We start from the raw sequence: 57,671 nt of genomic DNA, 5'->3' as shown, positions 1-57,671 counted from the left end.
ATCGACGACGACGAGGAGCGCGCCGCGGTCGAGGACGGTGTCCAGGAGCGGACGACTCGCGACGGTCCGTCGTAACGCTGTAGTAACCTGGCACCTCCGCCGCGTGGGCCGACGTCGTCCCTGCGACTCCACCACGACAGCCCGTTGCTCCCGGTCCGCCCGGGGGTGGTCCGAGGTTGTCCCGCCGACGGGAGGACACAGAGGTGCCCTACCAACACGCGCTTCCGACGCACTGGGCGGCCCAGGGTCTCTACGACCCGGCCGCCGAGCACGACGCCTGCGGCGTCGCGTTCGTCGCGACCCTGACCGGGGAGGCCAGCCACGACATCGTGGCCAAGGCCCTCACCGCGCTGCGCAACCTCGACCACCGCGGAGCCGCGGGAGCCGAGGTCAACTCCGGCGACGGCGCCGGCATCCTGCTCCAGGTGCCCGACGCGTTCCTGCGCGCCGTCATCACCGAGCTCGGCTTCGAGCTCCCCGCCCCCGCGGCGTACGCCGTCGGCACGGCGTTCCTGCCCGGTGACGACGACGACGTCGCCACGACCCGGGCCCGGGTCGAGGAGATCGCCGCCGAGGAGGGCCTGACCGTCCTCGGGTGGCGCGACGTCCCGGTCGACCCCGAGGGCCTGGGCAGCATGGCCCTGTCGGTCATGCCGTCGTTCAGCCAGCTCTTCGTGGCGGCCTCCGGCCAGCGCCTGACCGGCATGGGCCTCGAGCGGCTCGCCTACTGCCTGCGCAAGCGGGCCGAGCGCGAGACCGACGCCTACTTCCCGACGCTGTCCTCGCGCACGCTGGGCTACAAGGGCATGCTCACCACCGACCAGCTCGACAAGTTCTTCCCCGACCTCCGCGACGAGCGGGTGGCCTCGGCGCTGGCGGTCGTGCACTCGCGGTTCTCGACCAACACGTTCCCGAGCTGGCCGCTGGCCCACCCGTTCCGCTACATCGCCCACAACGGCGAGATCAACACGGTGATGGGCAACCGCAACTGGATGCGGGCCCGCGAGGCGCTGCTCGCCTCCGACCTCATCCCCGGTGACCTCGACCGGCTCTTCCCGATCTGCACGCCCGGGGCGTCGGACTCGGCGTCGTTCGACGAGGTGCTCGAGCTCTTGCACATGGGCGGCCGGTCACTGCCGCACTCGGTGCTGATGATGATCCCCGAGGCGTGGGAGAACCACGGCGAGATGGACCAGCAGCGCCGCGACTTCTACTCCTTCCACTCCTCGATGATGGAGCCGTGGGACGGCCCGGCCTGCGTGGTCTTCACCGACGGGTCCCAGATCGGCGCGGTCCTCGACCGCAACGGCCTGCGCCCCTCGCGCTACTGGGTCACCGACGACGGCCTCGTCGTGCTGGCCTCCGAGGTCGGCGTGCTCGACCTCGACCCGGCCAGCATCGTCCGCAAGGGCCGCCTGCAGCCCGGCAAGATGTTCCTCGTCGACACCGACGAGCACCGGATCGTCGAGGACGACGAGGTCAAGGCCGAGCTCGCCGCCGAGAACCCCTACGGGGAGTGGCTGCACGCCGGCCTCATCCACCTCGACGACATCCCGGCGCGCGAGCACGTGGTGCACACCCACGCCTCGGTGACCCGCCGGCAGCAGATCTTCGGCTACACCGAGGAGGAGCTGCGCGTCCTGCTCACGCCGATGGCCAACACCGGCGGCGAGGCGCTCGGCTCGATGGGCACCGACACCCCGATCGCGGCGCTGAGCGACAAGCCGCGGCTGCTGTTCGACTACTTCACCCAGCTCTTCGCGCAGGTGACCAACCCGCCGCTCGACGCCATCCGCGAGGAGCTCGTCACCTCGCTCAACGGCACGATCGGGCCCGAGTCCAACCTGCTCGAGCCGCAGCCGGCGTCCTGCCGCCAGGTCGTCCTGCCCTTCCCGGTCATCTCCAACGACGACCTGGCCAAGATCCGCCACATCAACCGTGACGGCGACATGCCCGGCTTCATCACCCACGTCGCCCGCGGCCTGTACGACGTCGCCGGCGGCGGCGAGGCCATGGCGACCCGCATCGACGCGATCTGCGCCGAGGTCAGCGAGGCCATCGCCGGTGGCGCGCGCATCATCGTGCTCTCCGACCGGCACGCCGACGCCGACCTGGCACCCATCCCGTCGCTGCTGCTCACCGGCGCCGTCCACCACCACCTGGTGCGCGAGAAGACCCGCACCCAGGTCGGCCTGCTCGTCGAGGCCGGCGACGTCCGCGAGGTCCACCACGTGGCCCTCCTCGTCGGGTACGGCGCCGCGGCGGTCAACCCCTACCTGGCGATGGAGTCCGTCGAGGACCTCGCCCGCGAGGCCTACTACGTCACCACCGAGCCCGAGCAGGCCGTGGCCAACCTGGTCAAGGCGCTCGGCAAGGGCGTGCTCAAGGTGATGTCCAAGATGGGCGTCTCGACGGTCGCCTCCTACACCGGCGCGCAGATCTTCGAGGCGGTCGGGCTGTCCCAGGAGGTCGTCGACCGCTACTTCACCGCCACGACGACCAAGCTGGGCGGCATCGGCCTCGACGTGATCGCCGAGGAGGTCGCGCGGCGCCACGCCACGGCGTACCCCCGCGGCGGCGTGCTGCCGACCCACCGCGAGCTCGAGATCGGCGGCGAGTACCAGTGGCGCCGCGACGGCGAGCCCCACCTGTTCAACCCCGAGACGGTCTTCCGGCTGCAGCACTCGACGCGCACCCAGCGCTACGACGTCTTCAAGCAGTACACCCAGGCCGTCGACGAGCAGGCCCAGCAGCTGATGACGCTGCGCGGCATGTTCCGCTTCAAGGGCTCCCACGTCACCGGCCGCGAGCCGGTGCCGATCGAGGAGGTCGAGCCGGTCAGCGAGATCGTCAAGCGGTTCTCGACCGGCGCGATGTCCTACGGGTCGATCTCGCAGGAGGCCCACGAGACCCTCGCGATCGCCATGAACCGGCTGGGCGGCAAGTCCAACACCGGCGAGGGCGGCGAGGACTCCGAGCGCCTGCACGACCCCGAGCGCCGCAGCTCGATCAAGCAGGTGGCCTCGGGCCGCTTCGGCGTCACGTCGGAGTACCTCACCCACGCCGACGACATCCAGATCAAGATGGCCCAGGGCGCCAAGCCCGGCGAGGGCGGGCAGCTGCCCGGCAACAAGGTCTACCCGTGGGTGGCCAAGACCCGGCACTCCACGCCCGGCGTCGGCCTGATCAGCCCGCCGCCGCACCACGACATCTACTCGATCGAGGACCTGGCCCAGCTCATCCACGACCTGAAGAACGCCAACCCGCAGGCGCGGGTGCACGTCAAGCTGGTCAGCGAGATGGGCGTCGGCACGGTCGCGACCGGGGTGTCCAAGGCGCACGCCGACGTCGTCCTGATCTCCGGCCACGACGGCGGCACCGGTGCCTCGCCGCTGACCTCGCTCAAGCACGCCGGCGGTCCCTGGGAGCTCGGCCTGGCCGAGACCCAGCAGACCCTGCTGGTCAACGGCCTGCGCGACCGAATCGTCGTCCAGGCCGACGGCCAGCTCAAGACCGGCCGCGACGTCGTCATCGCCGCCCTGCTGGGGGCAGAGGAGTACGGCTTCGCCACCGCCCCGCTCGTGGTCTCGGGCTGCATCCTGATGCGGGTCTGCCACCTCGACACCTGCCCGGTGGGCGTCGCCACCCAGAACCCGGTGCTGCGCGAGCGCTACAGCGGCAAGGCCGAGTTCGTGGTGACCTTCTTCGAGTACATCGCCCAGGAGGTGCGCGAGATCCTGGCCGAGCTGGGCTACCGCACCCTCGACGAGGCGATCGGCCAGGTCTCGGCGCTCGACATGGCCGAGGCCGTCAACCACTGGAAGGCCGCGGGCCTCGACCTCACGCCGATCCTGCACGAGGTCGACAGCAGCCACTTCCCCGACCAGGACCGTCGCCGCACCAAGTCCCAGGACCACGGCCTGGAGCGCTCGCTCGACGTCACCGAGCTCGTCCCGCTGGCCCAGCCGGCGCTCGAGTCCGGCGAGCCGGTGCGGGCCCAGGTCAAGGTCCGCAACGTCCACCGCACCGTCGGCACGATCCTCGGCCACGAGGTCACCAAGCGGTACGGCGGCGAGGGGCTGCCCGAGGGCACCATCGACCTCACCCTCACCGGGTCGGCCGGTCAGTCCTTCGGCGCCTTCCTGCCCCGGGGCATCACCCTGCGCCTGGAGGGCGACGCCAACGACTACGTCGGCAAGGGCCTTTCCGGCGGCCGGATCGTCGTGCGGCCCGACCGGGCGGCGACGTTCAACAGCAACGAGCAGATCATCGCGGGCAACACCATCGCCTACGGCGCGACGTCCGGGCAGGTCTTCCTGCGCGGCGGCGTGGGGGAGCGGTTCGCCGTGCGCAACTCCGGCGCCTGGCTGGTCACCGAGGGCGTGGGCGACCACGGCTGCGAGTACATGACCGGTGGCCGGGTGGCCGTGCTCGGCAAGACGGGCCGCAACTTCGCGGCCGGCATGTCCGGCGGTGTGGCCTGGGTGCTCGACCTCAAGGACTTCCGGGTCAACCGCGAGCTCGTCGAGCTCGGGCCGGTCGCCGGCGAGGCTGCCCGCGAGCTCGAGCAGATGGTGCGCCAGCACCACGAGGAGACCGGCTCGACCGTGGCCGAGGAGCTGCTGGCCGACTGGGAGACCTCGCTGACCCGCTTCACCGAGGTCATGCCGCGCGACTACCGCATCGTGCTCGAGGCCAAGGCCAAGGCAGAGGCCGACGGCCTCGACGAGCGCGAGACCGCCCACAAGATGATGGAGGCTCTGCATGGCTGACCCGAAGGGCTTCCTCAAGGCCCCCCGGAAGGTGGCCGAGCGCCGCCCGGTCGAGGAGCGCGTGCAGGACTGGAACGAGGTCTACCCCGGTTCCGCCGGCCGCGCGCTGCTGCCGATCATCACCGAGCAGGCCGGGCGCTGCATGGACTGCGGCATCCCGTTCTGCCACCAGGGCTGCCCGCTCGGCAACATCATCCCCGAGTGGAACGACCTGGTCTGGCGCGACGACTGGGAGGGCGCGATCGAGCGCCTGCACGCGACCAACAACTTCCCGGAGTTCACCGGTCGCCTGTGCCCCGCACCCTGCGAGACCGCCTGCGTGCTGGGCATCAACCAGGACCCGGTGACCATCAAGAACGTCGAGGTCTCGATCATCGACAAGGCGTGGGAGTCCGGGCTCGTCCGCCCGCAGGCCCCCGAGTGGCTCTCGGGCCGCACCGTCGCGGTGATCGGCTCCGGTCCGGCCGGCCTGGCCGCCGCGCAGCAGCTCACCCGCGCCGGCCACACGGTCGCCGTCTACGAGCGCGCCGACAAGATCGGCGGCCTGCTGCGCTACGGCATCCCCGAGTTCAAGATGGAGAAGCAGCACCTCGACCGGCGCCTGCAGCAGATGAAGCGCGAGGGCACCGTCTTCCGGGCCGGCGTCGACGTCGGCTCCGAGGAGTCCGGCCTGACCGGCGAGCAGCTGCGCGACCGGTACGACGCCGTGGTGCTGGCCACCGGCTCGACCATCGCCCGCGACCTGCCGGTCCCCGGGCGCGAGCTCGCGGGCATCCACCAGGCGATGGACTTCCTCCCACAGGCCAACCGCGCGGCGGTCGGCGAGGAGCCGGTGCCGGGCGGGGGCGAGCAGACGGTCGCCACCGGCAAGCACGTCGTCATCATCGGCGGCGGTGACACCGGCGCCGACTGCCTGGGCACCTCGACCCGCCAGGGCGCGGCCTCGATCACCCAGCTCGAGATCATGCCCGAGCCCCCGAGCTCGCGCCCGGCCGGGCAGCCGTGGCCGACGTACCCGATGACGTTCCGGGTCTCCTCGGCGCACGAGGAGGCCGGCGAGCGCGTCTACGCCGTCTCGACCAAGGAGTTCCGCGGCGACGACGCGGGCCACGTGCGGGCCCTGCTGCTCGTCGACGTGGTCTTCGAGGGCGGCACGCTGACCGAGATCGAGAGCACCGAGCGGGAGATCCCGGCCGACCTCGTGCTGTTCGCGATGGGCTTCGTCGGCCCGGAGCGCGAGGGCCTGGTCGAGCAGCTCGGCGTCGACCTCGACGATCGCGGCAACGTGGTGCGCGACAAGGGCTACCAGACCTCGGTGCCCGGCGTCTTCGCCGCCGGTGACGCCGGCCGGGGCCAGTCGCTGATCGTGTGGGCGATCGCCGAGGGCCGCGCCGCGGCGGCCGCGGTCGACGAGTACCTCACTGGCTCCACCGCCCTGCCCAGCCCCATCCCGCCGACGGCGCGTCCGCTCGTCGTCTGAGGCATCGCGACACCGGGCACGGGTCGCCGGCTCACGGTCGGCGACCCGTGTCTACCGCGGGTGGTCCCGCGGTGGCCAGCGCCGCCCGATGAGCCGGTCCGACGTGGAGGTCGACGACGGCGTGCGCTGACAGGTCGACCTCCACCATCGGCGTGCGCAGCCCCGTGCCCAGCATCTTGAGCACGGCCTCCTTGCGCACCCACGTCTCGACCAGCGCGACCTCACGGGCGGCGCCGGTGGTGCCCGCGAGGACCCGCCGCTCGGCGTCGGTGAGCACCTGGCCCTCGACCTCCAGCGCGCCGGGTCCGAGGGGCTCGACGTCGACGCCGACGGCCCGGTCGGCCAGCGCCACGAGCACCAGGTCGCCGGCGTGCGCCACCGAGAGGCGCAGGTCGGGTCGGCCGACGACACGCGGCACGCCGTGGGGCGCGCCGCACCGGGCGCAGGCCCGGTCGAGCGGCGCCTCGGCGGCCGCGACGCCGAGGTGCTCGGCCAGCACCTGCCGGGTGAGCGCGACACCGGTGAGGAAGCGCGCCCGGTCGACCGGCTCGCGGTAGGCGGCCCAACGGCCCCGCTCGACCGGGTCGAGCAGGTCGTGCCAGGCGGCGACGTCCCGGGGCGGGGACTCCCGCACGACGACGTCCACCGCGGCAGGCTACCGGTCTCGACCGCTGGTGTTGGATCGTTCAAAGAGCCACTAGGGTGGTCGGGTGCGTAGAGCCAAGATCGTCTGCACCCTGGGTCCGGCCACCAGCTCCGAGCGTCGCATCCGCGAGCTCGTGTACGCCGGGATGGACGTCGCCCGCCTCAACATGAGCCACGGGTCCCACGACGTCCACCGCGAGACCTACCGCCTGGTGCGCGAGGCGGCCGACGCCTCCGGACGCGGCGTCGGCATCCTGGCCGACCTGCAGGGCCCCAAGATCCGGCTCGCCACCTTCGCCGCCGGCCCCGTGCAGCTCCACCGGGGCAGCAGCTGGACCATCACCACCCGCGACGTCGACGGCGACGAGACGATCTGCGGCACGACGTACAAGGGGCTGGCGGGCGACGTCGCGGCCGGCGACCCGATCCTGCTCGACGACGGCAAGGTCCGGCTGCGGGTCAAGGAGGTCGTCGACGGCACCGACGTGGTGTGCGAGGTGCTGGTCGGCGGCGTGGTGAGCAACCACAAGGGCATCAACCTGCCCGGCGTCGCCGTCTCGGTGCCCGCGATGTCCGAGAAGGACATCGCCGACCTGCGCTTCGCGCTCAGCCTGAGCGTCGACTTCATCGCCCTGAGCTTCGTGCGCGACGCCAAGGACGTCGAGGACGTGCGCCGGGTCATGGAGGAGGAGGGGCAGATGCTGCCCGTCATCGCCAAGATCGAGAAGCCGCAGGCCATCGACAACATCGACGAGATCATCAGCGCCTTCGACGGCATCATGGTCGCGCGCGGCGACCTCGGCGTGGAGTGCCCGCTCGAGGACGTGCCGTTCCTGCAGAAGATGGTCATCGAGAAGGCCCGCCTCAACGCCAAGCCCGTCATCGTGGCCACCCAGATGCTCGAGTCGATGATCACCAACCCGGCCCCGACGCGCGCCGAGACCAGCGACGTCGCCAACGCGGTGCTCGACGGCGCCGACGCGGTGATGCTCTCGGGCGAGACCAGCGTGGGCGACCACCCGATCGTCACGGTCGAGACGATGGCCCGCATCATCTCCGCCACCGAGGACCACGCGCTGATCCCGGCCGACTGGGGCCAGTTCGAGCCCGTCAACTGGGACCCGCACACCCGTGGCGGCGCGATCGCCAAGGCCGCCGAGGAGGTGGCCGGCCGGGTGGGCGCCCAGTACGTCGTCGCCTTCACCCAGTCCGGCGACTCGGCTCGCCGGCTCTCCCGCCTGCGCAGCCGCATCCCCACCCTCGCCTTCACGCCCGAGAACCGCGTCCGGTCGCAGCTCGCGCTGACGTGGGGCGTGGAGACCTTCCGCACCGCCCCCGTCGACCACACCGACGAGATGGTGCGCCAGGTCGACGAGCAGCTGCTGCAGATCGGCCGCGTCACCGAGGGCGACCTCGTGGTCATCGTGGCCGGCAGCCCGCCCGGCATCCCCGGCTCGACCAACGCGCTGCGCATCCACCAGATGGGCGACGCGATCAACGAGGTCGCGCCCGCCTACCGGCGCCCCTGACGGTCGCTCACTCCTTGGGGCCGATCAGCCCGTCGAGACGGGCCACGTCGGCCCGACGGGAGACGCTGATGTGGTTCCAGCGGCTCTGCCGCCACGCGACCCCGGCCAGGTCGAGCGCCCAGCAGCACAGCTCGCGGATGTCGGCACTGACGTTGCTGAACTGCCACCGCGGGTAGTCGTAGCGCTTGCGCTCGCCGGCGACGACCCTGCTCGTCCAGTTGCATGTCCGGCTGCCGTCGGAGTGGAAGAGACCGCGCAGGAACGGCCCAGGGTGAGCCTCGAGCACGGTGCGTTGCCAGTCCTCAAGGACGATCGGCCGGTCGTGCTTGCGCCCCGGTCCGTGCTGGGGGACGAGGCAGGCCCAGTGCTTCCACGACACGGTCGTGACCACCGCCCCCGGGACCAGTCGCGTGTGGGGTCGGCCACCGGGCTTGACCGTCGACATCAGCGTCAGGAGGCGCTGGTTGTCGCGGACGTAGCGAGCGTCGTTGTAGATGTGCAGGTTGAGCACGTCTCGGCGGCCTCGCGAGACGTGGCCGTCACCGAGGTACCAGCCGAAGAGCTCGGCGTACGCCGGCCCGTCGAGCACCCCGTCCTCGCACCGCGGGCACGGCGCGGCGGTGTGTGCCTGACCGCGGGGTCGGCCCCGGCGCTGGTACTCGCGGCGCCAGCGGCGGATCGTCTTCACCGCGACCCCGTGCTTGGCCGCGTTGACGGCGTCGCTCATGCCCGCGTCGGAGTCGCGCAGCGCCGACTCGACGGTGGACCAGGGGCGGACGTGCGGCACGCCTCGATCCTGGCTGCGACCACCGACAAGAATGGTCGATCAGGTGCCGGGTGCGGGATTCGAACCCGCACGTCCTCTCGGACAGTGGTGTTTGAGACCACCGCGTATGCCGTTTCGCCAACCCGGCCAGGGCGGCGCCACCCTAGCGTGGCGCCAGCGCCAGCACGAGTTGCCCAAAGTCAACCAACTCACTATTGTTCGGCTCTCGTCACCGTCCGACAGGAGCACCCGCATGTGGAGCCTGCGCACCTGGGCCGCCGCCAGCAACGAGCGCGCGATCGCCAACGCCCGGACGGCGACCACGGCCTGCAGCCGGCGCCGGGTCGAGCGCGAGGAGGTGGCGCTGTTCCTCGCCGCCCACGGCGAGCCGACGGCACCGTCAGGCCACCCTGGCTGGGCCGCGGACCGCAGCCACTAGATTGCGGGGGTGAACGCCCCCGACGCCCCGCAGGCCGCGACCCGGACCGTCGTGATCGCCGAGGACGAGGCCCTCATCCGGATGGACCTCGCCGAGATGCTCACCGAGGAGGGGTACGCCGTCGTCGGCCAGGCCGGCGACGGGGCCCGCGCCATCGAGCTGGCCACCGAGCTGCGGCCCGACCTTGTCATCCTCGACGTCAAGATGCCGGTCCTCGACGGCATCGCGGCCGCGGAGGCCATCGCCGGCCAGCGGATCGCGCCGGTCGTCATCCTCACCGCGTTCAGCCAGCGAGACCTGGTCGAGCGCGCCCGCGACGCGGGCGCCATGGCCTACCTGGTCAAGCCGTTCACGCAGTCCGACCTGGTGCCGGCCATCGAGATGGCCGTGTCCCGGTACGCCGAGCTGGCCCAGCTCGAGGCCGAGGTCGGCGACCTCACCGAGCGGCTCGAGACGCGCAAGGCGGTCGACCGCGCCAAGGGGATCCTCCAGCAGCAGCTGGGCCTCGCAGAGCCCGAGGCGTTCCGCTGGATCCAGAAGACGGCCATGGACCTGCGGCTCTCGATGCGCGAGGTCGCCGAGGGCGTCGTGGCGCACGGCCCGGGCCTCGCCACCAGCTGAGACACAACTGTTACCCCGCCGTCTCCCAGACGCCGGACCGCAGGCCGCGCACTCGTTATAGTCCGACGACGGCTGAGCGCGGAGGGCGCTCGACGACAGGAGGCGTGTGTGCGTCAGCGAGTGTTCACGCTCGTCTCGGTGGTCTTCTTCTTGCTGCTGCTGCAGCCCGCGAACGCGTTCGCGGAGACGACCTCGCCGAGTGCGAGTCCCACAGCGCCTTCGGGCACGCCGAGCGACGAGGGTGCCGAGGAACCCCTGCCCGACGGTGACTACATCCGCGTCACCCTGACCGACCGGGACAAGGGCGGCGCGCCGGTGCCCGACGTGCGCCTGACCGTCGCCGCCGTCGAGGAGGGCAGCGAGCCCGAGGACGTCGGCGAGGACGTCACCGACGACCAGGGCATCGCCATCATCGAGACCCCCGGACCCGGCACCTACGTCGTCACCCTCGACGAGGACACGCTGCCCGACGGGGTCGAGCTCAACGACGCCACGTCGACCGAGCTCGAGATCACCGCACGCCTCGGTGGCGCCACCAACGCGGCGTTCCCCATCGGCACCCAGGCCGTCAACGAGGTGCCGTTCTCCGAGAAGTTCTCGGTCGCGATGATGTCGGGCATCAAGTTCGGCCTGCTGGTCGCGCTGGCCGCCCTCGGCCTCTCGCTGATCTTCGGCACCACGGGCCTGACCAACTTCGCCCACGGCGAGCTCATCACCCTGGGCGCGCTGCTGGCCTACGTCTTCAACCGCGGCATCGGCCTGCCGGTCATCGTGGCGGGCATCGCGGCGGTGGTCGCGTCGGCCTTCTTCGGCTGGGCGCAGGACAAGGCGCTCTGGGCGCCGCTGCGGCGCCGGGGCACCGGCCTGATCGCCATGATGATCGTCTCGATCGGCTTCGGGCTGTTCCTGCGCAACGTCTTCCAGTACACGATCGGCAGCTCGCGCAAGTCGCTGTCGGAGTACGTCAACCAGGGGCGGCGCGACTACGGCCCGATCAGCCTGGCCGACAAGGAGCTCGCGATCATCGTGATCTCCCTGGTCACGATCACCATCACCTGCATCGTGCTGATGCGCACCCGCCTCGGCAAGGCCATGCGAGCCGTCTCCGACAACCCGGCGCTGTCGGCGTCCTCGGGCATGAAGGTCGACCGCGTCATCAGCAACGTCTGGATCCTCGGCACGGCCCTGACCGGCCTGTCCGGCGTCCTGCTCGCCATCAACAGCCAGATCAACTTCCTCATGGGCTTCAAGCTGCTGCTGCTCGTCTTCGCCGGCGTCACGCTCGGCGGCCTCGGCACCATCTGGGGCGCCCTGTTCGGCTCGATGGTCATCGGCATCATGGTCGAGGTCGGACCGCTGTTCGGCGTGCCGAGCTCGATCAAGGAGGTCGGCGCGCTCGTCGTGCTGATCCTCGTCCTGCTGGTCCGGCCCCAGGGCATCCTCGGCCGCCGCGAGCGGATCGGGTGACGCCGGTGCCGATCGCCACCACCACCCACCTCCCGGACCACGGCACCCGCGAACGGAGCCTTGCGTGAACACCACCGAGAAGTCCCCGGCCACCGAGGAGCCGAAGGCCGCCCCGACCCAGGCCCGCCGCACCCCACCGGAGGTCGTCACCTCCATCGTGCTCGGCATCCTCGGCATCACGCTGGCGCTCGGCTTCACCAGCCCCTTCGCGATCATCAAGGGCCGCCAGGCCGTGGCCAAGATCGACGAGGACCCCGCCCGGTACGACGGCCGCCCGCTCGCCATGGTCGGGCAGGTGCTCGGCATCGTCGGCACCGTGTGGCTCGTGGCCTGGCTGGTCCTCAGCTTCACCGTCGGCTTCGCCGGCATCGACATGTTCGACGTGCTGCGCACCGCGCTCAACCAGGCGCTCGGCCCCAACGCGATCGTGTACGCGCTGGCCGCCATCGGCCTCAACGTCCACTTCGGCTACACCGGCCTGCTCAACTTCGGTCAGGCCGGCTTCATGGCCGTCGGCGCCTACGGCCTCGCCGTCACCGTGGTCACCTGGGACCAGCCGTTCGTCCTCGGCATCCTGGTCGCCCTGCTGGCCCCGGTCCTGCTGGCCCTCGTGCTCGGCGTACCGACGCTGAGGCTGAGAGCCGACTACCTCGCGATCGCCACCATCGCGACGGCCGAGATCCTGCGCCTGGTCTTCGGTGCCGTCGAGACCAAGTCGGTCTTCGGCGGCTCCAACGGCCTCAACAACTACGCCGGCACCTACCAGGACGCCAACATCTTCCGGACCTGGGACGTCTTCAACCCCGGCGGCGCGCTCGGCTTCGACCGGCTCGACCTGTGGATCATGTCGTTCAGCAAGCGCGACCTGTGGTCGATGGTCATCGGCTGGCTCCTGGTGGCGCTGTGCTGCCTCGTCGTGTGGGCGCTCATGCGCAGCCCGTGGGGTCGCCTGCTGCGCGCCATCCGCGAGGACGAGGACGCCGTGCGCTCGCTCGGCAAGAACGTCTTCGCCTACAAGATGCAGGCCCTCGTGCTCGGTGGCCTCTTCGGTGGCCTGGCCGGCCTCTACCTGGCGCTCAAGCAGGCCTCGGTCGTGCCGAGCGACTACTCCACCAACATGACGTTCCTGGCCTTCGTGGCGCTGCTGATCGGCGGTGCGGCCCGGGTGGCCGGCCCGGTCATCGGCGCGATGATCCTGTGGTTCCTCATCTCCGGCATGCGCGAGTTCTTCGAGCAGGCCACCGCGGGAGCCGACCCCGTCATGCCGACCTGGCTGATGGACAACACCCAGGCCAGCCTCATCCGCTTCGTCGCGGTCGGGCTCGGACTGATGCTGCTGATGATCTTCCGACCCCAGGGGATCTTCGGCGACCGGAGGGAGATCGCGATCGATGGCCGCTGACCTGGGCAAGACCGCACGGCCCGACCTGACGGGCATCGAGCACGTGCCGGGCTCCAAGAAGCCCGACGCGATCGTGGTCGGTGACCACATCACCCGGCAGTTCGGCGGCCTCAAGGCCGTCGACGTGGGCCACATCGAGATCCAGCGCGGCGTCATCACCGCGCTCATCGGGCCCAACGGCGCCGGCAAGACGACGCTGTTCAACCTGCTGACCGGCTTCGACACCCCCGACACCGGGGAGTGGAGCTTCAACGGCCACCCGCTGGCCCGCGTCGTGCCGCACAAGGTCGCCCGCCTCGGCATGGTGCGCACCTTCCAGCTGACCAAGGTCCTGGCCAAGCTCTCGGTCATCGAGAACATGCGCCTGGGGGCCAAGGGCCAGAGCGGCGAGAGCTTCCTCAAGGCGGCGCTGCCGTTCCTGTGGCGCAGCGAGGAGGCCCGCAACACCGAGCGCGCCGACGAGCTGCTGGCCCGCTTCAAGCTCGACGCCAAGCGCGAGGACTTCGCGGGCTCGCTGTCCGGCGGCCAGCGCAAGCTCCTCGAGATGGCCCGCGCGCTCATGGTCGACCCCGAGCTGATCATGCTCGACGAGCCGATGGCGGGGGTCAACCCGGCGCTGAAGCAGTCGCTGCTCGGCCACGTGAAGTCGCTGCGCGACGAGGGCCGCACCGTGCTCTTCGTCGAGCACGACATGGACATGGTGCGCGACATCTCCGACTGGGTCATCGTCATGGCCCAGGGGCAGATCGTCGCCGAGGGCACGCCCGACGCGGTGATGGCCGACCCGGCCGTCATCGACGCCTACCTCGGCGCCCACCACGACACCGACCTCAGCGAGATGGACGAGAAGGCCCTCGAGGCCGAGGCCGAGGCCGAGCTCGAGGCCGAGCTGCACGACACCGAGACGAAGGGAAGCTGATGCCGACCCCGATGACCCCCGAGCGGGAGGTCCACCTCGCCCAGGCCGACCGCGCGGTCCTGCGCGCCGACGACCTCCAGGGCGGCTACCTCCCCGGCGTCGACATCCTCAACGGGGCCGACCTGTACTGCAACGAGGGCGAGCTCGTCGGCATCATCGGCCCCAACGGTGCCGGCAAGTCGACCCTGCTCAAGGCGCTGTTCGGGCTGGTCAACGTCCGGTCCGGGAGCGTCACCCTCAACGGCCGCGACATCACCAACAAGCGGGCCGACCAGCTCGTGACGGCCGGCATCGGCTTCGTGCCGCAGACCAACAACGTCTTCCCGAGCCTGACCATCGAGGAGAACCTCGAGATGGGCTGCTTCCAGGCGCCCAAGAAGTTCTCCGAGCGGTTCGACTTCGTCACCGACATCTTCCCGAGGCTGGGGGAGCGCCGCAAGCAGCGCGCGGGTTCCCTCTCGGGCGGCGAGCGGCAGATGGTGGCGATGGGCCGCGCGCTGATGATGGCGCCGTCGGTGCTGCTGCTCGACGAGCCGTCGGCCGGCCTGTCCCCGGTGCTGCAGGACGAGGTGTTCGTGCAGACGCGCAACATCAACCGTGCGGGCGTCTCGGTCATCATGGTCGAGCAGAACGCCCGCCGCTGCCTGCAGATCTGCGACCGCGGCTACGTCCTCGACCACGGCCGCAACGCCTACACCGGCACCGGCAAGTCCCTGGGCAGCGACCCCAAGGTCATCCAGCTCTACCTCGGCACGCTGGGCGCCCAGGCCTCCTGACGCCCACCCCCGTCGTACGCCGCGGCCCGGACCCCCCAGGGGTCCGGGCCGTCGTGCGTCCAGGCGCCACCGTGCGTCCCGACGTCGGTCCGGCGTCGGTCCGGCGTCGGTCCGGCGTCGGTCCGGTGTCGGTCCGGTGTCGGAGCGTCCCGGAGACGCAGGACGGGCCCGAGACCGTGTGGTCTCGGGCCCGTCCGCGATCAGGCCGGTGGGGGCTCGATCAGATCTGGCCGTCGATGAACTCGACCGGAGCGTTCTTGTTCTGGCCGTCGTACTCGTAGATGCCGATCGAGGCAGCGGTCGGGCTGCCCGTCTCACCGAGCTCGATCGGGCCGGAGGCGCCGTCGTAGTCGATGTCCTGGCCGTCCTCGAGGAGGGCGACGCAGTCGGCAAAGGTGGTGCACTTCTCGCCGTCCTTGGTGACGTTGACGATCTCGCTGGCCACGGCCTCGCCGTTGTCGCTGCCGGCGGCGATGGCCGCGAGGGCCGAGACCATGACGGCGTCGTAGGACTCCGCGGCGTAGGCGTAGGAGGTCAGCTCGGGGTCGACCTCGAGGAGGCGCTCCTGGAACTCGCCGCCGGTGTCGGCGCCGGGGATGGTGCCCTTGACGCCCTCGAGGGTGCCCGGGGGCAGGCTCGGGTCGGAGTCGGAGCTGTAGTCGGCGGTGTTGCCGTCGACGAAGTAGGTGTCGACGTCGGCCGGCCCGGCACCCGCGGTGATGAGCTGCGGGACGATCGTGGCGGTCTCCTCGAAGCCGATGAGGACCAGGGCGTCGCCACCCGCGTCGGCCGCCTCGGCGACCTGCGAGTCGTAGCTCTGGGCGTTCTCGCCGTAGAAGACGGTGGCCGCGACGGCCGCACCCTGGGCCTCGAGGTTGTCCTGGACCTGCTGGGCGAGGGTCTCGCCGTAGGCGTCCTGGCGGGCCATGATCGTGACGTTGCTCTTGCCGTCCTGGATCAGCAGGTTGGCCAGCACCGCACCCTGGAGGATGTCGGAGGGGGCCGTGCGGAAGTACAGGTCGGGCTCGGCGTAGGCGCCCTCGTCGAAGTCGGTCGAGGTGTTGGCCGGGGAGAACATCACGACGCCCGCGTCCATGATCTGGTCGATCGCGGTCATCGAGACACCGGACGACGCGGCGCCGACGATGACGTCGGAGCCGGCCTCGATCAGCTTGGTGGACTCGGCCGGCGCGATGCCGGAGTCGGTGTCGCCCGAGTCGCCGCGGACGTGCTCGACGTCCTTGCCGAGGACGCCGCCGCCCTCGTTGATCTCCTGGACGGCCAGGTCGACGCCCGCGAACTCGGGCGGGCCGAGGTAGGCCAGCGAGCCGGTCTCGGGGAGCAGGGAGCCGAAGACGAGGGTGCCGTCGCCCTCCGGGGCGGTGCCGGCGTCGGCGCTCTCGCTGGTGCTCTCGCTCGCAGCGGCGCTCGAACCCTCCTCGGCGTTGGGCTCGTCCTCGGAGCCGCACGCGGCCAGGACGAGCAGGGTCGCGACCGCAGCGGTCGCGAGACGCGCGCGGCGTCGGGTGGTGGTGCGGGTCATCCGTCCTCCGGTTGTCGTGGCTCCGCTGGTGGAGCCTGGGGGTTCGAGGACGATATCGACGTCGCGCGGCCGGGACCGGGCTCTCCGCACAACTGATGCCTTTGTGGCCGATTCGTTATCTGGTGGGCTGCGCCACACCTCAACGGAGAGCGGCGACGAGCGTGACCAGGGCGGGGGCGACCAGGAGGGCGGGCAGCAGGTCGGCCACCGCGACGTCGCGGATCCGCAGCAGCCGCAGGGCGACGCCGACGAGGAGCAGGCCGCCCGTGGCGGTCACGGCGGCCAGGTGCGGGGCGGGCACGACGTCGCCGAGCAGCACGCCCACGACGGTCAGGGCGCCCTGGACCACCACCACCGTCAGCGCGCTCGCCGCGACGCCCCAGCCGAACGACGCCGCGAAGGCGATCGCCGCGAACCCGTCGAGCGTGGCCTTGAGGAACAGCTGGTCGGCGCCGTTGCCGAGACCGTCGTCGAGGGAGCCGAGGATGGTCAGCGGCCCGGTGCAGAAGACGAGCGAGGCGACGACGAACCCCTCCACGAAGCGCTGCCGCTCCGCGGAGTCCTGCGACCCGGCGAGGCGCCGCTGCAGCCACGCGCCGAGCCCCTCGACCCGGCTCTCCAGCCGCAGCAGGGAACCGGCGATGCCCCCGAGCAGCACGGCCCCGAGCACGATGAGCATCGGTGCGCTGTCGCCCACCTCGGCGGCGAGGTCGGGATCGAGCACCGCCATCGCCGAGGTCGCCGCGATGAGCAGGGTGACCAGCCCGAGCCCGTCGGTGACGAGCTCGCGGGTGCGCTCGGGCAGGCGGTCGCCGACCAGCCGGCCGAGGAGCGCGCCGAGGAGCACGGTCGCCACGTTGACGACGGTGCCGATGCCGGGGAACACGGGTGCCGACCTCCTCTGTCGCCGCGAGCAGCCCGAGCGTAGTGTTCGACCTCGTCCGGCGGATGCCGGCGGGGGATGCAGGAGGCGCACGTGACCCGGTCGATGGTGACCCTGCGCGAGGCGGAGGCGGGCGACGTCCTGTTCCTCGCCGAGCTGTGGGAGTCCTCGCTGCGCCGGGCCGACCACCAGGACCAGGTCGCCGACCTCGAGCAGGTCGTCAAGTCCGCGGGCGGCTCCACCGAGCAGCGCATCGTCGTCGCCGAGTACGACGGCCGCCCGGCCGGGGCGGTGCTGCTGCGCATCACGACGGTGACGCCGCTCAACCTCGACCCGGTCGTGCAGGTGCTCTCCCCGGTCGTGCTGCCCGAGTTCCGGCGCCACGGCGTCGGCCGGCTGCTGATGGACGCCGCCCTGGCCTACGCCGAGGACAACGGCGTCACGCAGGTCTCCACGGCCGCGGCGGCCGGCTCGCGCGACAGCAACCGCTTCCTGGCCCGGCTCGCCTTCGCCCCGCTGCTGACCTACCGGGTCGCGCCGACGGTGTCGGTCCGGGCCCGGCTCGCGGCGCAGCGACCCGTCGTCGCCCCGACCGCGGCCGGTGGCCGGCAGCTCGGCCGGGTCCTGGCCGCCCGCCGGTCCCAGCGCCGGGCCCTCGGCGCGCAGCCCCCGACGGCTCCCTAGCCGCCGATCTGCTCCTGGGCCACCAGCGAGCAGGTGATGCGCGCGGTGCACACGCGCTTGCCGCGCTCGTCGGTGACCACGACCTCCCAGCACGCGCTGGAGCGGCCCAGGTGCACGGGCGTCGCCGTCCCGGTGACCGTGCCCGACCGGGCGCTGCGGTGGTGGGTCGCGTTGATGTCGACGCCGACCGCGAGCTTGCCGAGGCCCTGCGCGTGCAGGGCCGAGCCCACCGAGCCGAGGCTCTCGGCCAGGACGACCGAGGCGCCGCCGTGGAGCAGGCCGTAGGGCTGCTGGTTGCCCTCGACCGGCATCGTGCCGACCACGCGCTCGGTGCTGACCTCGACGAGCTCGATGCCCATCTTCTCGTTGAGGGGGCCCATCGGCATTCCGTCCATCTCGTCCATGAGCGCCATCCTGCCGGAGCGAGCGCTGTCCGTGGCGACGGCTAGGGTCGGCCCCGTGACCGAGGCGACCCCCGTCCCCGCCGCCGAGCGGCCGCGGCTGCTGCTGCTCGACGGCCACTCGCTGGCCTACCGGGCGTTCTTCGCGCTGCCGGTCGAGAACTTCTCGACCACGACCGGCCAGCACACCAACGCCGTCTTCGGGTTCACCTCGATGCTCATCAACATGCTGCGCGACGAGAAGCCCACCCACCTCGCCGTCGCCTTCGACGTCTCGCGCCAGACCTTCCGCATGGCGGAGTACGCCGAGTACAAGGCCAAGCGCAACAAGACCCCCGACGAGTTCAGCAGCCAGCTGCCGCTGATCGAGGAGGTCCTCGACGCGCTGCAGGTGCCGTTCCTGAAGAAGCCCGGCTTCGAGGCCGACGACATCATCGCCACGCTCACCACGCAGGCCCTGGCCGAGGGCATGGACGTGCTCATCCTCTCCGGCGACCGCGACGCGATGCAGCTGGTCACCGAGCACTCGACGTTGCTCTACCCGATGCGCGGGGTCTCCGAGATGGCCCGGATGACGCCGGAGGCGGTGGAGGCCAAGTACGCCGTCCCCCCGCACCAGTACCCCGAGCTCGCCGCCATCGTGGGCGAGACCTCCGACAACCTGCCCGGCGTCCCCGGCGTCGGCCAGGGCTTCGCGGCCAAGTGGCTCAAGCAGTACGGCGACCTCGAGGGCGTCATCACCCACGCCGACAAGATCACCGGCAAGAAGGGTGAGGCGCTGCGCGAGCACCTCGACGACGTCATCCGCAACCGGCGCCTCAACGCGCTCGTGCGCGACCTCGAGCTCGACCTCCACCCGCGCGACCTCGCCCGCCGCGCGTGGGACCGCCAGGAGGTGCACACGCTCTTCGACGGTCTGGAGTTCCGGGTGCTGCGCAACCGGCTCTTCGAGGAGGTCGACTCCGTCGAGGAGCTCGACGAGGCCGGCTTCGAGCTCGAGGGCGCGGCCCTCGAGCCGGGCGCGGTCGCGGCCTGGCTCACCGAGCTCGGCGGCGAGCGCACCGGCCTGCACGTGCGTGGCCGCTGGGGCGGCGGCACCGGCGAGGTCGACGGCATCGGCCTGGCCACCGAGGCCGGCCGCTCGGCGTACGTCGACGCCACGACGCTGACCCCCGACGACGACGCGGCCCTGGCGGCCTGGCTCGCCGACCCGGCCTCGCCCAAGGTGCTGCACGACGCCAAGGGCCCCGAGCTCGCGCTCGCCGCCCACGGCTGGCGCCTGGCGGGCGTGGTCAGCGACACCGCGCTCGCGGCCTACCTCGTGCGCCCCGACCAGCGCTCCTACGACCTGGCCGACCTGACCGTGCGCTACCTCAAGCGCGAGCTCAAGCAGGAGGCCGCCGAGGACGACCAGGGGCTGCTGTTCGACGCCGAGGTCGACGTGGCGAGCCCGGCGATGCTGCACGCCCGGGCCGTCCTCGACCTCGCCGAGGCCCTCGACGCCGAGCTCGACGAACGCGGTGGTGGCCCGCTGCTGGCCGAGGTCGAGCTGCCGCTGGTGCACCTGCTGGCGCGGATGGAGCAGACCGGCATCGCCGTCGACGTGCCCTACCTCGAGGGCCTGCAGTCGGAGTTCGACGCCGAGGTGCGCAAGGCCGCCGAGGCGGCCTACGACACCATCGGGCGGGAGATCAACCTCGGCTCGCCCAAGCAGCTGCAGGCGGTGCTGTTCGACGAGCTCGAGATGCCCAAGACCAAGCGCACCAAGACCGGCTACACCACCGACGCCGACGCCCTGCAGCAGCTGTTCGTCAAGACCGAGCACCCCTTCCTGGCCCACCTGCTGCGCCACCGCGACGTGATCCGGCTGCGCCAGACCATCGAGGGCCTGCTCAAGACCGTCGCCCCCGACGGACGCATCCACACCACGTTCAACCAGACCATCGCGGCCACCGGGCGGCTCTCGAGCACCGAGCCCAACCTGCAGAACATCCCGATCCGCACCGAGGAGGGCCGCCGCATCCGGCGCGGCTTCGTCGTCGGCGAGGGCCAGGAGTCGCTGATGACGGCCGACTACAGCCAGATCGAGATGCGGATCATGGCCCACCTGTCCGAGGACGACCTGCTCATCGAGGCGTTCAAGTCGGGCCAGGACTTCCACTCCATCACCGCCGCCCGCGTCTTCGACGTGCCCGCCGGGGAGGTCTCGGTCGAGCAGCGGGCCAAGATCAAGGCGATGAACTACGGCCTGGCCTACGGGCTGTCCGCCTTCGGCCTCGGCCAGCAGCTCGGCATCGAGCCCAGTGAGGCCCGCGGCCTGATGGACGAGTACTTCGAGACGTTCGGCGGCATCCGCGACTACCTGCAGGGCGTCGTGGCCCAGGCCCGCAAGGACGACTACACCTCGACCATCATGGGCCGGCGCCGCTACCTGCCCGACCTCAACTCCGACAACCGCCAGCGCCGCGAGATGGCCGAGCGGATGGCCCTCAACGCCCCCATCCAGGGCTCGGCCGCCGACCTCATCAAGGTCGCCATGCTGCGCACCCAGGCCGCCCTCGACGCCAGCGGCCTGCGTTCGCGGATGCTGCTCCAGGTCCACGACGAGCTCGTGCTGGAGGTCGCCCCCGGCGAGGCCGCCGACCTCGAGGCCGTCGTCCGCCAGCAGATGGCCGGCGCCGCCGACCTCACGGTCCCGCTCGACGTCTCGGTCGGCACCGGTCCGTCCTGGCACGACGCCGCGCACTGACTGGATGGTCGCCTCCGGCGACCCCGCGTCCGTCCCGCGCGGCCGCCTGGACTCGCTGCCGCCGGCCTGTTCCGCGCGGGCCCGTCCGCCGGGGTCGCCTCCGGCTCCGTGCGCCGCGTGGCCCGGTCCTGCTGTGGTCCGGGCGCCTGTGCCGGGTTGCATGGCTCCGGGGACCCCGCGTCCGTCCCGCGCGGCCGCCTGGGCTCGCTGCCGCCGGCCTGTTCCGCGCGGGCCCGTCCGCCGGGGTCGCTTCCGGCTCCGTGCGCCGTGTGGCCCGGTCCTGCTGTGGTCCGGGCGCCTGTGCCGGGTTGCGTGGCTCCGGGGACCCCGCGTCCGTCCCGCGCGGCCGCCTGGGCTCGCTGCCGCCGGCCTGGTCCGCGCGGGCCCGTCCGCCGGGGTCGCTTCCGGCTCCGTGCGCCGCGTGGCCCGGTCCTGCTGTGGCCCGGGCGCCTGTGCCGGGTTGCGTGGCCCCGGGGACCCCGCGCCCGTCCCCGCGGTCGCCTGGTAGCGGCTGCCGCGATCCAGGCGTCGCGGGGCCCGGGTCGCCGGGCACCTCTACGCCTCCGTGCGCCGTGTGGCCCGGTCCTGCTGTGGCCCGAGCGCCTGTGCCGGGTTGCGTGGCCCCGGGGACCCCGCGCCCGTCCCCGCGGTCGCCTGGTAGCGGCTGCCGCGATCCAGGCGTCGCGGGGCCCGGGTCGCCGGGCACCTCTACGCCTCCGTGCGCCCTGGGCCCCGGTCCTGCTGTGGCCCGGGCGCCTGTGCCGGGGTTGCGTGGCTCCGGGGACCCCGCGTCCAACCCGCGCGGCCGCCTGGACTCGCTGCCGCCGGCCTGGTCCGCGCGGGCCCGTCCGCCGGGGTCGCCTCCGGCTCCGTGCGCCGCGTGGCCCGGTCCTGCTGTGGCCCGGGCGCCTGTGCCGGGTTGCGCGGCTCCGGCTCCGGCTCCGTGTGCCGTGTGGCCCAGTCGTGCTGAGGCCCGAGCGCCGGCGGTGGGCCACCGCCTCCGGTGACGACGCGTCCGTCCCGCGCGGCCGCCTGAGCTTGCTGCCGGAGAGGATCAGCCGTCGAGCCGTGGCGTCCGCAGGGCGGGGACGAGGAGGGCGGCGAGGAGGAGGGAGTCGACGGCGACGACGACCACGACGAGCGAGGTGACCGAGCCGGCCAGGGTGGCGGCGGCGACGGCGAGCACGACGAGCACGGCCCACAGGACCAGCAGCGCGCGGCTGGCTTCCTGGGCGAGCAGGGCGTAGACCAGCAGCTGGACCATCGAGAGCAGGGTGCCGAGCACCGCGAACAGCCACAGCTGCGACTGCACCTCGGCGTACTCCGACCCGCCGACGAAGACCAGGGCGAGCCCGGAGAGCAGGTACGTCGCCAGCACGCCCACGACGCCGAGCACGCCGACCAGGGCCAGGCTCAGGCGCAGGGCGCGGCGGCGGGCACCGGAGTCGGCCATGTCGGGGAAGGCGACGACCACGACGAACTGCGGCAGGAACAGCATCGCCTTGGTCAGGATCAGGCCGGCGGCGTACAGGCCCGACTCGTGGTCGGAGAGCACGTTGCGGGCGACGATGACGTCGACGTTGGAGAGGGCGAAGAAGGCGAGCAGGGCCTGGGAGTTGCGCAGCGACTCCCGCACCAGCGCCCGTCCGCCGTGGTCGGTCCCGCTGCCCTCGTCGTCGACGTGGCCGCGGTCACGCAGCGCCCACCAGCCGACCAGCACCGGGGGGACGGCGCCGATGAGCACGGCGAGGATGGCGACCAGCTCCTCGGGCCGCCACAGCAGCAGTCCCGCCCCGGCGACGAGGCGGGGGACGCCGGCTGCGACGTAGAGGACCGCGAGGGGGCGCCACCGGCGCTCGCCCTGCAGGATGCCGGCCTGCCCGCCCATGACCGTGAGGGGCACGGCGATGAGGCCGACGACCACGGCGGTGGCCAGGCTCTCCAGGCGCAGCAGGACGTTGGTGAGGGGGGCGAGGAGCACCAGGGCACCACCCAGGCCGAGGGCGGCCCGCAGCGTCACCCGCCGGATCCCGTGCTCGATCACGCGGACGTCGCCCGGAGCGGCGGCGACCCGCCGGGCGGCGGTGGCCTGGAGGGCCAGGGAGACGACGGCGACGACGAGCATGAGGTTCATGACGGCCGCCACCGCGCCGTACTGCTGCGGTCCGAGCGCGCGGGCGGCGAGGATCGTGAAGCCGTAGGTCGCGATGTTCATGACCCCGATCGCGAGCGCGATCAGTCCGCCCCGAGCGGTCGCCGTCGCCTCGTCGGTGTGGTCGACGGGGGCGGTCGGGGACGGCTCGGGCACGCCGTGGAGTGTGGCACGCCGAGCCCGGGTGCTTGGATCCCCCGTGTGGGCTGGCGGCGGTGGCAGGCGTGGGCGCCGGCGTGCTGGTCCCTGGCGCTCGCGCTGCTGCTGCTCGGTCCGGCCCTCGGCCCGGGCCTCGTGCTGACCTACGACATGGTCTGGGTGCCTGACCTCGCGGTGCGGCCCGACGTGTGGGGCCTCGGCTCCGCCCTGCCGCGGGCGGTGCCCTCCGACGCGGTCGTGGCGGTGCTCGACGAGGTCGTGCCGGGTGCCGTGCTGCAGCACCTGGTGCTGCTCGGCCTGCTCGTCGCCGGCGGCACCGGGGCCGCGCGGTTGCTGCCGGGGGAGCGGCTGTCGCCCCGCCTGGTCGCCGTCTCCGCCTACGTGTGGACGCCGTTCGTGGCCGAGCGGCTCCTGCTCGGTGCCTGGCCGGTGCTGGTGCTGCACGGCCTGCTCCCGTGGCTGGTCCTGCTCGGTCGCCGCTGGCGCACGACCGGACGGCTCCCGCCGGCCCTGCTGGTCGTGCTGCCCCTCGGCTGCCTGTCGGCCAGCGCGGGCGTCGCCGCGGTCGTCGCCCTGCTGGCGGCGACCGCCGGACCGCGCCGCCCGACGTACGGCGCCGTGGGGCTGCTCGCCGCGGCCAACGCCCCCTGGGTGGTCACCGGCCTCACCCACGCCGCCGACGCGACGAGCGACCGGGTGGGGGCCGAGGTCTTCGCCCTCGACGGCCACGGCGTGCTGCCCGCGCCGCTGGAGGCCCTCGCGCTCGGCGGCACGTGGAACAGCGAGGTCGTGCTCCCGGCCCGCGGGGGCGTGCTGGCCTGGGTGGGCCTGGTGCTGCTGGTGGCGGTCGCGGCCACCGCGCGCTCCTGGTGGCGGGCCACCGGGCGCCGCGACGCCCTCGCCCTGGTGGTGCCGTGGTCGGTCGGCCTCGTCCTCGCGCTGGTCACCTGGGCGGCGCCGGGAGCCGTGGGCTGGGTCGCGGCGACGGTGCCCGGCGGCGGCCTGCTGCGCGACGGCGCGCGGTCGCTGGTGCTCTGCGCGCCGCTGGTCGCGGTGCTCGCCGGCCACGCCGCCGGTCGCCTCGTCGACCGCCTCGCCCAGCGGGTCGACGACCCCGCGCCCCGGGCGGTGCTCGCCGGCGGGCTGGTGCTCGTGCCGCTCATGCTGCTGCCCGATGCCGCGCTCGGCCTGGCCGGCCGTCTCGGCGTCGTCGAGACGCCCGCGTCGTACGCCGCCGCCCGGGAGGCCGCGGCCCGGGTCGACGGCGACGCCCTGGTGCTGCCGCTGACGGCCTACCGGGCCCCCGCGTGGAACGACCGGCGCCCGACCCTCGACCCGATGCCGCGGTGGCTGCGCAACGACGCGGTGGCCAGCGACCGGTTGCTGGTCGACACCGACGACGGGCCGGTGGTGGTCGCGGGGGAGGACCCCCGGGTCGCCGCGGCCGACCGCGCGCTGGCCGCGCCCACGCCCGAGGCCCGGGCCACCGCCCTGGCCGCCCTCGGGATCGCCGTCGTGGTCGTCGAGCGCGATGCGGGCGAGGCCCCCGAGGTCGCGGGGCGGGTGCTCCTGGAGCGCCCCGAGGTCACCGTCCTCGCCCTGGCCGACCCCGCCGAGCGGGACCGGTCGCCCGGCTTGGTCTTCGTCACGTCGCTCGCGTGGGCGGCGTACGCCGGCGGCCCGCTCGCCGCAGTTCTTCTCGGTCTGCGCAAGATCGTCAGGACAATCCGCCGACGAGTACGCAGGTGACCGTGGTCACTGTTACCGTGAGGTAGTCCCTCGGGAGGGGACGCGCTGTTCCTGGGAGGAAACATCGTGGGTTCGATCGTCGCTGCCTTCGGCAGCCTGTTGATCGGTGGCGTCGTGGCCACCACCACCATCGTCGGGGTGGTGCAGTCGCAGACGGCGCCACCGCCGCAGAGCCCGGTGAGCGTCACCGGCGACACGGCCGACATCGTCGGCTACGGGTCCGACTGACGTGGCGGCGGTGCGAGCCGACCAGCCCGCGACCGCCAGCACCTCGATCGACACCAGCACGGCTCACCACCCGCTCCGGGGACGCCACGTCGTCTTCCTGAGCTGGCGGGACACGCGCAACCCCGAAGGCGGCGGCGCGGAGCTCTACCTCGAGCGGATCGCCGAGGGCCTGGTGGCGCGCGGGTGCGCGGTGACGGTGTTCAGCGCGGCGCACGACGCGGCGCCGGCCGACGAGGTGCGCGACGGCATCCGCTACGTCCGGCGAGGCACCAAGACCACGGTCTACCTCAAGGGCGTGCGGGCGCTGCGGCGCGGCGACCTCGACGGTCCGGACGGCCAGGGGCCCGACCTCGTGGTCGACGTGCAGAACGGCCTGCCCTTCTTCAGCCGGTTGGCCACCAAGGTCCCGGTGGTGGTGCTCGTGCACCACGTCCACCGCGAGCAGTGGCCGGTCGTCTACCCCGGCCTCGTGGGCCGGGTCGGCTGGTTCGTCGAGCGCCGGCTGGCGCCGTGGTTCTACCGCCGCAACCAGTACGTCGCGGTCTCCGCCGCCACCCGCGACGAGCTGCGCGAGCACGGTGTCGAGGGCGAGCGGGTCGCGGTCGTGCACAACGGCACCGACCCCGTCGTCCCGCTCGTGGCCGGGGCGTCCCCGACGCCGGTGCTGGCCACGGTGGGTCGCCTGGTCCCGCACAAGCAGGTCGAGCACGCCGTCGACGTCGCCGTGGCGCTCCGCGAGGAGCACCCCGACCTGCGCCTGCACGTCGTCGGCGGTGGCTGGTGGGACGAGGAGCTGCGCGCCCACGCCGAGCGCGTCGGTGCCGGCGACACCGTCGTCTTCGAGGGCCACGTCGACGAGGCCCGCAAGCACGAGGTCTACGAGCAGGCCTGGCTGCACCTGATGCCGTCGCTGAAGGAGGGCTGGGGCCTGGTCATCGGCGAGGCCGGCATGCACGGCACCCCGACGGTGGCCTACGCCTCCGCCGGTGGGGTCCGCGAGTCGATCGACGACGGCGTCTCGGGCGTCCTGGTCGACGACCACGAGGGCCTGCTGGCCCAGACCCGTCGCCTGCTGGCCGACCACGCCGAGCGGGCCCGGCTCGCGGCCGGCGCCCGGGCCATGAGCCACGCCTACTCGTGGGACAGCGCCCAGGAGGCCTTCAGCCGGGTGCTGCTCGCCGCGCTCGACGGCGAGCGCATCGCGGGCGCGCCCGTAGCGGCGCCGACCCCGGTCGCCCCTGCTGTCGTGGAGCAGCCAGACTGGTCGCGTGCCGGCTGAGACGACCCCCGGGCCCTGGCGCCCGTCGCTGCGTCGCTCGGTGCGCCTGCTCGACGACTTCCGCTACGAGCAGCCCGACCCCGACCGGTTCTACCGCGCGCTGGCCGCCGACTCCGTCGGCCAGCTCGCGACGTACGCCGACCTCGACGGCGCCGCGCTGCTCGACGTCGGCGGGGGACCGGGCTACTTCCGCGACGCCTTCCAGGCCGCGGGGGCGACGTACTGGGCGCTCGACGCCGACGTCGGCGAGCTGGCCGGCCTGGGCGAGATCGCGGCCGGCACGGTGGTGGGCAGCGGGCTGCAGCTGCCGTTCCGCGACGACTGCCTCGACGTCTGCTACTCCTCCAACGTCCTCGAGCACGTGCCCGACCCCTGGCGGATGGCCGAGGAGATGGTGCGGGTCACCCGGCCCGGCGGCCTCGTCTTCCTCAGCTGCACCGTGTGGTGGGGGCCGTGGGGCGGCCACGAGACCGCTCCGTGGCACTACCTCGGCGGCCAGTACGCCCGTCGGCGCTACCGCCGGGTCCACGGCCACGAGCCCAAGAACAAGTACGGCGAGTCGCTGTTCGCCGTCACCGTGGCCGCCGGCACCCGGTGGGCCCGCCGCCGGTCCGCGGCCCCCGACGTCGACCTCGTCGCGCTGCTGCCGCGCTACCACCCGTGGTGGGCCCGCTGGGTGGTGCGGGTGCCGGTGCTGCGGGAGCTGGTGACGTGGAACCTCGTGATCGTCCTGCGCAAGCGGTGACGCCCGGGCCGGAGCCGATCCCGCGGATGCGCCTCGCCGCGGCGTGCGCCCTGCTCGTGGGCCTGGCCTTCGTGCAGGACCCCGGGTTCCTGGTCGCCGACACCAAGCTCGACCTGGTCGGCGACCCCACCGGCTTCCTGGGCCGGGCGCTGCACCTGTGGGACGCCGAGGGCGCGTTCGGGCAGGTGCAGAACCAGGCCTACGGCTACCTGTGGCCGATGGGCCCGCTCTTCGTGCTCGGCGACCTGCTCGGCGGGCCCGGGTGGGCGGTCCAGCGGGCCTGGCAGGCGCTGGTGCTGTGCACCGCGCTGGTCGGGTCGGCCCGCCTGGCCCGGTCGCTCGGGGTGCGCTCCGACCTGGCCTGCCTGGCCGCGGGGGCGGCGTACGCGCTGTCGCCGCGGATGCTCACCGTGCTCGGCCCGATCAGCATCGAGGCCTGGCCCTCGGCCCTCGCGCCCTGGGTGCTGCTCCCGCTGGTCGTCGGCTCGACCCGCGGCTCGGCCCGCCGCGCCGCGGCTCTCTCGGGCCTGGCCGTGGCCACGGTCGGCGGGGTCAACGCGGCGGCGACCTTCGCGGTGGTGCCGCTGGGCGCGCTGTGGGTGCTCACCCGCGCCCGCGGCCCGCGCCGGCGCGCGCTGCTGGTGTGGTGGCCGGTCTTCACCGCGCTCGGCACGCTGTGGTGGCTGGTGCCGCTGTTCCTGCTGGGCGCCTACAGCCCGCCCTTCCTCGACTACATCGAGACCAGCGCGGTCACGACGTTCCCGACCACGCTCGTCGACACCCTGCGGGGCACCTCCAACTGGGTCCCGTACGTCGACCCGGCCAGCCGCGCGGGCAACGACCTCATCACCACCGGCTACCTCGCGGTCAACAGCGGCGTCGTGCTGCTCGTCGGGTTCGTCGGGCTCCTCGACCGCGCCAACCCGCACCGGCGCTTCCTCGGCCTGGGCCTGGCCACCGGCGTCGTCATGGTCACCGCGGGGCACGTCGGGGCGGTCGACGGCTGGCTGGCCGGTGACCTGCGCACACTCCTCGACGGTGCGCTGGCGCCGCTGCGCAACGTGCACAAGTTCGACCCGGTCGTGCGGCTGCCGCTCGTGCTCGGGCTGGCCTGGGCCCTCGACCGGGTGCTGACCGCCGAGGTGCGGCCCGGGGTGCTCCGGCCGCGCCTGGAACGGGTCGCCTTCGTCGCGATGGCCCTGGTGACCGTCGCCGGCGCGGCGCTGCCCGCCCTCTCGGCGCGCGTGGAGCCGGCGGGCGCGACGCTCGCCGTGCCCGACTACTGGGTGGAGGCGGCCGCCTGGCTCGAGGACGAGACCGACGGCGGGGTCGCGCTGCTCGCACCCGGGTCGGCCTTCGCCTCCTACGCCTGGGGCACGCCCCGCGACGAGCCGATGCAGTGGCTGGCCGGCTCGCGGTGGGCGGTCCGCAACGTCATCCCGCTCACCCCGACCGGCGGCATCCGGATGCTCGACGAGGTCGAGCGGCGGCTCGCCTCGGGCGACGGGTCGCCCGCGCTCGTCGACCTGCTGCGCCGCGCCGGGGTGGAGCACCTCGTGGTCCGCGGAGACCTTGCGCCGTCCGCCGACGTGCCCGACCCGGTGCTGGTCCACCAGGCCATCGCCGCCTCGCCCGGCCTGGAGCTCGCGGCCGCCTTCGGGCCGCCGGTCGGCGGCGAGGCGCACCTCGAGACCCCCGACGCGCGGGTGGTGGTCAACTCCGGCCGCCAGGCGTCGTACGCCGCGATCGAGGTGTACGACGTCGGCGGCCGCCCCGCCGCGACGGCGCCCGGGGTCGCGGTGGTCGCGGGCGGCCCGGAGGACCTGGCCGACCTCGACGGGCTCGGCGTGCTCGACGGCGAGCCGGCCGTCCTGGGGGTCGACGTGCCTGACGGCGACCTCGACCGGCTGCCGGCCGACCGGCTGGTGCTCACCGACGGGCTGCGCGACCGCGAGCGCGACTTCGCCCGCATCCACGACGGCTACAGCGCGACCCGCGACCCGGGCTACCCGCGTCGCACCACCAACGCCACCGCCGACTACGTGCTCGGGCCCGGGCGCGACGGCGACCAGCCGTGGCGCACCCGCGTCCGGCTCGACGGCGCCCGCGCGCTCGACGCGTCGTCGTCGGCCTCCGACGCCAACGCGCCGGGCGGGGCGCGCCCCGGCGAGATGCCGGCCGCCGCCCTCGACGGCGACCGTGCGACGGCCTGGGTCTCGGGCGCGCCGGTCGAGGGCCCCGCGTGGTGGCGGGTGCGGCTCGACGGCCCGCTGCCCGACGCCGTGGAGCTCACCGGTGCCGCCACGGCCGCAGTCAACCAGTCGGTCCGGCTGGTCACCGCCGGCGGCAGCAGTGAGCGGGTCGCCCTCGGGCCCGGTGACACCCGCGAGGTGCCCCTGCCCGCGGGGTCTGCCGACTGGCTGCGGGTCGAGGACGCCAACCCCTCGGGTGGCCGGCTCGCGCTCGCCGAGGTAGACCTCGACGTGACCCGCAGGCTCGCCCTCCCGACGCTGCCCGCCGGGTGGTCCGGCCCCGACGCCGTGGTCCTGCGGGCCGCCCGCGACGCCCGCACCGGGTGCGTCGACGTCGGCACCGACGTGCGCTGCGCCGCCGACCGGGCGGTGCCCGCCGAGGAGCCCCACGACCTGCGCCGTGTCGTCACGCTGCCCGAGTCCGCGTCGTACGACGCCGAGGTGCAGGTCGTGCCGCGGCCCGGCCGACCCCTCGACCGGCTGGCCCTGCGCGGCCAGGCCGTCCGGGTGGCCGCGAGCACCGCGCCGGTGCCCGACCCGAGGGCCGGGCCGCTGGCCGCCGTCGACGGCGACGCCGGCACGACGTGGCTGGCGGCGACCGACGACGAGCAGCCGACGCTCACGGTGCGCTGGCTCGACCGGCGCCGCGTCGACGGCATCACGGTCGAGACCGACGCCGACACCGCGGCCGCCGCACCGACGCGGCTCGAGGTCCGCTGGCCCCGGGGCAGCGTGGAGGTCGACGTCGTCGATGGCCGCGCCAGCTTCCCGCCGGTGACCACGCGCCGTCTCCGCATCGTGGTGCTCGAGGCCGAGCCCGTCGTCGACCTCGACTTCGAGGCCCGCTCGCGCGCGGTGCCGGTGGGCATCACCGAGCTCGCCGTCGACGGCGTGCCCTACCTGCCCCTGGGCCTGTCCGCCGACGCGCGCCCGCTGCCCTGCGGTTCCGGGCCGACGCTGCGAGTCGGCGACGAGGTCGTGCGCACCGCGGTCACGGCCTCACCGCTCGACCTGGCGCGCGGCCGGCCGGTCGACGCCGAGCCGTGCGGTGCGACGACCGCGGTCGACCTCGACGCCGGCGAGACGACCGTCGACGTCGTCGGCAGCCCGGCCTTCGACGTCGCCTCGGTGGTGCTCACCGCACCCGACGCCGCGTCGTCGGCGTCCGGCGCCGACCCCGCGGCCCTGACCACCGACGGGCCCACCCGCCGCGACGTCGAGGTCGGCGACGACGCCCGTCTGGTCGTGCTCGGCGAGAACACCAACCCCGGCTGGGAGGCGAGCGCCGCCGGCGCGGACCTGCGCCCGGTCGTGGTCGACGGCTGGCAGCAGGGGTTCGTGCTGCACGACGGCCCGGCCGCGGACGACGGCGCGGGGACCGTCGAGGTCGTCTACGCCCCCGACACGACCTACCGCCTCGGGCTCGTCGCCGGCGCCCTGGCCCTGCTGGCGCTGCTGGCCGTGGTGCTGCTGACCCGCCGCCGCTGGCGCGGACCCGACCACCCGCCCGTCGGCACCGGCCGGCTGCCCGCACCCGTGCTGCTCGTCGCCGCTGCGCTGGTCACCGGGTGGGTCGCCGGCACGACGGGCCTGGCCGTGGCCGCCGTCGCCTCGGCGGCGGCCTGGGCGCTGGACCGGTGGCTGCCGGAGGCGGCACCGCTGGTGCTGGCCCTGCCCTGCCTCGTCGCGACCCTGCCCTACCTGGTCACGCCCTGGGCGAGTGCCGACGGCTGGGCCGGCGAGTCGGCGTGGCCGCACTACCTCGTGCTGGTGCCGCTCGTCTCGGTGCTCGTCCTCGCCCGCGACCGGGGCGACCGGGGCGACCGGGGCGACCGGGGCGACCGGGGCGACCAGGACTTCAGCCGCAGCGCCGGCCGCTCGACCACCCGGTAGGCCGCCTCGGCCACGACCAGGCTGGTGCCCAGGGTCAGCAGCCACAGCGGCAGCAGGTGCACCTCGAACAGCGTCCAGCCGGTCACGTGCATCACCAGGTGCAGCACGGGCAGGTGCAGGGCGAACAGGCCGTAGGAGATGACGCCCAGGTGCCGCGCGACCGGGTGGCCCAGCACCCGGGCGTAGGTACCGTCGGCCGGCGCGAAGACGCCGGTGACGACCACGAGGGCCCCGACGGCGGCGTACAGCAGGGACTTGGTGAGCGACTCCGCGGCCGTCGGGGCGGCGAGCATCGACGGTCCGGCCAGCGGGGTCGCGCTGACCAGCAGCAGCCCGGCGGCCAGCGCCCAGCACACGCCCGGCTGCCGGCCGAACCGCACCACGCCCTCGACCAGCGGGCGGACCAGGCGGCCGGTCGCGCCGCGCACGTGCAGCTCGTGCACGACGGCCAGGCCGATGCCGAGCGCGAACCACGACAGGTACGCCGGCAGCCACTGCAGCGGGTTGCCGGTCGTCGACGCGCCGACCCGGGCCGCACCGTCGACGTGCCACCAGCACGTCGCCGCGACCATCGCGGCCAGCACCAGCGCCACCCGGCCCGCACGGAACCCGCGGCGGCCGAGGGCGAGCAGCATCAGCAGGGGCAGCAGCAGGTAGAAGGTGACCTCGACGGCCAGGGACCACATGTGGGTCAACCCGGCGGGGTCGGGGGCGTCGGTGAACGTGTCGAGGAGCAGCAGCGTCACCACCCACTGCGCGGGTGACCGGCCGGCGTTGTCGCCGATGAGCGCCAGGGCCAGCACGGCGGCGACGAGGTAGAGCGGGACGATGCGCAGGGCCCGCTTCCACAGGTAGCGGCCGGCGCCGGGGGCGGGACGGTCGTCGAGGGAGCGGGCGACCCACGGCCGCGAGAGCAGGAAGCCGGAGAGCACGAAGAACAGCGCGACACCCACGTCGAGCCGGGCCAGCAGCGTGCCCCACGCGCCGGCCACGGTGTAGTCGCCGGCCCAGAAGGCGACGTGCGTGGTGAGCACCGCCACGGCCCCCACGGCGCGCAGCGCGTCGAGCGCGGGGAAGGTGACCGCGGGTCGCTCGCCCGGCGCCGCGCCCGCGACCGGGGTGTCCAGGGCGCTCACCAGGCCGGCCCCGGGGCGAGGGGGCCGGCGACGAGGTCGTCGAGGCACACGGTGGCGTCACCCTCGACGGTCACCGTGACCTCGTCAGCGCCGGCGGCGAGGTCGACGAACACGCTGCCGAGCCCGCGGCCGACCTGGGCCTCGCCGCTCGCCTCGCCCGCGGTGACCCGGAGCGTGTCGGCGGCCGAGGTCAGGTAGGGCAGCCGCAGCCAGTAGACCCCGGCCGGCACGGGCCGGTCGAGCGCGATCGTGGTCGTCGGGTCGTCGGCGTCGAGGCGGTGGCCGCAGGCCGGCACCGGTCCGGGCTCGCCCGCCACGACCGGCGTGACCACGGCCTGGGTGAGGTGGCCGAACCCGTCGACGTGGCCCAGGCGGGTGCTGACGGGGGGAAAGGCGACGTCGAGCCCGGCCTGGGGGAGCAGGCGCCCGAGGGTGTCCCACGGCGCGACCGAGGCCGGCACGACCTGCTCGGGCACCGGGGCGTCGGCGAGGTCGACCCGGCCCTGCCCGGCGAGGTCGCCGCGCACCCGGTCGAACCAGGCCTGGGCCGGGAAGTCGTCGTGCCAGGCGCGGGCGTAGCCCACCTGGCTGACCAGGCCCGAGACCAGCAGCAGGCCGGCCGCGACCAGGGGCAGGCGCGCCCACCCGGACGTCGGGCGGCCGGGCCGCGCCTCGGTCGGCTCGACCGCGCCGCGGACCCGCATGGTGGCCAGGCCGAGGCACAGGCACGCGACCGGGACGACGTCGGTGAGGTAGCGGTACTCCAGGCCGACCACGCCGCCGACGAGGGGCGCGCGGGTCGTGAGCACGAGCAGGTAGGCGCCCACGACGTAGGCCACCAGCAGGCCCCACACCCGTCCGGTACGGCGGCGGCGGCTCGCCAGCACGACGGCGACCGCGAGCAGCACGACCCACGAGGCCGCGACCGCGAGGGCCGGCGGGTCGGCCAGCGACGTCGGCGGGGCGAGCGACTGCCAGCGCCAGGGCCCGCCCAGCAGCCCGGTCGGCAGGGCCTGGCCGATCATCGTGCGGGCGAGGTCGCCGGCCACCGGGGTGCCCGGGTCGCCGGCGGTGACGATGGAGGGCACGGCGCGGATGTACCACGCGACGAACGCGACGCCCCCGGCGACCAGCACCGCCGCCGGCAGCGCGTGGCTGCGGGCCGCGTCGCGCACCCGGGCCAGCGGGCGACCGGAGGTGAAGTGGGCCAGGGTCAGCCAGGCCAGCACGCCCACGACCAGCACGGCCTTGACGTAGGCCAGCAGCCCGACGCCGACCACCGCGACCGTGACGACCCACCACCAACGGCGACCGGTGCGCAGGTGGCGCACCCAGGCCGCCACCGCAGCGCACAGCACGGCCTGCAGCGGCAGCTGGTTGAGCGCGGCCGCCCACCACAGGGTCGCGGGCAGCAGCACGGCCGAGCCGAGGTAGGCCGCGAGCGGCAGCAGCACCCCGCGGCGCGCGCCGAAGAGCTCCAGCAGCATCCACACCAGGGCGGCGTCGGCCAGGGCCACCATCACCAGCAGCGAGGCCGCCGCCGCGGGCCACGACAGCGGGCCGGCGGCGTCGACCGCCCAGGCGACCAGGCGACCCAGGGGCATGAACTGGCCGGCGTACGGCTCGAGGAGCGCGTGCGGGTCGAGCCCGCCTGCCGCTGCCTCGCCCAGGAGCGCGTGGTCGTCGACGTAGAACCACGACGGCCACACCATCCAGGCCCGCAGGACCAGGTGGGCGGCGACGAGGAGCCCGACGACCCCGAGCACGAGCTCGCGCTCGGTGAAGCCCCCGCGCTCGTCGGTGACGACCTCCGGCGCGGTGGTCGTCGGGGCGGCGCTGGACACCCGCCCATGGTCCCACGTGACCCCCTCCCACGACCCGATCCACGACAATGCTGCGGGGCGGGTTACCGACGCGTATGGTGTGACAGCCGTTACTTGGGAGGGTGCGGCGACCTTCGTGTCCTTGGGAGGGGATGACGTGCGCAAGACCGTTGGATTCGTGCTGCTCGCACTCGGGGCGGCCCTGCTCGCCGTGGGCGTGGTGACCACCGCCTGGGCCCCGGGGGTCGTGAAGAAGACCCCCGTCGACGTCAACACGACGACCCGCCTCGAGGGCACCGGGGCGCGGCTCGACGCCGAGACCGGCGAGCTCGCCGCTCCGCGGCCCGTGCGCGTGACCAGCGTGTCCCAGGTCGACAGCGACGCCTCGACCGACGCCGACGCGGTGTTCGTGTCCTACCAGTGCATCAACTACACCGACGAGGGCGAGACGCCCGACTGCATCTCCGACCCCGACGACCCGCGGACGTTCTCGATCCCCGAGCCCGACCGGTTCGCCACCGACCGCGTCAGCGGCGAGGCCGTCAACGACGCCGAGGGCCTGCCGGCCGACGCCGTGCCCCACGAGGGCCTGGTCAACAAGTTCCCCTTCGACACCGAGCAGCGCACCTACCCGGTGTGGGACGGCCTGACCCAGCGGGCCTGGGACGCCGAGTTCGTCGGCGTCGAGGACCTCGAGGGCGTCCAGACCTACCACTTCCGGATGACCGTGCCGCGCACCGACGTCGACGAGATCGCCGAGGACACCCCCGGCAGCTACGCCAACACCGTCGACATCTGGGTCGAGCCCACGACGGGCTCCATCCAGCGCCAGGCCCAGGACCAGCAGCGCTGGCTGGCCGACGGCACCCAGGCCGTCGACCTCAAGGTCGACTTCACCGATGAGCAGCTCGCCCGGAGCGCCGCTGACGCCGAGGACAGCGTGGCCAGCCTGCAGCTCGTCACCCGCACCATGCCGCTCGTCGGCTTCATCGGCGGGGCGCTGCTGCTGCTCGCCGGGGCCGCGCTGGTGCTCACCGCCCGGCGCAAGCCCGGCGCGGGCGAGCCCACCCCGAGCGAGCCGCGCGAGCCCGTCAGCGTCTGAGTCCTGGCGACGCAGGTCGGCGCCGAGGACGGCGGTGCCGGGGGTGATCCGCCCCCGCGCCGCCGACCAGCCGCCCCAGACCCGGTCGTGGCCCGCGGGCCACTCCGGCTCCAGCAGCGTCGTCAGGGCGAAGCCCGCTCCGGACAGCAGGGCGACCCAGTCGCCCAGCGTGCGGTGGTGCTCGACGTAGGTCACCTCGCCCGTGGCGTCGTCGACCTCGACGTACGGCGTGCGGTCCCAGTAGGACTGCGAGGCCACCAGGCCCTCCTCGCCGGGGTCGTCGGGGAAGGTCCAGCGCGTCGGGTGGGTGATCGAGAAGGCGAAGCGTCCACCCGGTCGCAGCACCCGCGCCACCTCGGCGACGCAGACCGCGATGTCGGCGACGAACTGCAGGGCGCCGAAGCTGCAGAACACCACGTCGAACGTCCGGTCGCCGAAGGGCAGCGCGGTCGCGGTCGCCTGGACCGACGGCACCTCGACCCCGGTCTCGGCGTCGAGGCGCAGCCCGTGCTGCAGCTGGCGGAAGGACAGGTCGAGCCCGACCGCGCGGCCGCCCTGCGCCCGGACCCAGCGCGCGCACTGCCCGGCCCCCGATCCCAGCTCGAGCACGTCGCGGCCGGCCAGCGCCCCGTCGGGCCCGAGCACCCGGGCCTCGGTCTCGGTCAGGCCCTCGGGGCCCCACACGAACCCGGCGTCGCCGAGGAACGCGCCGTGGGTGAGCTGGTACTCGTCGGCGTACCGGTCCCAGTCGGGGCCGTTGGCCCGCCGCGACTCCTCCTCGCTGACGCCGCGGCGCTCGGCCCGGACGGTCGGGGCCAGCGGCGGGTGGTGGCGGGAGTCGGGGGCGAGCGGGTCGGGTTCGGCGGCCACGCTCAGGTCAGCGCCGGCGTACGACGCCGCCCGCCCGGCAGCCGCCCGACGAGGTCGCTCAGGGGGCCGACGGCCCGGTGCAGCCCGCCGGCGGCCTCGGACAGCTCGGGGATGAGGTCGGAGATGGAGTCGAGCTGGGGCCGGATCTTCTCGAGCGTGTCGCCGAGGGAGACCAGCTGGTCGAGGGTCCCGCCCTCGGCGATGAGCTTGTCGAGGAACCCGTCCTCGGTGAGCACCCGGTCGATCAGGCCGCCCTGCTCGGTGAGCCGGTCGACGGCACCGCCGGGCGCCAGCAGCCGCTCGAGCACCCCGTCGTCGCGGACGAGCCGGTCGAGCGGGCCGTCCTCGGCCAGCAGCCGTTCCAGCGCGCCGTCGCGGGCCAGCAATCGCAGCAGCGGGCCGTCGTCGTCCATGAGCCGGTCGAGCGCGCCGCCGCGCTCGACGAGCCGGCCGAGGGGCCGGTCGGGCGCGACCATCTCGGTCAGCGTGTTGGCCAGCCGCATCGGGCCGCCGTCGTCGCGCACCAGCTCCATGAGCTGGGCCAGGTAGCCGCGGTCGCCGATGACCTCCAGCAGGAGGTCGGCGTACCCGCCGCGGCGCCGGATGGGGCCCTCGGGGTCGGCCAGGGTGCCGACGGCGAGCGTGGCCCGGGTCGCGGCGACGGCGAGGCGCCACGGCAGGGTGGCGGCCGTGGCGGCCCGGTCGCGCACCAGGCTGGCGAGGTCGGGCTGTTCGGCACGGGCCACGGAGCTGCTCACCCGGTCACCGTAACCGGGGCGGGAGCCCCGTGTCGGCCTGTCGTCGGCCGCGTGAGCACGATCGGGCCGTTGGAACCGCTCGAGGGCGGCTGGTCGGGGGAGACCTTCGTGGCCGAGGTCGCCGGCGAGCGCCAGGTCGTGCGGATCCACGCCCGACGGCCGGAGCGGGCCGAGGTCGACGCCGCGCTGCTGCGGCTCGTGCGTGGGCTGCTCCCCGTGCCGGAGGTCCTCGAGGTGCGCCCGCCGGGCCCCGACGTGCCGGCGCTGCTGGTCTCGACGTTCCTGCCCGGGGTGCGCGGCGACCTGCTGCTGCCGACCCTCGACGTGGCCGGTATAGCCGTCGTCGGCGACCGCGTCGGTCGGGTGTTGGCCATGCTCGGGGGCATGCCGCAGCTGGTGGCCGGCACGTTCACCGGGCCCGACCTCGCCGTCGAGCCCCTCGGCCCCACGGCCGCCGACCTCCCGGTGTGGGTGCAGCACCTCGGCGGTCTGGCGCGCTGGACGCGCAGGCCGAGCAGGAGGGGCTGGCCGAGGTCGCCGTCGAAGCCCAGGTGCTCCTCGACGCCGAGCCCCGGCGCTGCCTGGTCCACGGCGACCTCGACCCCGAGGACCTGCTGCTCGACCCGGACACGCTCGAGGTCACCAGGGTGCTCGACTGGGAGCTCGCCCACGCGGGCCACCCGGCCACCGACCTCGGCAACGTGCTGCGCCCCGACCGTGCGCCGGCGTACGTCGACGCGGTGCTGGCCGCGGTCGCCGAGGTGCGGGGCACCCAGCCCGCCACGGCGCTGGCGCTGGCCCGCGCGCACGACCTGCTGCGGGTGGAGGCCCGCACGGGCGATCTCGGGGCCGTCCCACCGGGGCCGCCGGGTTTCGACACCGCCGGGGCACCGGCGTAGAGTCACACACTGCGCCAGAGGTCTGCCGTCGTCCCACCAGAGCGGATCCTCGGCTCGCTCGTGCGGTTCCTCTCGGGAGCCGGCCCGCGAAACCGGCCACTGGTGTGCCACCACGACATCTGCCCACCCCGAGGAACACACTCCCTTGACCACTCTTTCTGCTCTTCCGGACTACGACGCGCCCCAGGTGGCGATCAACGACATCGGGTCCGAAGAGGACTTCCTGGCCGCCATCGACCTGACGATCAAGTACTTCAACGATGGCGACATCGTCGAGGGCACCATCGTCAAGGTCGACCGCGACGAGGTCCTGCTCGACATCGGCTACAAGACCGAGGGCGTCATCCCCTCGCGCGAGCTGTCCATCAAGCACGACGTCGACCCCTCCGAGGTCGTCTCCGTCGGCGACCAGGTCGAGGCCCTGGTCCTCCAGAAGGAGGACAAGGAGGGTCGCCTGATCCTGTCCAAGAAGCGCGCCCAGTACGAGCGCGCCTGGGGCACCATCGAGCAGGTCAAGGAGGAGGACGGCGTCGTCGAGGGCACCGTCATCGAGGTCGTCAAGGGCGGCCTCATCCTCGACATCGGCCTGCGCGGCTTCCTGCCGGCCTCGCTGGTGGAGATGCGCCGCGTGCGCGACCTCCAGCCCTACGTCGGCCAGACGCTCGAGGCCAAGATCATCGAGCTCGACAAGAACCGCAACAACGTCGTCCTCTCGCGCCGTGCCTGGCTCGAGCAGACCCAGTCCGAGGTCCGCCACGGCTTCCTGACCCAGCTGCAGAAGGGCCAGATCCGCAAGGGCGTCGTCTCCTCGATCGTCAACTTCGGTGCGTTCGTCGACCTCGGCGGCGTCGACGGCCTGGTCCACGTCTCCGAGCTGTCCTGGAAGCACATCGACCACCCGTCCGAGGTGGTCACCGTCGGTGACGAGGTCACCGTCGAGGTGCTCGACGTCGACATGGACCGCGAACGGGTCTCGCTGTCGCTCAAGGCGACGCAGGAGGACCCCTGGCAGCACTTCGCCCGCACCCACCAGATCGGCCAGATCGTGCCGGGCAAGGTCACCAAGCTGGTGCCCTTCGGCTCGTTCGTCCGCGTCGAGGAGGGCATCGAGGGCCTGGTGCACATCTCCGAGCTGGCCGAGCGCCACGTGGAGATCCCCGAGCAGGTCGTCCAGGTCAACGACGACGTCATGGTCAAGATCATCGACATCGACCTCGAGCGTCGCCGGATCTCGCTGTCGCTCAAGCAGGCCAACGAGACCACGACGGCCACCGACGTCGACGAGTTCGACCCGACGCTCTACGGCATGACCGCCACCTACGACGAGCAGGGCAACTACGTCTACCCCGAGGGCTTCGACCCCGAGTCGGGCGAGTGGCTCGAGGGCTTCGACGAGCAGCGTGCGATCTGGGAGGACCAGTACGCCAAGGCGCACGCCCGCTGGGAGGCCCACGTCAAGCAGCAGGCCGAGGCCAAGCAGGCCAACGCCGAGGCCGCCGAGGCCACGTCGTACTCCTCCGGTGGCGACACCGGCGGCGACGACGACGGCGGCTCGCTGGCCTCCGACGAGGCGCTGCAGGCGCTCCGCGAGAAGCTCACCGGCGGGGGCAACTGACCCGTCACACCAGGAAGGCCCGGTCCCCTCGAGGGGACCGGGCCTTCCGGCTTTGTGCGTGTGGTGGGTGGTGCTCAGGCGATCCGGTCGTACGACGACCGCGCAGCCGGAGCGACGAAGTCGAGGTCGGTGCGGTGCGAGCGGGGGCGCGCGGCCGGCGCGTCGTGGAGGGCGGAGCGGACGGTGGCGACGAGGCCGGCGACCGCGAGGACGGTGAGCACGATCAACAGGGTCATGGCAGCAATCATGCTCCTGTCGACATCCCGCCACGAGTGGCAGGAATGCCGTTGTCGGTCGATTTCCTGCCATCAGCGTCGTAGGCTCGCCGCATGCACACGGTCGCGGTCGTCGTCCAGGACGGCGCGGAGCCCTTCGGCCTCGGGTCGCTCGTCGAGGTGTGGGGGGAGCCCTACCACCCCGACGACGACAACCCGGTCTTCGACTTCCGGGTCTGCACGCCCCGGCCCGGCCGGGTGCGGGGCCGGTCCGGCTTCGACCTGCACGTCGACGCGGGGCTCGACGCAGCCGCTGACGCCGATCTCGTCTGCTTCGCCCCCCGCTACGAGTTCCTCGACTTCGACCCGGCGGTGCTCGAGGTCGCGCACGCCGCCCACGACCGCGGCGCGGTGGTCTACGCCCACTGCAGCGCGGCGTTCATCCTCGGCGAGGCCGGCCTGCTCGACGGGCGCGAGTGCACCACCCACTGGCGCTACACCGACCGGATGCAGCGCCGCTACCCCGCGGCGGTCGTGCGGCCCGACGTCCTCTACTGCCACGACGGCAACGTGCTCACCGGGGCGGGCTCGGCGGCGGGCATCGACGCCTCGCTCCACCTCATGCGGCAGGTGTTCGGGGCTCGGGTCGCGGCCACCACCGCACGTCGCATCGTCGTGCCCCCGCACCGTGACGGCGGCCAGGCCCAGTTCATCGCCCGCCAGGTGGTCGACCACCAGGCCGAGACCCTGGGCGCGGTGCTGACGTGGGCCAGCGAGCACCTCGACGAGGCGCTCGACGTCGACACGCTGGCCAAGCAGGCGCACATGTCGCCGCGCACGTTCGCCCGCCGGTTCCGCGACGAGACCGGCACGACCCCGCACGCCTGGGTGACCGCCCAGCGCCTCCAGCTCGCCGAGGAGATGCTCGAGCGCACCGAGCACTCCGTCGACCGGATCGCCGCCGAGGTCGGCTTCGGCAACGCCGCCACGCTGCGCCACCACTTCACCCGGGTCCGCGGGGTCAGCCCGCAGGCCTACCGCCGCCAGTTCGCCTGCTGACCATCGACCCGTCCGACTGGTCCGCCCGGCGTGGGCGATCCGGCCCACGACGTCCGTCGCGCCCCCTAGCATCGGCGGGTGGCCTCGGGACGGAGGCGCCTGGTCGGCGTCGTGGGCGCGCTGGTCGCCGTGCTCGCGGTCCTCGACCCGGTCACGCCGACGCCGTCGTCCGCGACGGCGGTCCCGGCCCCGCGCATCCTGCTCGTGGGCGACTCGCTCACCCACGGCTCGGTGGGCGACCAGACGTGGCGCCAGCGGATGTGGCGCCACCTCGCCGACCACGGCCGCGCCCCCGACCTCGTCGGCCCGCGTGACGACCTGTGGGACGTCGCGACCGGCGAGGGTGGCTCGCACGACTACGTCGACCCGACCTTCGACCCCGACCACGCGGCCCGGTGGGGCCAGAGCCTGAGCTTCCCGGTCCACGAGGTCAGCGACCTGGTCGAGGACCACGACCCGGACGTGGTCGTCGAGCTACTGGGCACCAACGACCTGCTCTTCCTCGGCGCGACGGTCGAGCAGGTGCTCGGCGCCGTGGCGGAGCTGGTGGCCGAGGCGCGGGCGGTGCGTCCGGACGTCGACGTCGTCCTCGGCCTCGTGCCGCCGACCTGGATGGAGCGAGCGCCCGCGGTCAACGCCGGGATCGTGCAGCTGGCCGAGCACCTCGACGACCCGGTGGCGCGGGTGGTCGTCGCCGACACCGCCACCGGCTACGCGCGGGACACCCACACCTGGGACGGCCTCCACCCCAACGCCCGGGGCGAGGTCCTGCTGGCGGCCGGGGTGGTCGACGCCCTCCACGAGCTGGGGCTGGGGCCCGCCTGGCCGCGCCCCCTCGTGGACCCGCCCCTCGGACCCCGGCTGCCCGCTCCGACCACGGCGTCGGCGGGCGACCGCAGCCTCCGGGTCAGCTGGTCGGCCTCGCCCGGCGCCGACGCGCACCGCTGGTGGGTGCGTGACGTGACCGCGGGTTCCGCGCCGGTCCTGCTCGGGTCCCTGCCTTCGGCGGGCACCCGGGTGCTGGGTGGCCTGGTCAACGGCCACGTCTACGAGACCTGGGTGCAGCCCTCGCGCCGGCTCGAGGTGGCGGCCGACGACGTACGCCGCCCGGTGCGGGTGCGTCCGCTGCCGCCGCTCCCGGGCCGCCCCGGCCGCCCGACCGGGCGCTCGCCCCGGCGCGACCGCGTGGTCGCCTCGGCCCCGGCTGCGACCGGCGCGACGTCGTACGCGCTGAAGGTCGCGTCGGCCCGCACCTGCCGGACCACGGGCCTGCGCTGGCGGACGGCGCAGCGCGGCCTGCCCCGGCCGTCGGCGGTCCACCGGACGCCGGCGCGGCGGCTGCACGTGCGGTTCGTGGCGAGCAACCTCGCCGGGCCCGGAGCCGCCGGGCCGTCGACCTGCGTGCGCGTGCGCTGACGGGTCGTCCTACGTCCCGAGCTGGTCCCGCCGCACCTTGCCGGTCAACGTCCGGGGCAGCTCGTCGAGGAACCGGTAGGTCTTGGGTCGCTTGGGTGGGGCGAGGCGTTCGCGGGCGAAGGCGTCCAGCTCCTCCTCGCCCACGCCGCCGGCCCCGGCGACCACGGCCGCGCACACCCGCGTGCCCCAGTCGGGGTCGTCGACGCCGTACACCGCGATGTCGTCGACGCCGGGGTGCTCGCCGAGCACCTGCTCGACCTCGAGCGGGTAGACGTTGACGCCGCCGCTGATGAGCAGGTCCTCGCGGCGGCCGTCGAGGTAGAGGTAGCCGTCCTCGTCGAGCCGGCCGAGGTCGCCGACGGTGAAGCTGCTCTGCCCGCCGACGGTCCGCCAGGCCGCGGCGGTCTTGGCGGGGTCGCCGAAGTACTCGAACCGGGCGTGCGGCGGCACCGCGCACCAGATCGTGCCGTCGGCGTCGGTGGACAGCGTGCGGCCGGGGCGCGCGCGGCCGACGGTGCCCGTCCTCGCGAGCCACTCCTCGCTGCGGCAGGCGGTGAACTGCCCCTCGGTCGAGCCGTAGAACTCCCACGTCGAGCCGTCCGGGAACAGCTCGACCAGGCGCCGCTTGACGTCGGTGGGGCAGGGCGCACCGGCGTGCGCGACCAGGCGGTAGGACGACAGGTCGGGCACCCCGACCGCGTCCCAGTGCGCGAAGAGCCGCTGCAGGTGCGTCGGCACGCAGAACATCGTGGTCGGCCGCTCGGCCTCGATGGCCGCGGTCACGGCCGCCGGGTCGAACGGTCCGGGCAGCACGACCCGCCCTCCGGCCAGGGCCGTGCCCATCGCGAAGCGCAGCGGCGCGGAGTGGTAGAGCGGGCTGAGCACCAGGTTCACGTCGTCGGCGGCGAAGCCCCACAGGTCGCGCTCCTCGGCCACCAGTGCCTCGGCGTCCGTCGGGTCGAGCAGCCCGCTCCACACGCCCTTGGGGTTGCCCGTGGTGCCGCTGGTGCAGTGCATCGGTCGCGCCCGCGGGGTGCCGCGGTCGCCCGTGGTCACGGCCGCCAGTGCCTCGTCGTCGGTCACGACGAGCGTGGGGGAGAGCGGGGTGAGGATCCGGGCGCGCTCGTGCTCGGTCAGGCGCGGGTCGAGCGGGATCGGCACGATCCCGCGGGCCAGCAACGAGAGCACCGCGTCGAGGTACGCCGACGACGGCGGCACCAGCAGCGCGACCCGGTCGCCGGGCTGGAGGCCCGGTCGGGCCGGACTCACGACAGCCCCAGGTCGGCGGCGAGCTGGTCGACCACCTGGGCGTAGTGGGCTGCGGGGTCGAGCACGGCCTCGGCCATGTGGCCGAACAGCTCGAGCGAGACCGCCCCGAAGAGCGTCTGCCAGGCCATCAGCGCCCGCACCGTGTAGGCCGGTGTGAGGGCCGGCGTGGTGAAGGCCGAGACGCGGGCGACCGAGGCCTTCTCCGCGGCCGGCACGCGGAGCCCCTGGACGGGCGTGCGCCCGGTGACCTGGGCGTCGCGGACCAGGCCGAGCAGGGCGAACGGCACCCGCGTCGCGGGCTGGACGGTGTCGCCGGGCGCGGCGTACCCGGGCACCGGGCTGCCGTAGGCCAGGGCGTAGCGGTGCGGGTGCTCGTGGGCCCAGGTCCGCAGCGCGTGGGCGATGCCGCGCCAGCGGCCGCGCAGGTCACGCGGGCGGGCGGCCCCGTCGCCCGCCTCGACGGCCGCGCCGAGGTCGTCGTACGCCTCGACGAGCAGGGCGGTGAGCAGGACGTCGCGGCTGGGGAAGTAGCGGTAGACCGCCGAGGAGGCCATCCCGAGGTCGCGGGCCACGGCCCGGACCGACAGGGCGGCCGGCCCGGTCTCGGCGAGCTGCTCACCGGCGCGGTCGAGGATCGCTCGCGTGAGCTCGGCCCGGGCCGCGGCCCGGGCGGTCTGGGGTGCGGACGGCATGCCCCGATCCTGGCCGACGACGAGAGCAGCGGCAACAGTCGAGAGCAGTGCTCTTGTTTTTGCCTCGCTCGGGTGCCAGGCTCGAGCACGACAGAGAGCGGTGCTCTCGTTCTATAGATGAGGGAGAAGCGAGATGGACGAGCACGTGGTGGTCGGAGCCGGGCCGGTGGGCACCTGGACGGCGCGGGAGCTGGTGGCGCGGGGGAGCGAGGTGCTCCTCGTGAGCCGTTCGGGCCGAGGTCCGGAGGTCGACGGCGTGCGCCGCGTCGCCCTCGACGTCGCCGACGCCGAGGCCCTGACCGGGCTGACCGAGGGCGCCGTCGCGCTCCACAACTGCGTCAACCCGCCGTCGTACGACGTGTGGTCGACCTGGTGGCCGCCGGTCGCCGCGGCCTTCCTGGCCGCCGCGGAGCGCACCGGGGCCGTGCTGGTCACCGCGTCGTGCCTCTACCCCTACGGCGAGGTCGACCGACCGATGGTCGAGGGCATGGCCGACGCCTCCACGGGGACGAAGGGTCGGCTGCGGGCGCAGATGTGGGCCGACGCCCTCGCCGCCCACGAGGCGGGCCGGCTGCGGGCGGTCGAGGTGCGTGGGTCGGACTACATGGGTCCCGACGTCGCCACCGCGCACGTCGCCCAGGTCGTTCCCGCGGCCCTGGCCGGCAAGGCCGTGCGGGTCTTCGGCCGGGCCGACGTGCCGCACTCCTTCACCGACGTCCGCGACATGGCCCGCACCATGGCCGAGGTCGCGGGCCGCCCGGAGAGCCACGGCCGGGTCTGGCACGCCCCGACCAACCCGGCCCGCACCCAGGCCGAGACCGTCGCCGACGTGTGCCGGGCCGCCGGCCGCGAGCCCGTGCGGGTGCGCACCTGGCCGCGGGCCGTGCTCACCGTGGGCGGCCTGGTGGTGCCGTTCCTGCGCGAGATGCGCGAGACGGTGCACCAGTTCGAGCGCGCCTACGTGCTCGACTCGAGCGCCGCCGAGCGCGAGCTCGGCCTGGCGCCCACGCCGTGGGCCGACGTCTGCCGGGCGACGGCCGGCCTCGCGGAGGGTTCGACGGCCCCGGCGCGGGGGAGCCTCGCGCCATGACGGGATTCCTCATCGTGGTCTTGATCGTCGTGGTCCTCATCCTGGTGGTCGTCGCGGCCGCGCGGCTCGGCCAAGGGCGACGGTGGCGCCGTGGCGCCGGCGCACCCAGCGGTGACGGCGGGTACTCCGGCGCCTGGTTCGGCGACGGCGGCGACGGGGGCCACCACCACCACCACCACGGCGACAGCGGTGGCTGGGGTGGCGGTGACAGTGGCGGTGACAGCGGCGGCGACAGCGGTGGCGGCGGTGGGGACGGCGGCGGCGGGGGCGGCGGGGGTGGGGACTGACCCCACGGCCACGTCCTAGGCTCGCCGGGTGCGAGTGGGACTGACCGGTGGTGTGGCCTCGGGCAAGAGCTCCGTGGCCACGATCCTGGCCGAGCTGGGCGCGACGATCATCGACGGCGACGTGCTCGCCCGCGAGGTCGTCGAGAAGGGCACCCCGGGCCTGGCGCGGGTCGTCGAGACCTTCGGGGAGCACCTGCTCACCGCCGACGGCCACCTCGACCGCGCCGCCCTCGGGGCGATCGTCTTCAACGACGCCGAGCAGCGCAAGCGGCTCGAGGCCATCGTGCACCCACTGGTCTTCGAGCGGTACGCCGCGCTCGAGGCCGCCACCGGGCCCGACGACCTCGTGGTGCACGACATCCCGCTGCTGGCCGAGACCGGCCGCGCGGGTGACTTCGACGCGGTGCTCGTGGTCGACGCGCCCGACGAGGTCCGCATCGAGCGGATGGTCCGCGACCGCGGCTGGACCCGCGAGGACGCCGAGTCGCGGATCGCCTCGCAGGCCTCCCGCGAGGACCGGCTCGCCATCGCCACCCACGTCGTCGACAACACCGGCAGCCGCGAGGAGCTGCGCGCCCGCGTCGAGGAGGTCTTCGCCGAGCTGACCGCGGCCGCGGGGTGAGCGACGACCACCCGGCCCGCCGGCGCGGCGGCCAGGTGCTCGTCCTGCTGGGCGTCGTCACGCTCGCCCTCAACCTGCGGCCGGCCGCCGTGGCCATCGGCCCGGTGCTGAGCGAGCTGCGCTCCGACCTCGGCATGTCGGGCGCGGAGGCCGGCCTGCTGACCTCGCTGCCGGTCATCGCCTTCGCGGTCCTCGGCAGCCTCGGCTCGCGGCTCGCCGCCCTCGTCGGCCCCCACCGCCTCGCGGTGCTCGCGCTGGTCGCCGTCACGGCCGGGCAGGTCGGCCGCACCCGGGTCGACGGCGTGGCGCCGTTCCTGGCCCTGTCGCTGCTGGCCCTGGGCGGGATGGCGGTGGCCAACGTGCTGATGCCCTCCCTGGTGCGCCGGCACTTCCCCGACCGGGTCAGCACGATGACGGCCGTCTACTCCACCGCCCTGGCGGTCGGCCTGACCGCCGCCTCGGTGCTGACCGTGCCCGTGAGCACCGCCGGCGACGGCTGGCGCACCGGGCTGCTCCTGTGGGCCGCCCTCGGGGCGGTCGCCCTCGTGCCGTGGCTCGGCCTGCTCCGCCGCGACCACGGCGCGCGCGGCTCCGACGACGAGCAGGGCGCCATCCCGGCCCGGCTCGTCGCCCGCACACGGACGGGCCGCCTGCTGGCGGGTCTCTTCGGCCTGCAGTCGCTCCAGGCGTACGCCGTGTTCGGCTGGGTCGCCGAGGTCTTCGGCGACCGCGGGTTCAGCGACCGCGACGCCGGCCTGCTGCTCGGCGTGGTGACCGGGATCAGCATCCCGCTCTCGGCGCTGGTGCCGTGGCTGGCGGGCCGGCTGCGCGACCTGACGCCGCTCGTGCTGGCCCTCGCCGCCTGCTACCCGGTCGGCTACCTCGGGCTGGCCCTCGCCCCCGACGACCTCGGCGTCGGCTGGGCGGTCGCCCTGGCGCTGGTCATCGGCACGGGCCTGTGCACGTTCCCGCTCGTGCTCTCGCTCATCGGCCTGCGCGCCCGGACGCCCGAGGGCACGGCGTCGCTCTCGGCGTTCGTGCAGGGCACCGGCTACCTCCTGGCGGCGATCGGTCCGTTCGGTGTCGGCGTGCTGCACGACGCGACCGGTGGCTGGACGGTCCCGCTCGTGGCCCTCACCCTGGCCGCGGTGCCGCTGGTCCTGTGCGGGCTCGGCCTCGCTCGGCCCACCTACGTCGAGGACGAGGTCGAGCGCGTCATGAAGGTCGACAGCGGGTCGGGCCGGTAGGACCCGAACGGCCCGCACACCTCGAACCCGCGCCGGGCGTAGAGCCGCCGCGCCGGTGCGAAGAACTCCTCGCTCCCGGTCTCCAGGCTCACCCGCGCCACCCCGGCCGCCCGCGCCTGGGCCAGCACGTGCTCGAGCAGCCGGGCCGCGATGCCCTCGCCGGTGCGGTGGGGTGCCGTGCGCATCGACTTCAGCTCGGCGTGCCCGGCGGGGTGGGCGGGGTGGGCGGGGTCGTCGAGGCGCGTGAGGGCCGCGCAGCCGACCGGCTCCGCGCCGTCGTACGCCGTCCAGAACCGCACCGCGGGCTGCCGGAGCGCCGCGAGGTCGAGGGCGTGGGTCGACTCGGGCGGCGAGAGGGCCCTCAGCTGCGCCACGTGGCCCTCGAGCAGCGCGACCACCGCGGGGTCGTCGAGCCCGCCCTCGACGATCCGCACCTCAGCCACGAGGACAGCCTAGGAATGACGCCGGCCCACCGTCTCTCGGGTGACGCTGGGCCGGCGGGGTCGTGCGGTCTGGTGCTGGGTCGTGCTGGGTCAGGCGGCGAGGTCGGGGTCGCCGAGGCGCCGCAGCTTCTGCAGCGCCTCTCGCTCGAGCTGGCGCACCCGCTCGGCGGAGATGCCGTGCTTGGCGCCGATGTCGGCGAGCTTGTGCTGGCGGCCGTCGACCAGGCCGTAGCGCGAGCGGATGATGTCGGCCGCCCGCTCGTCGAGCTGCCCCACGAGGCTGTTGAGCCGGTCGCGCGACTCGGTGTCGAGCACCGTGAGGTCGGGCGAGGGCGCGGTCTCCTGGGCCATCAGGTCACCCAGCGAGGTGTCACCGTCCTCGTCGACCGGAGTGTCGAGGCTGACGTGCTCGCGGCCCCAGGCCATCAGGTCGAGGACGCGGTCGACGTCCATGCCGAGCTCGGCGGCGATCTCGGCGGGCTCGGGGTCACGGCCCAGCTGCCGCTCCAGGGTGCGGCGGGCGCCGCCGACCTGGTTGAGCTCCTCGACCACGTGCACGGGCAGCCGCACGACACGCGCCTGCTGGGCGATGCCGCGGGTGATCGCCTGGCGCACCCACCAGGTGGCGTAGGTCGAGAACTTGTAGCCCTTGGTGTAGTCGAACTTCTCCACCGCGCGGATCAGGCCGGTGTTGCCCTCCTGGATCAGGTCGAGCATCGGCATCTGCGCGCGACCGTACTTGCGCGCGATGGACACGACGAGCCGCAGGTTGGCCGTGATGAAGGTGTCGACGGCCTTGCGCCCCTCCTCGGCGAGCCACTCGAGCTCCTCCTGGGAGGCCCGCATCGGCGCGCCACCCTTCCGACGACCGACACGGCCCTCCTGGAGCAGGGCCTCGGCCATCAGGCCGGCCTCGATCGTCTTGGAGAGCTCGACCTCCATGGCCGCGTCGAGCAGGGGGTTGCGGGCGATCTCGTCGAGGTAGAGACCGACGCTGTCGCGGCCCTCGATCTCGCGTGCGCCCGTGGGTGCGGTCCGGGTTGCCATGGGGACCTCCTCTTGTCCAGTGACCGACCTTGCGGCCACATCACGTCCAACGTTCGTCGCCGGTGGTGGATTCCCGCACCACCCGGAAGGGAGGACGGGCAACCGTGGCTCCGGCACCTGTCAGGCCTTCGACATCAAGGACGACCCGGATGGGTGCAGAGTTGCCGCTGGGAGGAGATCTCAGGGAGTTCTCATGGACGGAGGGGGACTCCTCAGGAACGGGGCGTCTCGCCCGTGAGGCCCATCACGTCGAGCACCCACGCCAGGGTGAACGCCCGGTCACGCCAGGCCTGGTACCGACCCGACACTCCGCCGTGGCCGGCCGACATCTCGGTCTTGAGCAGCACGTCGGGCTCGACGGCCCGCTCGCGCAGCCGGGCCACCCACTTGGCCGGCTCGACGAACATGACGCGGGTGTCGTGCAGCGACGTCTCGGCGAGGATCCGCGGGTAGCGCTGCTCGGTGACGTTGTCGTAGGGCGCGTACGCCGCGATCGTGTCGTACGCCGCCGGGTCGGCCTCGGGGTTGCCCCACTCGTCGTACTCGGTGACGGTCAGGGGCAGGGAGGCGTCGAGCATCGTGCGCAGCGGGTCGACGAACGGCACCGCGGCGACGAGGCCGGCGAAGGCGTCGGGGGCCTGGTTGGCCACCGCACCGATGAGCAGGCCGCCCGCGCTGCCGCCCTCGGCGACGAGGGTCTCGGCGGTCGTCCAGCCCTCGGCCACGAGGTGGCGGGCCGCGGCGGCGAGGTCGTCGAAGGTGTGCTGCTTGTGCTCGAGCTTGCCGTCGTCGTACCACCGGCGGCCCATCTCGCCGCCGCCTCGCACGTGCGCGATGGCGAAGGCCGCGCCCCGGTCGAGCACCGAGAGCCGGGCGACGGAGAACGAGGGGTCCATCGAGGCCTCGTAGGCGCCGTAGGCGTAGAGGTGGAGCGGCACGGGTCCGCCGGCCGCCCGTGCGTCGCGTCGCACGACGAGCGAGACCGGCACCTGCGCGCCGTCGGTCGAGGGTGCCCAGAGGCGGTGCTCCTCGTAGTCGGCACGGTCGTAGCCGCCGAGCACGGGCGCCTGCTTGAGCAGGGTGAGCTCGCGGGTGCGGACGTCGTAGTCGTAGACCGACGACGGCACGCTCAGCGTGGTGTAGCCCAGGCGCACGGTCGGCTGGTCGAAGCGCGGGTTGCTGCCGGAGCCGACGGTGTAGACCTCCTCGTCGAACTCCACGAGGTAGTCGTCGGTGACCGCGGCGCCGGGGTCGGTGGCCTCCTGGTCGAGCTCGAGGACCCGGAGCTGGGTCAGCCCGTTGCTGCGCTGGTGGACGACGAGGTGGCCGGCGAAGGCGTCGACGTCCTCGAGGCGCACCGCGGGGTCGTGCGCGACGAGCGGGGTCCAGCCCGACCGCGGCGTCGGCTCGACGGGCGCGACGCCGATCTCGAAGTCCGCGCCGGTGGCGTTGTGCAGCACCAGGAAGCGGTCCTGCCCGCCGAGGACGGCGTGCTCCAGGGAGTACTCGACGCCCTCCTCGCGCGGCGCCCAGACCCGGAACCCGGCGTCGGGGTCGTCGGCGTCGAGCACGTGGTACTCGGTGGTCGTCTTGGAGCCCACGACCGCGACGAGGAAGCGGTCGCTGCGGGTGCGGCCCACGCCGACCCAGAACCGCTCGTCGGGCTCGTGCAGCACCAGCTCGTCGTCGGCCTGCGCCGCGCCGAGGCGGTGGCGCCAGACCTTGTCGGGCCGCCAGGCGTCGTCGACGGTCGTGTAGTAGAGGTGCTCGCCCTGGCGGTCCCAGGTGCCGCCGCCGAGGGTGCCGGTGATCTCGTCGGCCAGCAGGTCACCCGTCTCGAGGTCCTTGACGCGGATGGTGAAGCGCTCGTCGCCGACGACGTCGGTGGCATAGGCCAGCAGCCGGCTGTCGGGGGAGATGCTCGACCCGCCGAGGGAGAAGAAGTCGTGGCCCTCGGCCAGCGCGTCGAGGTCGAGCAGCACCTGCTCGCCCGGCAGTGCCGGCTCGTCGGCCGACGCGTCCTCGGCCGGGCGGGGCGGGGTCCAGTCGTCGGGGCCGCCGACGGGGACCCGGCAGGTGGCGCCGTACTCCCGACCCTCGAAGGACCGGCCGTAGTACCAGTGCTCGCGCACCCGGGTCGGCACCGACAGGTCGGTCTCGCGGGTGCGGGCCTTGATCTCGCCGTAGATCGTCTCGCGCAGGTCGGCGAGGTGGGCGGTGCGGTGCTCGGTCCAGGCGTTCTCGGCGTCGAGGTGGGCGCGGACCTCGGGGGAGTCCTTGTCGCGGAGCCAGTCGTGGTCGTCGACGCGGGTGCGCCCGTGGTGCTCGGTGGTGACCGGTCGGCGGGCGGCGACGGGTGGTTGCATGCTCTCGAACCTAACGGGAGGCTCGGCGGGTGCCCGACCTGCACCTCCACCACGTCACCGACCCCGACACCACCGCCCTGCTGGCGAGGCTGCAGCGGCGCCGCTACGCCCACGAGCACGGCGATCCCGAGGCGGCGCTCGGGGCCGCCCGGGCGCTGCTCGAGCGGCTCGGCGAGCACGGCCAGGTGCTGCACGTGCTCCGCGGCGCGGACGTGGTGGGGGAGCTGCTGGTCCGCGACCACGGCGCCGAGCAGGGCGTCGTCGACGTCGTCCTCGACGACCCGGCCGACGCCCCTGTCGTGTGCCGGCTGGTGGAGCAGCGCGCCCGCGCCGCCGGAGCCGGGCGGCTGACCGTGACCGTCTCGCCGGGCGACCCGGTGGCGGCGGCGCTCGTCGCGGGCGGCGGGTTCTCGGTCGCGGCGACCCAGATGCGGCTCGACCTGGCCGCCGAGCCGCCCCCGGAGCCCGTGGTGTCGCTGGTGCCGATGGACGAGGCGGGGTTCGCGGCCTGGGAGGCCGAGGAGGTCGAGTCGTACGCCGCCGAGCGGGCCCGCTCGGGCGAGGACCCGGAGCGGGCGCTCCAGGTCTCGCGCGAGCAGCACGCCGAGCTGCTGCCCGAGGGGCTGGCGACGCCGCACCACCACTTCTTCGTCGGGCTCGTCGACGGCGCCCCTGTCGGCACGCTCTGGCTGTGCACCGAGAAGCCGACCGCCTTCGTCTTCGACGTCGTCGTCGACGAGGCCCACCGCCGCCGCGGGTACGGCGCCGGGCTGATGCGCGCGGGGGCGCGGTGGGCGCGCGACCACGGTGCCCTGGCGATCGGGCTCAACGTCTTCGGGCACAACCACGGCGCCCGGGCGCTCTACGACCGGCTCGGCTACGTCGTGACCGAGGACTTCTGGGGCAAGCCCCTGTGACCGGATCGAGCGGCATCGACCTCAACGCCGACCTCGGCGAGGAGGTGACCGACGACGCCGGCCTGCTGGCCGTGGTGACCAGCGCCAACGTCGCCTGCGGCTACCACGCCGGGTCTCCCGCGGTCATGCGCGCGGTCTGCGCGGGCGCCGCCGAGCACGGGGTCGCGGTCGGCGCCCAGGTCTCCTACGCCGACCGGGCCGGCTTCGGCCGGGTGCCGCGCGACGTGCCCTACGACGTGCTCCGCGAGCAGGTCGCCCACCAGGTCGGGCTGCTCGGCGACGCGGCCGAGGAGGCCGGGCTGGCGGTGCGCTACCTGAAGCCGCACGGCGCGCTCTACCACCGGGTGCTCGACGACGAGGAGCAGGCGATGGCCGTGCTCGCGGGCTCGGGCACCCTGCCCGTGCTCGGCATGCCCGGCCAGCTGCTCGACCAGGCGGCCGGCCTCGGGCGGCTCGTGCTCCACGAGGGCTTCCCCGACCGGGGGTACGACGACGCCGGCCGGCTCCTGCCGCGCGACCGACCGGGGGCGCTGGTCGAGGGCGTCGACGCAGTCGCCGCTCAGGCCCTGCGGCTGGCGCCGGGGGTCGACTCGCTGTGCGTGCACGGCGACAGCCCCGGTGCCGTCGACCACGCCCGCGCCGTCCGCGCCGCGCTGCAGGACGCCGGGTGGACGCTGCGGGCCGCGGCACCGTGAGCGGTGGGCTCGCCGGGGTGGTCGAGGTCGGCCCGGCGGCGCTGCTGGTGGAGGTCGCCGACGCCACGGCGGCCCTGGACCTGGCCGCCCACCTGCGGGCCGTGCGGGTCCCGGCCGTCGAGGTGGTGCCCGGGGCGTGCACGGTGCTGCTCGACGGGGTGGCCCGGGACGACGCGGCGGCCGCCCGCGCGGCGGTCGCGGCCTGGGCGGCCGCGTGGGTGCCCGGGACGGCGCCGCCCGACGGCGAGGTGGTCGAGCTGCCGACGGTCTACGACGGGCCCGACCTCGACGACGTGGCCGCGCGGTGGGGCACCGACCGCGACGGTGCGGTGGAGCGGCACACGGCGACGGTGTTCGTCTCCGCCTTCTGCGGGTTCGCGCCGGGCTTCGCCTACCTGGCGGGCCTGGGCGACGACCTGGCGGTGCCCCGGCTGGCCACGCCCCGCACGGCCGTGCCGCCGGGCTCGGTCGGGCTGGCCGGGGCGTGGTGCGGGGTCTACCCGACCCGGTCGCCCGGCGGCTGGCGGCTGCTCGGCCGCACCGACGCCCTGCTGTGGGACCCCTCCCGTGACCGCCCCGCCCTCCTCGCCCCCGGCACCCGGGTGCGGTTCGTGCCCGCATGACCGGCTGGACGGTGCTGGCCGCCGACGGCCTGGTCACGCTCCAGGACCGGGGCCGGCCCGGCCTGGCGCACCTCGGGGTGCCGCGCGCGGGCGCCCTCGACGCCCCGGCCGCGGCCCTGGCCCGCCGCCTGGTCGGCGGCGGCGTCGACGACGCAGTGCTCGAGGCGACCCTGGCCGGCGTGGCGCTGCGGGCCGGGTCGAGCCGCTGGGTCGCGGTCACCGGCGCGCCGTGCGCGGTCGCCGTCGACGGCCGGCCCGTCGGCCACGGCCGCGCCGTGCGCGTGCCGGCGGGCAGCGAGCTGGTCCTCGGGCCGGCCCGCGCGGGCGTCCGCTCCTACCTGGCCGTCGGGGGCGGGTGGGCCGACGAGCCGGTCCTCGGCTCGCGGTCCACCGACACGCTCGGGGGCGTCGGCCCGCCGCCGGTGCGCCCGGGCCGGGTGCTGCCGGTCGGCCCCGCGGACCCGGCGCCGCCCGGTGGCGACGTACCGGGGGTGGGTGGGGGGTGGCCGGGGGAGCCGCTGCTGCGGGTCGACCCCGGGCCCCGCCTCGACCGGTTCGCCGCCGGCACCCTCGGCCGGCTGTGCGCGACCGCCTGGTCGGCGAGCGGCGACGCCGACCGGGTCGGGCTGCGGCTGGTCGGCCCGGCCCTCGAGCGGGTCGACGACCGGGAGCTGCCGAGCGAGGGCATGGTCGCCGGCGCCGTGCAGGTGCCGCCCGACGGCCGCCCGGTGGTGCTGCTGGCCGACCACCCGACCACCGGGGGCTACCCCGTCGTGGCCGTGGTGCGGGCGGCCGAACTCGCCGCCTGCGCGCAGCTGCGGCCAGGAGACCCGGTGCGGTTCAGCCGCGCGCCACGCGCTTGATCATCTCCACCGCCGCCTCGACGGGCACGAAGCCCATCTGCTCGTTGATGGCCACCATCCAGTCGTTGGTCTCGGCGTTCTGGGTGACGACGCGGCGCATCTCGGGGTGGGCGTCCTGCACGGCGCGCAGGTTGGCCGCCTTGGTGGCCAGCCCGAGCCGGCGGCCGCGGTGCTCCCGACCCACGAAGGTGCCCCACTGCGAGGCGTCGGTGCGGGTGCCCGCGGGCGGCACCGAGATGGTCGAGTACGCCGCCACGGTGCCGTCGGGCGCCACCGCGACCGTGCACCACACCCGGCGCCCGGCCTCGACGAACGCGTCCTCCTGGGCGCGGAAGCGCTCGGGGGTCATCACCTCCTCCTCCCAGTCGGCCTCGCCGGTGGGGGCGTCGACCGACAGCTGGCCGAAGATGGCCAGGAACGAGGGCAGCAGGTGGTCGGGCAGGTGGTCGAGGTGGGTCTCGAGGGTGTAGCCCGGGTGCTTCTCGGCCGCCTCGGCCGACCACCGGGCGAGCCGCTCGGTCGGCACCGGGAGGGCCAGGTGGCGCACGACCTCGACGTTGGAGAAGTCGTAGCCCGCCGCCTCGGCGAACCGCCGCTGCCGGTGGGTGGTCACCTCGTCGAGGGGCAGCTTGGTCTCGGCGAGCAGCACGGTGCGGTCGAGCTCGCGGGCCCGCTGCTCGACCGCGGCGAGCATCTGTCGTCCGCGGCCACGACCCTGCGCGGGCGGGTCGACCTCGGCCCCCACCCAGGCCTTGTCGCGGTTGTCGTCCAGCGGGGCGAAGACCAGCCCGACCGCGACCAGGCGGCCGTCCTCCCAGCCGCCGAGCAGCTCCTTGGCCTCGCCAGGGTCGTCGTGGCGGAACATGCTCGACATCTCCGGCCACGACCAGTGCGGCAGCCCGGCCCGCCCGACGCCCACCGCGCGGGTGTCGACGTCGTAGGCCGCGCGCAGCTCGAGGTCGCTGGACAGGTCGACGGGTCGGATCTCCACGGCGGCGGACGCTACTGCTCCGGGGGCCGCCACGCACGCAGGTTCGGGTCGTCCAGCGCGTAGGAGCGCACCGGTCCCGGCGGCGTCCCCGCCGTCTCGAACCGCACCGTCACCACGCCCCGCCCCGAGCCCCACACCCAGCCGCGGCCCATCTCCTCGTGCTCGACGTCCTGCCCCGGCGCGTACGGCGACCGGCGGGCCTTCACGCCCGCCTCGCGCACCGCCCGCTCGAGCTCGGGGTCGGGTGCGTCTCCCGCCTCGGCCCCGTCGGCGCCCTCCTGGTGGCCGGGCCCCGTCTCGCCGAACAGGTCGTCCTGCACCCAGTCGGCGAGGCCCGAGACGCCGACCCCGAGCAGCCGCACGCCGCCGGAGGTGTCGAGGTCGGCCAGCAGCGCCCGGGCCATCCGGGCGACGGTGGCGGCGCTGTCGGTGGGCTCGGGCAGGGTGGCGGAGCGGCTGAGCGTCGTGAAGTCGTACATCCGCACCTTGATGGTCACCGTCCGGCCCGACAGGCCGTGCTTGCGCAGCCGCTCGGCGACCTCGGTGGCCTGCCGGGTCAGCAGGCTCTCCATGATCCGGCGGTCGGTCAGGTCGGTCTCGTAGGTGCCCTCGCTGCTCACCGACTTGGCCTCGCGCTCGGCCACCACCGGCCGGTCGTCGTGCGCGCGGGCCAGGGCGTGCAGGCTGGTGCCGTGGGCCTGCCCGACGAGGCGGTGGAGCTCGGCGAGGTCGGTGCGCTCGAGGTCGGCGACGGTGTGCACCCCCGCGCGTCGCAGCCGCTCCGTCGTCGCCGGTCCCACCCCGGGGATGACCGTGACGCTCATGGGTCGCAGCAGGTCGCGCTCGGTGCCCGGCGGCACCACCACCAGGGCGTCCGGCTTCTCCAGGTCGCTGGCCACCTTGGCGATGAACTTCGAGCTGCCCAGCCCCACCGAGGCCGTCAGGCCCCCGGTCACCTCGGCGACCTGCGCGCGCAGCCCGGCGGCGTACGCCGAGACGGTGGCGACCTCGAGGTCGGGCAGGTCGGCGCGGGCGAGGTCGACGAAGGCCTCGTCGAGCGAGAGCGGCTCGACCAGGGGCGAGGCCGCCTTGAGCACCGCCATCACCGCCTCGCTGGCCTCTCGGTAGGCGTGGAACCGGCCGGTGAGGAAGGCCGCGTGCGGGCACCGCGCCCGCGCCTCGCGGGTCGACATGGCCGATCGCACGCCGTAGCGGCGCGCCTCGTAGGACGCCGTGGCCACCACCCCGCGCCCCCCGGTGCCACCGACCACGACCGGCTTGCCGCGCAGCGAGGGCTTGTCGCGCTGCTCGACGCTGGCGAAGAAGGCGTCGAGGTCCAGGTGGAGGACCGACGCCGTGGACCGCATGGGCTGATCCTCCCGCTGGTCGTCCACCACGCCGGTGCCGGGACCGTCCACGAGTCGTCCACAGCCGCCGCCCGGCCGCAGGTCGTCCACAGGCCGCGGCGGCACCAGCCCTCGCTGTCCCCGGCCGCGGGCAGCGTCCTCGCCATGACCTCGTCCCTCCCCGGCGCCCCCGTGCGCCCCGCCATGACCGCCCGCTCGCCCGAGGACCTCGTCGCCGCCGGCGTCGTCGTCCTCGGCTTCTGGCCGACCGAGTCGGTCGTGATGATGACCCTCGACGCCGACCACTCCTTCCACGCCCGCGTCGACCTCCCTCCCGCGCCCACCGACCTGCCCGCCGTGGCCGCGCTGCTGGTCGAGCCGGCCGTGCACCACCACACGACCCGGGTCGTCCTCCTGGTCCACACCTCCGACCGGGTCCGCGCCCGGGCCGCCTGGCGGGCGCTGCGCACCGCGTTCCGTGGGGCCGGCGTCGACGTCGTCACCGCGCTCCACGTCGGCGACGACCGTTGGTGGTCCCTGACCGGCGGCGGGCCTGGCGGCGTGTCCGGCGACACCGAGGGCACGCCGCTGGACCGCGACCGGCTCGCCGCCCACCCGTTCCTGGCCCAGGCGGTCGTCGACGGTCGCGTCGTCCAGCCCTCGCGCGCCGCCCTGGCCGCGGGGCTCGAGCCCGACCCGGTCGCGGTCGCGCGGGTCGCCGCCCTCGCCGCGCGGCTCCCCACCCGC

The 57,671-nt window shown here is 74.3% G+C and carries 47 protein-coding genes, 1 tRNA gene and 2 pseudogenes (2 of these 50 only partly in view); 31 read left to right on the top strand and 19 right to left on the bottom strand.

Annotated features, from left to right (window positions below):
• The 3 genes from lgt to FJQ57_RS13195 all read left to right on the top strand — a co-directional run.
• Nucleotides 1-75 carry the 3' portion of a prolipoprotein diacylglyceryl transferase gene (gene lgt / locus FJQ57_RS13205; RefSeq protein WP_246081795.1) on the top strand. 900 nt of this gene lie to the left of the window's left edge, so the window shows 75 of its 975 coding nt (coding positions 901-975); the start codon falls outside the window, past its left edge; the stop codon is at nucleotides 73-75.
• Nucleotides 76-203: 128 nt separating this feature from the next.
• Entirely contained in the window at nucleotides 204-4,772 is a 4,569-nt protein-coding gene (gltB, locus tag FJQ57_RS13200) for a glutamate synthase large subunit (RefSeq protein WP_139981002.1), read from the top strand.
• A complete protein-coding gene (locus FJQ57_RS13195; protein WP_139981000.1) occupies nucleotides 4,765-6,252 on the top strand; it encodes a glutamate synthase subunit beta in 1,488 nt (495 codons plus the stop codon). Before gltB ends, FJQ57_RS13195 begins: the two co-directional genes overlap by 8 nt.
• A 31-nt stretch (nucleotides 6,253-6,283) precedes the next feature.
• On the opposite strand, the gene FJQ57_RS13190 is transcribed toward FJQ57_RS13195, so the two are convergent.
• Nucleotides 6,284-6,898 carry a 4'-phosphopantetheinyl transferase family protein gene (locus FJQ57_RS13190; protein WP_139980998.1) on the bottom strand — a complete coding sequence of 205 codons (615 nt, stop codon included), beginning with the start codon at nucleotides 6,896-6,898 and terminating at the stop codon, nucleotides 6,284-6,286.
• 64 nt (nucleotides 6,899-6,962) lie between these two features.
• Here FJQ57_RS13190 and pyk point away from each other — a divergent pair, with 64 nt between their 5' ends.
• The gene (gene pyk, locus FJQ57_RS13185; protein WP_139980996.1) at nucleotides 6,963-8,426 is read left to right on the top strand and encodes a pyruvate kinase; all 1,464 of its coding nucleotides are present in this window, start codon (nucleotides 6,963-6,965) and stop codon (nucleotides 8,424-8,426) included.
• A 7-nt stretch (nucleotides 8,427-8,433) separates the two neighbouring features.
• Here the strand turns inward: pyk and FJQ57_RS13180 are convergent, their stop codons facing one another.
• The gene (locus tag FJQ57_RS13180) at nucleotides 8,434-9,213 is read right to left on the bottom strand and encodes a transcriptional regulator (RefSeq protein ID WP_139980994.1); all 780 of its coding nucleotides are present in this window, start codon (nucleotides 9,211-9,213) and stop codon (nucleotides 8,434-8,436) included.
• Nucleotides 9,214-9,257: 44 nt separating this feature from the next.
• Nucleotides 9,258-9,340 (bottom strand) — tRNA-Leu (locus tag FJQ57_RS13175).
• 105 nt (nucleotides 9,341-9,445) lie between these two features.
• Between FJQ57_RS13175 and FJQ57_RS13170 the strand changes: the two genes are divergently transcribed.
• From FJQ57_RS13170 to FJQ57_RS13145, 6 genes are all read left to right on the top strand, one after another.
• Nucleotides 9,446-9,631, top strand: coding sequence for a hypothetical protein (locus tag FJQ57_RS13170; RefSeq protein WP_139980992.1), 186 nt, complete (start codon nucleotides 9,446-9,448; stop codon nucleotides 9,629-9,631).
• 9 nt (nucleotides 9,632-9,640) lie between these two features.
• A complete protein-coding gene (locus FJQ57_RS13165) occupies nucleotides 9,641-10,252 on the top strand; it encodes an ANTAR domain-containing response regulator (RefSeq protein ID WP_281284269.1) in 612 nt (203 codons plus the stop codon).
• A gap of 108 nt (nucleotides 10,253-10,360) precedes the next feature.
• Complete coding sequence (locus tag FJQ57_RS13160) at nucleotides 10,361-11,719, top strand: ABC transporter permease subunit (RefSeq protein ID WP_139980990.1); 1,359 nt, start codon at nucleotides 10,361-10,363, stop codon at nucleotides 11,717-11,719.
• A gap of 64 nt (nucleotides 11,720-11,783) precedes the next feature.
• On the top strand, nucleotides 11,784-13,121 hold the full coding sequence (locus tag FJQ57_RS13155) for an ABC transporter permease subunit (protein ID WP_139980988.1): 1,338 nt from the start codon (nucleotides 11,784-11,786) through the stop codon (nucleotides 13,119-13,121).
• Nucleotides 13,111-14,040, top strand: coding sequence for an ABC transporter ATP-binding protein (locus FJQ57_RS13150; RefSeq protein WP_139980986.1), 930 nt, complete (start codon nucleotides 13,111-13,113; stop codon nucleotides 14,038-14,040). The genes FJQ57_RS13155 and FJQ57_RS13150 overlap by 11 nt, the downstream gene beginning before the upstream one ends.
• The gene (locus tag FJQ57_RS13145; protein ID WP_139980984.1) at nucleotides 14,040-14,816 is read left to right on the top strand and encodes an ABC transporter ATP-binding protein; all 777 of its coding nucleotides are present in this window, start codon (nucleotides 14,040-14,042) and stop codon (nucleotides 14,814-14,816) included. Before FJQ57_RS13150 ends, FJQ57_RS13145 begins: the two co-directional genes overlap by 1 nt.
• Nucleotides 14,817-15,036: 220 nt before the next feature.
• Here FJQ57_RS13145 and FJQ57_RS13140 read toward each other — a convergent pair whose 3' ends face one another.
• The gene (locus FJQ57_RS13140) at nucleotides 15,037-16,359 is read right to left on the bottom strand and encodes an ABC transporter substrate-binding protein (RefSeq protein WP_139980983.1); all 1,323 of its coding nucleotides are present in this window, start codon (nucleotides 16,357-16,359) and stop codon (nucleotides 15,037-15,039) included.
• Nucleotides 16,360-16,498: 139 nt separating this feature from the next.
• Nucleotides 16,499-17,245: a DUF554 domain-containing protein gene (locus tag FJQ57_RS13135; RefSeq protein WP_139980981.1), complete on the bottom strand. Its 747-nt coding sequence runs from the start codon at nucleotides 17,243-17,245 to the stop codon at nucleotides 16,499-16,501.
• 90 nt (nucleotides 17,246-17,335) lie between these two features.
• Here FJQ57_RS13135 and FJQ57_RS13130 point away from each other — a divergent pair, with 90 nt between their 5' ends.
• Complete coding sequence (locus FJQ57_RS13130; RefSeq protein ID WP_246081794.1) at nucleotides 17,336-17,926, top strand: GNAT family N-acetyltransferase; 591 nt, start codon at nucleotides 17,336-17,338, stop codon at nucleotides 17,924-17,926.
• On the opposite strand, the gene FJQ57_RS13125 is transcribed toward FJQ57_RS13130, so the two are convergent.
• The gene (locus FJQ57_RS13125) at nucleotides 17,923-18,330 is read right to left on the bottom strand and encodes a PaaI family thioesterase (RefSeq protein ID WP_246081793.1); all 408 of its coding nucleotides are present in this window, start codon (nucleotides 18,328-18,330) and stop codon (nucleotides 17,923-17,925) included. The genes FJQ57_RS13130 and FJQ57_RS13125 overlap by 4 nt on opposite strands.
• Here FJQ57_RS13125 and polA point away from each other — a divergent pair.
• Nucleotides 18,329-21,076, top strand: a complete 2,748-nt coding sequence (gene polA / locus FJQ57_RS13120; protein ID WP_139980975.1) for a DNA polymerase I — start codon at nucleotides 18,329-18,331, stop codon at nucleotides 21,074-21,076. The two genes, FJQ57_RS13125 and polA, sit on opposite strands and share 2 nt — an antisense overlap.
• Before the next feature lie 1,054 nt (nucleotides 21,077-22,130).
• Here polA and FJQ57_RS13115 read toward each other — a convergent pair.
• Complete coding sequence (locus FJQ57_RS13115; protein ID WP_246081792.1) at nucleotides 22,131-23,384, bottom strand: lipopolysaccharide biosynthesis protein; 1,254 nt, start codon at nucleotides 23,382-23,384, stop codon at nucleotides 22,131-22,133.
• Between the two features lie 45 nt (nucleotides 23,385-23,429).
• Here FJQ57_RS13115 and FJQ57_RS13110 point away from each other — a divergent pair, with 45 nt between their 5' ends.
• The 5 genes and pseudogenes from FJQ57_RS13110 to FJQ57_RS23810 all read left to right on the top strand — a co-directional run.
• Nucleotides 23,430-25,136, top strand: coding sequence for an MmpA family trehalose lipid delivery protein (locus tag FJQ57_RS13110; protein WP_139980973.1), 1,707 nt, complete (start codon nucleotides 23,430-23,432; stop codon nucleotides 25,134-25,136).
• A gap of 66 nt (nucleotides 25,137-25,202) precedes the next feature.
• The gene (locus tag FJQ57_RS22560; protein ID WP_170219428.1) at nucleotides 25,203-25,364 is read left to right on the top strand and encodes a hypothetical protein; all 162 of its coding nucleotides are present in this window, start codon (nucleotides 25,203-25,205) and stop codon (nucleotides 25,362-25,364) included.
• A gap of 10 nt (nucleotides 25,365-25,374) precedes the next feature.
• Complete coding sequence (locus tag FJQ57_RS13105; RefSeq protein WP_246081791.1) at nucleotides 25,375-26,643, top strand: glycosyltransferase family 4 protein; 1,269 nt, start codon at nucleotides 25,375-25,377, stop codon at nucleotides 26,641-26,643.
• Nucleotides 26,633-27,388: a class I SAM-dependent methyltransferase gene (locus FJQ57_RS13100; RefSeq protein ID WP_139980971.1), complete on the top strand. Its 756-nt coding sequence runs from the start codon at nucleotides 26,633-26,635 to the stop codon at nucleotides 27,386-27,388. Before FJQ57_RS13105 ends, FJQ57_RS13100 begins: the two co-directional genes overlap by 11 nt.
• 26 nt (nucleotides 27,389-27,414) lie before the next feature.
• A pseudogene (locus FJQ57_RS23810) lies at nucleotides 27,415-30,519 on the top strand (DUF3367 domain-containing protein); the annotation flags it as partial.
• A gap of 878 nt (nucleotides 30,520-31,397) precedes the next feature.
• Here the strand turns inward: FJQ57_RS23810 and FJQ57_RS23335 are convergent.
• Both FJQ57_RS23335 and FJQ57_RS22555 read right to left on the bottom strand, forming a co-directional pair.
• Entirely contained in the window at nucleotides 31,398-32,669 is a 1,272-nt protein-coding gene (locus tag FJQ57_RS23335) for an acyltransferase family protein (RefSeq protein WP_246081790.1), read from the bottom strand.
• Nucleotides 32,666-34,513 (bottom strand): hypothetical protein, encoded by a 1,848-nt coding sequence (locus FJQ57_RS22555; protein ID WP_170219427.1) that lies wholly within the window; start codon nucleotides 34,511-34,513, stop codon nucleotides 32,666-32,668. The genes FJQ57_RS23335 and FJQ57_RS22555 overlap by 4 nt, the downstream gene beginning before the upstream one ends.
• 136 nt (nucleotides 34,514-34,649) lie before the next feature.
• On the opposite strand from FJQ57_RS22555, the gene pgfA reads away from it, so the two are divergent.
• Nucleotides 34,650-35,594 (top strand): cell envelope lipid trafficking protein PgfA, encoded by a 945-nt coding sequence (pgfA, locus tag FJQ57_RS13085; protein ID WP_170219426.1) that lies wholly within the window; start codon nucleotides 34,650-34,652, stop codon nucleotides 35,592-35,594.
• Between the two features lie 315 nt (nucleotides 35,595-35,909).
• On the opposite strand, the pseudogene FJQ57_RS23330 reads toward pgfA, so the two are convergent.
• Nucleotides 35,910-36,239 (bottom strand): annotated as a pseudogene (locus FJQ57_RS23330) (class I SAM-dependent methyltransferase); the annotation flags it as partial.
• Nucleotides 36,240-36,466: 227 nt separating this feature from the next.
• Nucleotides 36,467-37,222, bottom strand: a complete 756-nt coding sequence (locus FJQ57_RS13075) for an ABC transporter (protein ID WP_139980963.1) — start codon at nucleotides 37,220-37,222, stop codon at nucleotides 36,467-36,469.
• A 29-nt stretch (nucleotides 37,223-37,251) separates the two neighbouring features.
• Between FJQ57_RS13075 and FJQ57_RS13070 the strand changes: the two genes are divergently transcribed.
• Together FJQ57_RS13070 and rpsA are read left to right on the top strand one after the other, a co-directional pair.
• Nucleotides 37,252-38,121: a phosphotransferase gene (locus FJQ57_RS13070; RefSeq protein ID WP_139980961.1), complete on the top strand. Its 870-nt coding sequence runs from the start codon at nucleotides 37,252-37,254 to the stop codon at nucleotides 38,119-38,121.
• A gap of 145 nt (nucleotides 38,122-38,266) precedes the next feature.
• Nucleotides 38,267-39,736 carry a 30S ribosomal protein S1 gene (gene rpsA / locus FJQ57_RS13065; protein ID WP_139980959.1) on the top strand — a complete coding sequence of 490 codons (1,470 nt, stop codon included), beginning with the start codon at nucleotides 38,267-38,269 and terminating at the stop codon, nucleotides 39,734-39,736.
• Nucleotides 39,737-39,810: 74 nt separating this feature from the next.
• On the opposite strand, the gene FJQ57_RS22550 is transcribed toward rpsA, so the two are convergent.
• On the bottom strand, nucleotides 39,811-39,972 hold the full coding sequence (locus tag FJQ57_RS22550; protein WP_170219425.1) for a hypothetical protein: 162 nt from the start codon (nucleotides 39,970-39,972) through the stop codon (nucleotides 39,811-39,813).
• Between the two features lie 93 nt (nucleotides 39,973-40,065).
• Here FJQ57_RS22550 and FJQ57_RS13060 point away from each other — a divergent pair, with 93 nt between their 5' ends.
• Nucleotides 40,066-41,010 carry a GlxA family transcriptional regulator gene (locus FJQ57_RS13060; protein WP_139980957.1) on the top strand — a complete coding sequence of 315 codons (945 nt, stop codon included), beginning with the start codon at nucleotides 40,066-40,068 and terminating at the stop codon, nucleotides 41,008-41,010.
• A 78-nt stretch (nucleotides 41,011-41,088) separates the two neighbouring features.
• On the top strand, nucleotides 41,089-42,426 hold the full coding sequence (locus tag FJQ57_RS13055; RefSeq protein ID WP_139980955.1) for an SGNH/GDSL hydrolase family protein: 1,338 nt from the start codon (nucleotides 41,089-41,091) through the stop codon (nucleotides 42,424-42,426).
• A gap of 9 nt (nucleotides 42,427-42,435) precedes the next feature.
• On the opposite strand, the gene FJQ57_RS13050 is transcribed toward FJQ57_RS13055, so the two are convergent.
• Together FJQ57_RS13050 and FJQ57_RS13045 are read right to left on the bottom strand one after the other, a co-directional pair.
• Nucleotides 42,436-43,695, bottom strand: coding sequence for a class I adenylate-forming enzyme family protein (locus tag FJQ57_RS13050; protein WP_139980953.1), 1,260 nt, complete (start codon nucleotides 43,693-43,695; stop codon nucleotides 42,436-42,438).
• A complete protein-coding gene (locus FJQ57_RS13045; protein WP_139980951.1) occupies nucleotides 43,692-44,387 on the bottom strand; it encodes a TetR/AcrR family transcriptional regulator in 696 nt (231 codons plus the stop codon). Before FJQ57_RS13045 ends, FJQ57_RS13050 begins: the two co-directional genes overlap by 4 nt.
• A 133-nt stretch (nucleotides 44,388-44,520) precedes the next feature.
• Between FJQ57_RS13045 and FJQ57_RS13040 the strand changes: the two genes are divergently transcribed.
• Genes FJQ57_RS13040 through FJQ57_RS13025 form a run of 4 tightly spaced genes read left to right on the top strand, consistent with a single transcriptional unit; the run spans nucleotide 44,521 to nucleotide 47,633 of the window.
• The gene (locus tag FJQ57_RS13040; protein WP_139980949.1) at nucleotides 44,521-45,477 is read left to right on the top strand and encodes an NAD-dependent epimerase/dehydratase family protein; all 957 of its coding nucleotides are present in this window, start codon (nucleotides 44,521-44,523) and stop codon (nucleotides 45,475-45,477) included.
• The gene (locus tag FJQ57_RS22545; protein ID WP_170219424.1) at nucleotides 45,474-45,764 is read left to right on the top strand and encodes a hypothetical protein; all 291 of its coding nucleotides are present in this window, start codon (nucleotides 45,474-45,476) and stop codon (nucleotides 45,762-45,764) included. Before FJQ57_RS13040 ends, FJQ57_RS22545 begins: the two co-directional genes overlap by 4 nt.
• Nucleotides 45,765-45,792: 28 nt before the next feature.
• The gene (coaE, locus tag FJQ57_RS13030) at nucleotides 45,793-46,386 is read left to right on the top strand and encodes a dephospho-CoA kinase (RefSeq protein ID WP_139980947.1); all 594 of its coding nucleotides are present in this window, start codon (nucleotides 45,793-45,795) and stop codon (nucleotides 46,384-46,386) included.
• Nucleotides 46,383-47,633, top strand: a complete 1,251-nt coding sequence (locus tag FJQ57_RS13025; protein ID WP_246081789.1) for an MFS transporter — start codon at nucleotides 46,383-46,385, stop codon at nucleotides 47,631-47,633. Before coaE ends, FJQ57_RS13025 begins: the two co-directional genes overlap by 4 nt.
• Here FJQ57_RS13025 and FJQ57_RS13020 read toward each other — a convergent pair.
• The 3 genes from FJQ57_RS13020 to FJQ57_RS13010 form a co-directional block, all read right to left on the bottom strand.
• Nucleotides 47,576-48,076 (bottom strand): GNAT family N-acetyltransferase, encoded by a 501-nt coding sequence (locus FJQ57_RS13020; RefSeq protein ID WP_211348916.1) that lies wholly within the window; start codon nucleotides 48,074-48,076, stop codon nucleotides 47,576-47,578. The genes FJQ57_RS13025 and FJQ57_RS13020 overlap by 58 nt on opposite strands.
• Before the next feature lie 90 nt (nucleotides 48,077-48,166).
• Complete coding sequence (locus FJQ57_RS13015; protein ID WP_139980945.1) at nucleotides 48,167-49,123, bottom strand: sigma-70 family RNA polymerase sigma factor; 957 nt, start codon at nucleotides 49,121-49,123, stop codon at nucleotides 48,167-48,169.
• Between the two features lie 212 nt (nucleotides 49,124-49,335).
• Nucleotides 49,336-51,489, bottom strand: a complete 2,154-nt coding sequence (locus tag FJQ57_RS13010) for a S9 family peptidase (RefSeq protein ID WP_139980943.1) — start codon at nucleotides 51,487-51,489, stop codon at nucleotides 49,336-49,338.
• 29 nt (nucleotides 51,490-51,518) lie between these two features.
• Between FJQ57_RS13010 and FJQ57_RS13005 the strand changes: the two genes are divergently transcribed.
• Genes FJQ57_RS13005 through FJQ57_RS12990 form a run of 4 tightly spaced genes read left to right on the top strand, consistent with a single transcriptional unit; the run spans nucleotide 51,519 to nucleotide 54,587 of the window.
• Complete coding sequence (locus FJQ57_RS13005) at nucleotides 51,519-52,406, top strand: GNAT family N-acetyltransferase (RefSeq protein WP_139980941.1); 888 nt, start codon at nucleotides 51,519-51,521, stop codon at nucleotides 52,404-52,406.
• Nucleotides 52,403-53,101, top strand: coding sequence for a 5-oxoprolinase subunit PxpA (locus FJQ57_RS13000; protein ID WP_139980939.1), 699 nt, complete (start codon nucleotides 52,403-52,405; stop codon nucleotides 53,099-53,101). The genes FJQ57_RS13005 and FJQ57_RS13000 overlap by 4 nt, the downstream gene beginning before the upstream one ends.
• Complete coding sequence (locus FJQ57_RS12995) at nucleotides 53,074-53,724, top strand: 5-oxoprolinase subunit B family protein (RefSeq protein WP_246081788.1); 651 nt, start codon at nucleotides 53,074-53,076, stop codon at nucleotides 53,722-53,724. The genes FJQ57_RS13000 and FJQ57_RS12995 overlap by 28 nt, the downstream gene beginning before the upstream one ends.
• A complete protein-coding gene (locus FJQ57_RS12990; protein WP_139980937.1) occupies nucleotides 53,721-54,587 on the top strand; it encodes a 5-oxoprolinase subunit C family protein in 867 nt (288 codons plus the stop codon). The genes FJQ57_RS12995 and FJQ57_RS12990 overlap by 4 nt, the downstream gene beginning before the upstream one ends.
• Here FJQ57_RS12990 and FJQ57_RS12985 read toward each other — a convergent pair.
• Together FJQ57_RS12985 and FJQ57_RS12980 are read right to left on the bottom strand one after the other, a co-directional pair.
• Nucleotides 54,565-55,578 carry a GNAT family N-acetyltransferase gene (locus FJQ57_RS12985; RefSeq protein ID WP_139980935.1) on the bottom strand — a complete coding sequence of 338 codons (1,014 nt, stop codon included), beginning with the start codon at nucleotides 55,576-55,578 and terminating at the stop codon, nucleotides 54,565-54,567. The two genes, FJQ57_RS12990 and FJQ57_RS12985, sit on opposite strands and share 23 nt — an antisense overlap.
• Before the next feature lie 11 nt (nucleotides 55,579-55,589).
• Nucleotides 55,590-56,945 carry a DNA polymerase IV gene (locus FJQ57_RS12980; protein ID WP_139980933.1) on the bottom strand — a complete coding sequence of 452 codons (1,356 nt, stop codon included), beginning with the start codon at nucleotides 56,943-56,945 and terminating at the stop codon, nucleotides 55,590-55,592.
• Nucleotides 56,946-57,089: 144 nt separating this feature from the next.
• Here FJQ57_RS12980 and FJQ57_RS12975 point away from each other — a divergent pair, with 144 nt between their 5' ends.
• On the top strand, nucleotides 57,090-57,671 hold the 5' portion of the coding sequence (locus FJQ57_RS12975; RefSeq protein WP_139980931.1) for a DUF4192 domain-containing protein. The gene runs 450 nt beyond the window's last position; the window shows 582 of its 1,032 coding nt (coding positions 1-582); it begins with the start codon at nucleotides 57,090-57,092; its stop codon lies off the right edge, out of view.

Source organism: Nocardioides litoris (genome assembly GCF_006346315.1).
Classification (GTDB): Bacteria; Actinomycetota; Actinomycetes; order Propionibacteriales; family Nocardioidaceae; genus Nocardioides; species Nocardioides litoris.
The sequence above is the reverse complement of the archived record's forward strand: the minus strand, read 5'-3'. Positions and strand labels throughout refer to the sequence as shown.

What these genes read in the sequence shown, in the direction of transcription:
- FJQ57_RS13040 (WP_139980949.1), top strand. Translation starts at nt 44,521, where the DNA reads ATGGACGAGCACGTGGTGGTCGGAGCCGGGCCGGTGGGCACCTGGACG.
- FJQ57_RS13150 (WP_139980986.1), top strand. Translation starts at nt 13,111, where the DNA reads ATGGCCGCTGACCTGGGCAAGACCGCACGGCCCGACCTGACGGGCATC.
- FJQ57_RS13125 (WP_246081793.1), bottom strand. Translation starts at nt 18,330, where the DNA reads ATGGACGAGATGGACGGAATGCCGATGGGCCCCCTCAACGAGAAGATG.
- FJQ57_RS22550 (WP_170219425.1), bottom strand. Translation starts at nt 39,972, where the DNA reads ATGACCCTGTTGATCGTGCTCACCGTCCTCGCGGTCGCCGGCCTCGTC.
- FJQ57_RS22545 (WP_170219424.1), top strand. Translation starts at nt 45,474, where the DNA reads ATGACGGGATTCCTCATCGTGGTCTTGATCGTCGTGGTCCTCATCCTG.
- FJQ57_RS13195 (WP_139981000.1), top strand. Translation starts at nt 4,765, where the DNA reads ATGGCTGACCCGAAGGGCTTCCTCAAGGCCCCCCGGAAGGTGGCCGAG.
- FJQ57_RS13010 (WP_139980943.1), bottom strand. Translation starts at nt 51,489, where the DNA reads ATGCAACCACCCGTCGCCGCCCGCCGACCGGTCACCACCGAGCACCAC.
- FJQ57_RS13060 (WP_139980957.1), top strand. Translation starts at nt 40,066, where the DNA reads ATGCACACGGTCGCGGTCGTCGTCCAGGACGGCGCGGAGCCCTTCGGC.
- FJQ57_RS13015 (WP_139980945.1), bottom strand. Translation starts at nt 49,123, where the DNA reads ATGGCAACCCGGACCGCACCCACGGGCGCACGCGAGATCGAGGGCCGC.
- FJQ57_RS13145 (WP_139980984.1), top strand. Translation starts at nt 14,040, where the DNA reads ATGCCGACCCCGATGACCCCCGAGCGGGAGGTCCACCTCGCCCAGGCC.
- FJQ57_RS13045 (WP_139980951.1), bottom strand. Translation starts at nt 44,387, where the DNA reads ATGCCGTCCGCACCCCAGACCGCCCGGGCCGCGGCCCGGGCCGAGCTC.
- FJQ57_RS12980 (WP_139980933.1), bottom strand. Translation starts at nt 56,945, where the DNA reads ATGCGGTCCACGGCGTCGGTCCTCCACCTGGACCTCGACGCCTTCTTC.
- polA (WP_139980975.1), top strand. Translation starts at nt 18,329, where the DNA reads ATGAGCGCCATCCTGCCGGAGCGAGCGCTGTCCGTGGCGACGGCTAGG.
- FJQ57_RS13170 (WP_139980992.1), top strand. Translation starts at nt 9,446, where the DNA reads ATGTGGAGCCTGCGCACCTGGGCCGCCGCCAGCAACGAGCGCGCGATC.
- FJQ57_RS13140 (WP_139980983.1), bottom strand. Translation starts at nt 16,359, where the DNA reads ATGACCCGCACCACCACCCGACGCCGCGCGCGTCTCGCGACCGCTGCG.
- FJQ57_RS12990 (WP_139980937.1), top strand. Translation starts at nt 53,721, where the DNA reads ATGACCGGCTGGACGGTGCTGGCCGCCGACGGCCTGGTCACGCTCCAG.